General features: G+C 64.3%; 57 protein-coding genes (1 of these 57 running past the window's edge). 30 read left to right on the top strand and 27 right to left on the bottom strand.

The genetic code is table 11. The features are described from left to right. Positions 1-209 precede the first annotated feature (209 nt). The 3 genes from DI606_RS02740 (at position 210) to DI606_RS02730 (ending at position 2,190) form a co-directional block, all read left to right on the top strand. Positions 210-959, top strand: coding sequence for an alpha/beta hydrolase (locus DI606_RS02740; protein ID WP_293979588.1), 750 nt, complete (start codon positions 210-212; stop codon positions 957-959). After that, positions 959-1,858, top strand: a complete 900-nt coding sequence (locus tag DI606_RS02735) for a tetratricopeptide repeat protein (protein ID WP_293979586.1) — start codon at positions 959-961, stop codon at positions 1,856-1,858. The genes DI606_RS02740 and DI606_RS02735 overlap by 1 nt, the downstream gene beginning before the upstream one ends. An 89-nt stretch (positions 1,859-1,947) precedes the next feature. Continuing rightward, positions 1,948-2,190 (top strand): hypothetical protein, encoded by a 243-nt coding sequence (locus DI606_RS02730; RefSeq protein WP_293979584.1) that lies wholly within the window; start codon positions 1,948-1,950, stop codon positions 2,188-2,190. Positions 2,191-2,194: 4 nt separating this feature from the next. On the opposite strand, the gene DI606_RS02725 is transcribed toward DI606_RS02730, so the two are convergent. Further along, positions 2,195-2,902: an SIMPL domain-containing protein gene (locus DI606_RS02725; protein WP_293979582.1), complete on the bottom strand. Its 708-nt coding sequence runs from the start codon at positions 2,900-2,902 to the stop codon at positions 2,195-2,197. Positions 2,903-3,005: 103 nt separating this feature from the next. Here DI606_RS02725 and DI606_RS02720 point away from each other — a divergent pair, with 103 nt between their 5' ends. The 3 genes from DI606_RS02720 to DI606_RS02710 all read left to right on the top strand — a co-directional run bounded on the left by DI606_RS02720 (position 3,006) and on the right by DI606_RS02710 (position 4,634). Then, positions 3,006-3,440 (top strand): VOC family protein, encoded by a 435-nt coding sequence (locus tag DI606_RS02720; protein WP_293979580.1) that lies wholly within the window; start codon positions 3,006-3,008, stop codon positions 3,438-3,440. 5 nt (positions 3,441-3,445) lie between these two features. Beyond that, complete coding sequence (gene gloB / locus DI606_RS02715) at positions 3,446-4,168, top strand: hydroxyacylglutathione hydrolase (protein WP_293979578.1); 723 nt, start codon at positions 3,446-3,448, stop codon at positions 4,166-4,168. Between the two features lie 61 nt (positions 4,169-4,229). Then, a complete protein-coding gene (locus DI606_RS02710; RefSeq protein ID WP_293979576.1) occupies positions 4,230-4,634 on the top strand; it encodes a hypothetical protein in 405 nt (134 codons plus the stop codon). Positions 4,635-4,640: 6 nt separating this feature from the next. Here DI606_RS02710 and DI606_RS02705 read toward each other — a convergent pair whose 3' ends face one another. From DI606_RS02705 to rpmF, 5 genes are all read right to left on the bottom strand, one after another. Then, on the bottom strand, positions 4,641-4,973 hold the full coding sequence (locus tag DI606_RS02705; RefSeq protein WP_293979611.1) for a MerR family transcriptional regulator: 333 nt from the start codon (positions 4,971-4,973) through the stop codon (positions 4,641-4,643). 67 nt (positions 4,974-5,040) lie between these two features. Beyond that, a complete protein-coding gene (locus DI606_RS02700) occupies positions 5,041-5,337 on the bottom strand; it encodes an integration host factor subunit alpha (RefSeq protein ID WP_293979574.1) in 297 nt (98 codons plus the stop codon). A 90-nt stretch (positions 5,338-5,427) separates the two neighbouring features. Further along, the gene (locus tag DI606_RS02695; protein ID WP_293979572.1) at positions 5,428-6,396 is read right to left on the bottom strand and encodes a beta-ketoacyl-ACP synthase III; all 969 of its coding nucleotides are present in this window, start codon (positions 6,394-6,396) and stop codon (positions 5,428-5,430) included. After that, a complete protein-coding gene (gene plsX / locus DI606_RS02690) occupies positions 6,393-7,418 on the bottom strand; it encodes a phosphate acyltransferase PlsX (protein WP_293979609.1) in 1,026 nt (341 codons plus the stop codon). Before plsX ends, DI606_RS02695 begins: the two co-directional genes overlap by 4 nt. A gap of 67 nt (positions 7,419-7,485) precedes the next feature. Further along, positions 7,486-7,665, bottom strand: a complete 180-nt coding sequence (gene rpmF, locus DI606_RS02685; protein ID WP_293979571.1) for a 50S ribosomal protein L32 — start codon at positions 7,663-7,665, stop codon at positions 7,486-7,488. Positions 7,666-7,874: 209 nt separating this feature from the next. On the opposite strand from rpmF, the gene DI606_RS02680 reads away from it, so the two are divergent. Next, complete coding sequence (locus DI606_RS02680; RefSeq protein WP_293979569.1) at positions 7,875-8,303, top strand: MAPEG family protein; 429 nt, start codon at positions 7,875-7,877, stop codon at positions 8,301-8,303. A gap of 4 nt (positions 8,304-8,307) precedes the next feature. On the opposite strand, the gene DI606_RS02675 is transcribed toward DI606_RS02680, so the two are convergent. The 5 genes from DI606_RS02675 to DI606_RS02655 are packed head-to-tail and all read right to left on the bottom strand — an operon-like array spanning position 8,308 to position 11,273. Beyond that, complete coding sequence (locus DI606_RS02675; RefSeq protein WP_293979567.1) at positions 8,308-8,967, bottom strand: MBL fold metallo-hydrolase; 660 nt, start codon at positions 8,965-8,967, stop codon at positions 8,308-8,310. A 39-nt stretch (positions 8,968-9,006) separates the two neighbouring features. After that, on the bottom strand, positions 9,007-9,432 hold the full coding sequence (locus DI606_RS02670; protein ID WP_293979565.1) for an Rrf2 family transcriptional regulator: 426 nt from the start codon (positions 9,430-9,432) through the stop codon (positions 9,007-9,009). Between the two features lie 44 nt (positions 9,433-9,476). Next, the gene (locus tag DI606_RS02665) at positions 9,477-10,469 is read right to left on the bottom strand and encodes a glycerophosphodiester phosphodiesterase (RefSeq protein ID WP_293979563.1); all 993 of its coding nucleotides are present in this window, start codon (positions 10,467-10,469) and stop codon (positions 9,477-9,479) included. A gap of 38 nt (positions 10,470-10,507) precedes the next feature. After that, positions 10,508-10,864 carry an ArsC family reductase gene (locus tag DI606_RS02660; protein ID WP_293979561.1) on the bottom strand — a complete coding sequence of 119 codons (357 nt, stop codon included), beginning with the start codon at positions 10,862-10,864 and terminating at the stop codon, positions 10,508-10,510. Between the two features lie 28 nt (positions 10,865-10,892). Then, on the bottom strand, positions 10,893-11,273 hold the full coding sequence (locus tag DI606_RS02655) for a RidA family protein (protein WP_293979559.1): 381 nt from the start codon (positions 11,271-11,273) through the stop codon (positions 10,893-10,895). A gap of 137 nt (positions 11,274-11,410) precedes the next feature. Between DI606_RS02655 and DI606_RS02650 the strand changes: the two genes are divergently transcribed. After that, a complete protein-coding gene (locus tag DI606_RS02650; RefSeq protein WP_293979557.1) occupies positions 11,411-11,758 on the top strand; it encodes a hypothetical protein in 348 nt (115 codons plus the stop codon). Positions 11,759-11,908: 150 nt separating this feature from the next. Here the strand turns inward: DI606_RS02650 and DI606_RS02645 are convergent, their stop codons facing one another. Both DI606_RS02645 and DI606_RS02640 read right to left on the bottom strand, forming a co-directional pair. Beyond that, positions 11,909-12,100 (bottom strand): hypothetical protein, encoded by a 192-nt coding sequence (locus DI606_RS02645; RefSeq protein WP_293979555.1) that lies wholly within the window; start codon positions 12,098-12,100, stop codon positions 11,909-11,911. A 274-nt stretch (positions 12,101-12,374) separates the two neighbouring features. After that, positions 12,375-13,427: a ribonucleotide-diphosphate reductase subunit beta gene (locus DI606_RS02640; RefSeq protein ID WP_293979554.1), complete on the bottom strand. Its 1,053-nt coding sequence runs from the start codon at positions 13,425-13,427 to the stop codon at positions 12,375-12,377. A gap of 100 nt (positions 13,428-13,527) precedes the next feature. Here DI606_RS02640 and DI606_RS02635 point away from each other — a divergent pair, with 100 nt between their 5' ends. Further along, positions 13,528-13,791, top strand: coding sequence for a DUF2171 domain-containing protein (locus DI606_RS02635; RefSeq protein ID WP_293979552.1), 264 nt, complete (start codon positions 13,528-13,530; stop codon positions 13,789-13,791). A 49-nt stretch (positions 13,792-13,840) separates the two neighbouring features. Here the strand turns inward: DI606_RS02635 and DI606_RS02630 are convergent, their stop codons facing one another. After that, positions 13,841-15,778 carry a ribonucleoside-diphosphate reductase subunit alpha gene (locus tag DI606_RS02630; RefSeq protein ID WP_293979550.1) on the bottom strand — a complete coding sequence of 646 codons (1,938 nt, stop codon included), beginning with the start codon at positions 15,776-15,778 and terminating at the stop codon, positions 13,841-13,843. A gap of 598 nt (positions 15,779-16,376) precedes the next feature. Between DI606_RS02630 and DI606_RS02625 the strand changes: the two genes are divergently transcribed. Next, positions 16,377-17,897, top strand: coding sequence for a fumarate hydratase (locus DI606_RS02625; RefSeq protein WP_293979548.1), 1,521 nt, complete (start codon positions 16,377-16,379; stop codon positions 17,895-17,897). Positions 17,898-18,020: 123 nt separating this feature from the next. Here DI606_RS02625 and DI606_RS02620 read toward each other — a convergent pair whose 3' ends face one another. Continuing rightward, positions 18,021-20,288: a TonB-dependent receptor gene (locus DI606_RS02620; RefSeq protein ID WP_293979607.1), complete on the bottom strand. Its 2,268-nt coding sequence runs from the start codon at positions 20,286-20,288 to the stop codon at positions 18,021-18,023. A gap of 449 nt (positions 20,289-20,737) precedes the next feature. On the opposite strand from DI606_RS02620, the gene DI606_RS02615 reads away from it, so the two are divergent. Together DI606_RS02615 and DI606_RS02610 are read left to right on the top strand one after the other, a co-directional pair. Continuing rightward, positions 20,738-22,099 (top strand): methyl-accepting chemotaxis protein, encoded by a 1,362-nt coding sequence (locus DI606_RS02615; RefSeq protein WP_293979546.1) that lies wholly within the window; start codon positions 20,738-20,740, stop codon positions 22,097-22,099. 72 nt (positions 22,100-22,171) lie between these two features. Beyond that, positions 22,172-23,410, top strand: coding sequence for an MBL fold metallo-hydrolase (locus DI606_RS02610; RefSeq protein ID WP_293979545.1), 1,239 nt, complete (start codon positions 22,172-22,174; stop codon positions 23,408-23,410). Between the two features lie 5 nt (positions 23,411-23,415). Here the strand turns inward: DI606_RS02610 and DI606_RS02605 are convergent, their stop codons facing one another. The 3 genes from DI606_RS02605 to DI606_RS02595 all read right to left on the bottom strand — a co-directional run bounded on the left by DI606_RS02605 (position 23,416) and on the right by DI606_RS02595 (position 24,888). Continuing rightward, entirely contained in the window at positions 23,416-23,922 is a 507-nt protein-coding gene (locus tag DI606_RS02605) for a DUF3617 domain-containing protein (RefSeq protein ID WP_293979605.1), read from the bottom strand. A gap of 74 nt (positions 23,923-23,996) precedes the next feature. Beyond that, positions 23,997-24,293, bottom strand: a complete 297-nt coding sequence (locus DI606_RS02600) for an HNH endonuclease (protein ID WP_293979544.1) — start codon at positions 24,291-24,293, stop codon at positions 23,997-23,999. Positions 24,294-24,339: 46 nt separating this feature from the next. After that, positions 24,340-24,888, bottom strand: coding sequence for a DUF3617 domain-containing protein (locus DI606_RS02595; RefSeq protein ID WP_293979542.1), 549 nt, complete (start codon positions 24,886-24,888; stop codon positions 24,340-24,342). Between the two features lie 53 nt (positions 24,889-24,941). On the opposite strand from DI606_RS02595, the gene uvrB reads away from it, so the two are divergent. Beyond that, positions 24,942-27,125 (top strand): excinuclease ABC subunit UvrB, encoded by a 2,184-nt coding sequence (uvrB, locus tag DI606_RS02590; protein WP_293979540.1) that lies wholly within the window; start codon positions 24,942-24,944, stop codon positions 27,123-27,125. A 19-nt stretch (positions 27,126-27,144) separates the two neighbouring features. Here uvrB and DI606_RS02585 read toward each other — a convergent pair whose 3' ends face one another. The 3 genes from DI606_RS02585 to ruvA all read right to left on the bottom strand — a co-directional run bounded on the left by DI606_RS02585 (position 27,145) and on the right by ruvA (position 30,656). Next, complete coding sequence (locus tag DI606_RS02585) at positions 27,145-28,887, bottom strand: long-chain fatty acid--CoA ligase (RefSeq protein ID WP_293979604.1); 1,743 nt, start codon at positions 28,885-28,887, stop codon at positions 27,145-27,147. A gap of 141 nt (positions 28,888-29,028) precedes the next feature. Continuing rightward, the gene (gene ruvB / locus DI606_RS02580; protein WP_293979539.1) at positions 29,029-30,051 is read right to left on the bottom strand and encodes a Holliday junction branch migration DNA helicase RuvB; all 1,023 of its coding nucleotides are present in this window, start codon (positions 30,049-30,051) and stop codon (positions 29,029-29,031) included. Next, positions 30,048-30,656, bottom strand: a complete 609-nt coding sequence (gene ruvA, locus DI606_RS02575; protein ID WP_293979537.1) for a Holliday junction branch migration protein RuvA — start codon at positions 30,654-30,656, stop codon at positions 30,048-30,050. The genes ruvB and ruvA overlap by 4 nt, the downstream gene beginning before the upstream one ends. A 138-nt stretch (positions 30,657-30,794) precedes the next feature. Here ruvA and DI606_RS02570 point away from each other — a divergent pair, with 138 nt between their 5' ends. Both DI606_RS02570 and DI606_RS02565 read left to right on the top strand, forming a co-directional pair. Beyond that, positions 30,795-31,364, top strand: a complete 570-nt coding sequence (locus DI606_RS02570) for a peptidase S14 (protein WP_293979603.1) — start codon at positions 30,795-30,797, stop codon at positions 31,362-31,364. Between the two features lie 42 nt (positions 31,365-31,406). Next, on the top strand, positions 31,407-32,036 hold the full coding sequence (locus DI606_RS02565) for a DUF1345 domain-containing protein (RefSeq protein ID WP_293979601.1): 630 nt from the start codon (positions 31,407-31,409) through the stop codon (positions 32,034-32,036). Here DI606_RS02565 and thiL read toward each other — a convergent pair. The 5 genes from thiL to mnmA all read right to left on the bottom strand — a co-directional run bounded on the left by thiL (position 32,033) and on the right by mnmA (position 36,646). Next, a complete protein-coding gene (gene thiL, locus DI606_RS02560; RefSeq protein ID WP_293979600.1) occupies positions 32,033-32,947 on the bottom strand; it encodes a thiamine-phosphate kinase in 915 nt (304 codons plus the stop codon). The two genes, DI606_RS02565 and thiL, sit on opposite strands and share 4 nt — an antisense overlap. Positions 32,948-33,050: 103 nt before the next feature. After that, entirely contained in the window at positions 33,051-33,497 is a 447-nt protein-coding gene (gene nusB / locus DI606_RS02555; RefSeq protein WP_293979535.1) for a transcription antitermination factor NusB, read from the bottom strand. Between the two features lie 21 nt (positions 33,498-33,518). Beyond that, the gene (hisD, locus tag DI606_RS02550) at positions 33,519-34,808 is read right to left on the bottom strand and encodes a histidinol dehydrogenase (protein WP_293979533.1); all 1,290 of its coding nucleotides are present in this window, start codon (positions 34,806-34,808) and stop codon (positions 33,519-33,521) included. Continuing rightward, the gene (hisG, locus tag DI606_RS02545) at positions 34,798-35,460 is read right to left on the bottom strand and encodes an ATP phosphoribosyltransferase (protein WP_293979532.1); all 663 of its coding nucleotides are present in this window, start codon (positions 35,458-35,460) and stop codon (positions 34,798-34,800) included. The genes hisD and hisG overlap by 11 nt, the downstream gene beginning before the upstream one ends. A gap of 79 nt (positions 35,461-35,539) precedes the next feature. Then, positions 35,540-36,646 (bottom strand): tRNA 2-thiouridine(34) synthase MnmA, encoded by a 1,107-nt coding sequence (gene mnmA / locus DI606_RS02540; RefSeq protein ID WP_293979531.1) that lies wholly within the window; start codon positions 36,644-36,646, stop codon positions 35,540-35,542. Between the two features lie 161 nt (positions 36,647-36,807). Between mnmA and DI606_RS02535 the strand changes: the two genes are divergently transcribed. The 11 genes from DI606_RS02535 to ribH all read left to right on the top strand — a co-directional run bounded on the left by DI606_RS02535 (position 36,808) and on the right by ribH (position 48,470). After that, positions 36,808-37,107, top strand: coding sequence for a hypothetical protein (locus DI606_RS02535; RefSeq protein WP_293979530.1), 300 nt, complete (start codon positions 36,808-36,810; stop codon positions 37,105-37,107). Positions 37,108-37,212: 105 nt separating this feature from the next. Next, entirely contained in the window at positions 37,213-37,512 is a 300-nt protein-coding gene (locus DI606_RS02530) for a DUF1153 domain-containing protein (RefSeq protein WP_009820412.1), read from the top strand. A 222-nt stretch (positions 37,513-37,734) separates the two neighbouring features. Further along, complete coding sequence (locus tag DI606_RS02525) at positions 37,735-37,992, top strand: GlsB/YeaQ/YmgE family stress response membrane protein (protein WP_293979529.1); 258 nt, start codon at positions 37,735-37,737, stop codon at positions 37,990-37,992. A 479-nt stretch (positions 37,993-38,471) separates the two neighbouring features. Beyond that, positions 38,472-39,644 carry an efflux RND transporter periplasmic adaptor subunit gene (locus DI606_RS02520; RefSeq protein WP_293979528.1) on the top strand — a complete coding sequence of 391 codons (1,173 nt, stop codon included), beginning with the start codon at positions 38,472-38,474 and terminating at the stop codon, positions 39,642-39,644. Between the two features lie 73 nt (positions 39,645-39,717). After that, positions 39,718-42,879 carry an efflux RND transporter permease subunit gene (locus DI606_RS02515; protein ID WP_293979527.1) on the top strand — a complete coding sequence of 1,054 codons (3,162 nt, stop codon included), beginning with the start codon at positions 39,718-39,720 and terminating at the stop codon, positions 42,877-42,879. A gap of 68 nt (positions 42,880-42,947) precedes the next feature. Continuing rightward, the gene (locus DI606_RS02510; RefSeq protein ID WP_293979526.1) at positions 42,948-44,213 is read left to right on the top strand and encodes a DUF445 domain-containing protein; all 1,266 of its coding nucleotides are present in this window, start codon (positions 42,948-42,950) and stop codon (positions 44,211-44,213) included. 347 nt (positions 44,214-44,560) lie between these two features. Further along, complete coding sequence (locus DI606_RS02505; RefSeq protein ID WP_293979525.1) at positions 44,561-45,034, top strand: hypothetical protein; 474 nt, start codon at positions 44,561-44,563, stop codon at positions 45,032-45,034. Beyond that, complete coding sequence (gene ribD / locus DI606_RS02500) at positions 45,031-46,023, top strand: bifunctional diaminohydroxyphosphoribosylaminopyrimidine deaminase/5-amino-6-(5-phosphoribosylamino)uracil reductase RibD (RefSeq protein WP_293979598.1); 993 nt, start codon at positions 45,031-45,033, stop codon at positions 46,021-46,023. Before DI606_RS02505 ends, ribD begins: the two co-directional genes overlap by 4 nt. Before the next feature lie 40 nt (positions 46,024-46,063). Next, positions 46,064-46,675, top strand: a complete 612-nt coding sequence (locus tag DI606_RS02495; protein WP_293979524.1) for a riboflavin synthase — start codon at positions 46,064-46,066, stop codon at positions 46,673-46,675. 72 nt (positions 46,676-46,747) lie between these two features. Further along, positions 46,748-48,037 (top strand): 3,4-dihydroxy-2-butanone-4-phosphate synthase, encoded by a 1,290-nt coding sequence (gene ribB / locus DI606_RS02490; RefSeq protein WP_293979523.1) that lies wholly within the window; start codon positions 46,748-46,750, stop codon positions 48,035-48,037. Between the two features lie 10 nt (positions 48,038-48,047). Then, positions 48,048-48,470: a 6,7-dimethyl-8-ribityllumazine synthase gene (ribH, locus tag DI606_RS02485; protein ID WP_293979522.1), complete on the top strand. Its 423-nt coding sequence runs from the start codon at positions 48,048-48,050 to the stop codon at positions 48,468-48,470. A 45-nt stretch (positions 48,471-48,515) separates the two neighbouring features. Here ribH and DI606_RS02480 read toward each other — a convergent pair whose 3' ends face one another. After that, entirely contained in the window at positions 48,516-49,607 is a 1,092-nt protein-coding gene (locus tag DI606_RS02480; RefSeq protein ID WP_293979521.1) for an alkene reductase, read from the bottom strand. Positions 49,608-49,680: 73 nt separating this feature from the next. Between DI606_RS02480 and DI606_RS02475 the strand changes: the two genes are divergently transcribed. From DI606_RS02475 to DI606_RS02460, 4 genes are all read left to right on the top strand, one after another. Further along, positions 49,681-50,562, top strand: a complete 882-nt coding sequence (locus tag DI606_RS02475; protein ID WP_293979520.1) for a DMT family transporter — start codon at positions 49,681-49,683, stop codon at positions 50,560-50,562. A 10-nt stretch (positions 50,563-50,572) separates the two neighbouring features. Beyond that, positions 50,573-51,229, top strand: a complete 657-nt coding sequence (locus tag DI606_RS02470; RefSeq protein ID WP_293979519.1) for a COQ9 family protein — start codon at positions 50,573-50,575, stop codon at positions 51,227-51,229. Between the two features lie 83 nt (positions 51,230-51,312). Continuing rightward, positions 51,313-51,594 (top strand): FeoA family protein, encoded by a 282-nt coding sequence (locus DI606_RS02465; protein WP_293979518.1) that lies wholly within the window; start codon positions 51,313-51,315, stop codon positions 51,592-51,594. Further along, a protein-coding gene (locus DI606_RS02460) for a ferrous iron transporter B (RefSeq protein WP_293979517.1) crosses the window boundary here: on the top strand, positions 51,591-51,634 show its beginning. 1,813 nt of this gene lie beyond the right edge of the window; 44 of the gene's 1,857 nt are visible here — the first part of the coding sequence; it begins with the start codon at positions 51,591-51,593; its stop codon lies off the right edge, out of view. The genes DI606_RS02465 and DI606_RS02460 overlap by 4 nt, the downstream gene beginning before the upstream one ends.

Genomic DNA, 51,634 nt, shown 5'->3' with positions numbered 1-51,634 from the left:
CCCAGAAGAGGACTCGAACCTCCACGACCTTGCGATCGCCAGCACCTGAAGCTGGTGCGTCTACCAATTCCGCCATCTGGGCACGGGGTAGGAGCGCGCCTCTAACCGGTGGGTTGGGGGCTGTCAACGCGCCGGGGCATTATTTTTTGGTCGTGGGCAAAAGGCGGGGTAAGGGACGGACCCGATCTTGCCAAGGAACAAACCTTCCGATGACCGACGTCCTGCCGCCAGCCTATTTCAGCCGAGCCGATGGGCTGCGTCTCGCCTATCGTCATACGGGCGGAAGCGGTCCGACGCTGATCTTCCTGCCGGGCTATATGTCGGACATGGAGGGGGGCAAGGCTGTGGCGCTGCATGATTGGGCGTGTCGACGAGGACATGCGATGCTGCGGCTCGATTATGCGGGGAACGGTGCAAGCGACGGACGCTTCGTCGACGGGACGCTGGAAAGCTGGCGCGATGATGTGCTGGCGATGATGGACGGGCTGACGCAAGGACCGGTGGTGCTGGTCGGATCGTCAATGGGCGGATGGCTGGCGCTGCTGGTAGCGCTGGTGCGGCCGGAGCGGGTGGCGGGGATCGTCGGCATAGCCGCCGCGCCCGATTTCACGCAATGGGGCTTTACCGACGCGGACAAGGCGCTGCTTGCAACGGAGGGGCGGATCGAGGAACCCACCCCGTATGGCGATCAGCCTTATGTGACGACGCTGGCTTTCTGGCAGTCGGGGCAGGCGCACCGCCTGCTGGACGATGTCATTGCGATCGACTGTCCGGTGCGGCTGCTTCAGGGTCAGGCCGACCCGGACGTGCCTTGGGAGATCGCGTTGCGCACAGCGGTGCAGCTGCGTTCATCCGATGTGCAGACGCTACTGGTTAAGGACGGCGACCATCGCCTCTCTCGCGACTGCGACATCGCGCTGTTGATCCGCACCGTCGACGCTCTGCTGGAAAGCCTTTGATGCCGTTCTTCCTTCCCCTTCTACTCCAAGCCTACGATCCCGAGATCGAAGCGGTGATGAACCGCAGTCGCCAGCGCAAGCAGGAGGAAAGGGCCGCAGCGGCGTCTGCCGCCTCGGCGGAAGCGGCGGCGGCGAAATCGTCCGCTGCCGTGCCGTCGCGCGAGGATGGGAAGATTCCGGTGCCGGAAAAGTTCGCCGTTCCGTTCCAGCAATGCCTGGATGCGGCGGTCGAGTCGCCCGATGCGGGCATCGCCTTTGCGCAGAAATGGCGGATCGAAGGCGGGAGCTTCTACGCACGGCACTGCATGGGCTTTGCCTACGCCCGTGCCGAGCGCTGGACTCCTGCCATCGTATCCTTCGAGCAGGCGGCGGAAGAAGCGGAGCGGAGCAACGAAATGGCGCAGGCCGCCCGGCTCTGGGCCCAGGCGGGCAACGCCGCGCTGGCGAGCGGGGATGCGGCCAAGGCGCGCAACGATTTCGATGCGGCGCTGGCGCGCGGGCTGCCTGACGGGTTCGAGAAGGGAGAAGTGCATCTGGACCGGGCCCGGGCTCTGGTCGCGTTGAACGATACGGCAGGCGCGCGAGAGTCGCTCGATGCCGCGCTCACTCATGCGCCAAAGGACCCGCTCGCCTGGCTGTTGTCCGCCACGCTGGCGCGGCGAGCAGGCGAGATGAGCCTGGCGCAGGCGCATATCGCGCGTGCCGTGCAACTGTCGCCGGACGATGCCAGCGTGGCGCTTGAGGAAGGCAATATCGCTGTGCTGACGGGGCATGAGGATGTCGCCCGTTCCGCCTGGCAGCGCGCGGTCAGGCTATCGCCCGCATCCCCGGCGGGCAAGGCGGCGGCGGACAATCTGACCCGGCTTGCATCCCCCGCTCCTGCCCCGGCTTCCAAATAGCACAGGACGCCTCAGCAAGACTTTGTCACGGAACATCGCCATGCGCCCGCAGGTTGGCCCGGCGGCGGGATGACAAAGGAGACAGCGAAGTGGACAGTAGAATCAAACACGGGCTTGCGATCGGGCTTCTGGTGGTCGGCGCAGCCGCGACCAGCGCGTGTTCGCGCGGTGCGACGCGGGGCGGCCTGATCGGCGGCGCAGGCGGAGCGATCGTGGGCAGCGCGACCGGCCTGGGCACGACGGAGGGCGCAGTGATCGGCGGTACGGCAGGCGCGATCATCGGCGACAAGGACCGTTGCACCCGGCGCGAACGCCGCCGCGGCCGCTGCTGACCTTTTAGCGAAGGTAGAAGTCGACGGTGGTGACGACGCGTACTTTCTTGAAGGGCGTGTCGCTGCCGCCTTCGCCGCCTTCGCCGTCGCGGGGCTCAATCGAGAAATAGCCCTGCGTCGCGCTCTTGATGCCCCCCACATCGGCACCGGAATCCTTGGCGAACTGCTCGGCGGCGGCGCGGGCGTCCCGCGTGGCGGCAGCGACCATTGGGGGCTTTACGTCGTTCAGCTTGGTGAAGCTGTAGCGCATTCCCGACCCTTCCTGAAGCGTAACGCCGCGCCGGACGAGATCGAACTGTTGCGCGACCGCCCGTTGCGCGCGGGCGATGTCATTGGTGCGAAGCAGCATCTTTTGCGTGATGGTGATGGTGCTGACGCCGTTGTTGAGCCATTGGTTGACGCCAGCGCCCACCGGCTTGAGTTCATCCGGCTTGAACCCCAGCCCCTCGAAATAGGCGCGCAGTTCCTTGGTGTTCGCGTCGATTTCGGCGCGCACGGTGGGGAGGTCGAATCCGGTGGCCGAATAGCTGATCGACCAGGTGGCGAGATCCGCCGTCACGTCCTTTTCCGCAAGGCCGCGCACCGTTACGGACCGGTCCGCCGCCTTTGCACGGGTAAGGCCGTCTCCCAGGAAATAGCCACCCGCGATCATTCCGAACGCCAGCACGGCAGCGCTGCCCAGAATGACCCTGTCGCGCATATCCCATCCCATGATATAGCTCCTCTTCCGTGCGGGGCGGTGCCGCACTATCTATAGCAGCATCTGCCACTCAATAGATGAACCGTTGCTTTATAGCGATGAACGGAGCCGATCCTTGCCCAAATATCTTCATACCATGATCCGCGTCACCGATGTCGAGGCGACGGCCCGCTTCTTCTCGCTTCTCGGTCTTCAGGAAGTGAAGCGGTTCGACAGCGAGCAGGGGCGCTTCACGCTGGTCTACCTCGCAGCGCCGGGAGACGAGGATGCACAGGTCGAGTTGACATACAACTGGCCGCCCGCCGACGGCGGCCCGGCGGAGACATATGGCGGGGGCCGCAATTTCGGTCATCTCGCCTATCGGGTCGAGAATATCTACGAGACGTGCCAAAAGCTGATGGACGCGGGCGTCACCATCAATCGCCCGCCCCGCGACGGGCACATGGCGTTCGTACGAACGCCCGACAATATCTCTGTAGAACTGTTGCAGGACGGCCGGCTGGAACCTGCGGAACCCTGGGCTTCGATGCCCAATGTCGGCGAATGGTGACGGCCATGATCGAAGTCGTCCGCATTCCCGCCCTGTCCGACAACTATGTCTGGCTGCTGCACGACGGGGAGAGCGGCGACACGGTGGTCGTCGATCCGGCCGTCGCGGAACCGGTGCTGAAGGAAGCGCGGGTGCGGGGCTGGACGATCGGGCAGATTTGGAACACGCATTGGCACCCCGACCATGTCGGCGGCAACGCAGGCATCAAGGCGGCGACCGGGTGCAAGATCACCGGTCCGGCGGCGGAAGCGGGCAAGATCGGCACGCTGGACGTGATGGTCGCCGAGGGCGACCATGTGCGCATCGGGCAGCATGAGGCGCGCGTCATCGATGTGCCCGCACACACGGCGGGGCATATCGCCTATCATCTGGCCGACGATGGCATGGTCTTCGTCGGCGATACGCTGTTCGCCATGGGCTGCGGTCGTCTGTTCGAAGGGACGGCGGCGCAGATGTTCGACAATATGCAGCGGCTGGCTGCCCTGCCCGACGACACCGCCGTCTATTGCGCTCACGAATATACGCTGTCCAACGGACGCTTCGCACTAACCGTCGAGCCAGACAATGCGGACATCGCCCGGCGCGTGGTCGAGGTGGAGACGCTGCGCGAACGGGGCGAAGCGACGGTGCCGACCACCATCGCGGCGGAACGCGCGACCAATGTGTTCCTGCGCGCGGCAAGCGTGGAGGAACTGGCGGCGCGGCGTGCGGCGAAGGATGCGGCCTGACGGTTGGGGGACGAGAATGGCGTCCTCTCCGCAGGAAGACGCGGGACGATGGAGAGAAAGAATGCGCGCATGGATGATGCTGGCCGCCCCGATAGCGCTTGCCGCCTGTGCCGGCGCCTATGAACCGCGCCCGCTGACCGACAAGCAGACGTCCGAACTGGACAAGGCGCTGGCGGGCAAGGTGCCGGGCGAGAAGGTGGCGTGCATCAGCCGGGCACCGGCCACCAATCTCCAGGTCATCAGCAACAATGTCGTGCTGTATCGGGTCAACCGTAAGCTGGTTTACAAGAATGATCTGATCGGGGGGTGCAGCGGGCTGACAGCAGGCGATACGCTGATCCTGCGCAGTTTCGGGTCGCAAATGTGCCGGGGCGATTTTGCAACCACGGCGAACCTTATGACGGGAATGCAGACGGGCGCGTGCGCACTGGGCGACTTCGTTCCCTATCGCACACCGAAGAAGTGATGCGGCCTAATCGCCGATAGCGCGGGCAAGCTGATCGCGGATACGCTGAAGCCGGGACAGGAGCGTCGCATCTTGCTGGGGCGTGGATGGGGGCATGGACGCGGGCTCATCCTCCAACACCTTTTGCGCACCCTTGACGGTGAAGCCTTCCACATGGAGCAGACGGTTGATCCTGCGGGCCAGTTCCACATCGGCGGGTCGATAGTAGCGACGGTTGCCCGACCGTTGCAGCGGACGGAGCGCAGGAAAACGGGTCTCCCAATAGCGCAGGATATGCTGCGCTACGCCAAGTTCGCCAGCAAGTTCGCCGATCGTCAGAAAAGCACCCTCTTCCTTCATGGGCACGATGGTGCACCCATGAAGGGCGAGGCGTCAACCGATTGCCACGAAACGCCCCGATGGCGCGTCAGGACGCCGCCACTTTGTCGCGCATCGTCTGGCTGGCGCGAAAGGTCAGCACCCGGCGCGGCTCGATCGGTACTTCGACACCGGTCTTGGGATTGCGGCCCATGCGCTGCGTCTTGTCGCGCAGGACAAAAGTGCCGAAACTGGAAATCTTGACGTTCTCACCCCGCTCCAGCGCGCTCGACATATGTTCGAGAATGGATTCGACCAGTGCTGCCGCTTCCGCCCGCGAAAGACCCACGTGCCGATTGACGCTGTCCGCCAGATCCGCCCGCGTCAAAGTGCCGTTACCACTCATGCCCGACCCCCAAAAAACGATTCTCTCGTCGCCCCCTCGGCATGCGGAATGTGCGTGATTTTTGCGAATTTTGCAAGCTTTTGCGTCTGCTTAAACGCGAAGGACGCACGCCCCCCAGGTAAAGCCGCCGCCCATCGCTTCGAGCACCACGAGGTCGCCCGTCTTGATCCGCCCGTCGCGCATCGCAAGGTCGAGCGCCAGCGGCACCGACGCGGCGGACGTGTTGGCGTGCCGGTCCACGGTGACGATCACACGTTCGGGCGGCAGCTTGAGCTTGCGGGCGGTGGCGTCGAGGATGCGGGCGTTGGCCTGATGCGGCACCAGCCAGTCGATATCGGCGACCGAAAGATCGGCAAGCGCCAGCACTTCGCCCAGCACCGACGCCAGATTCACGACCGCGTGGCGGAACACTTCCTGCCCCTTCATCCGCAGCTTGCCGACCGTCTGCGTTGTGGACGGCCCGCCGTCGACATAGAGAAGCTGGTTGTGCCGACCATCGGCGTGAAGCCTGGTCGCCAGGATGCCGCGCGCGCCGTCGGCGCTTTCCTGCGCGCCCAGCACGACCGCACCCGCGCCATCGCCGAAGAGGACGCAGGTTCCGCGATCCTCCCAGTCGAGAATGCGGCTGAAGGTTTCCGAGCCGATCACCAGCGCGCAATGGGCCGCGCCCGAACGGATCATGCTGTCGGCAACGGTGACCGCATAGAGGAAGCCCGAGCAGACGGCGGCGACATCGAACGCCACGCAATCGTCGATGCCCAGCATTGCCTGCACCTTCGTCGCGGCGGCAGGGAAGGTCTGGTCGGGCGTGGCGGTGGCCAGAATGATGAGGTCGATGTCCTGCGCGGCGAGCCCGGCGGCATCCAGCGCATGGCGCGCGGCGTCAGCGGCCAGCGTCGCGGTCGTTTCCCCCTCCCCCGCGATATGGCGGTTGCGGATGCCCGTGCGCTCGACGATCCATTCGTCGCTCGTGTCGACGGTCTGCGCCAGTTCGGCGTTACTGACCATGCGCGCAGGCAAAGCGGAGCCCGTGCCCAGCAGGAGAGAGCGGCGGATCACTTGGCGGGCTGCTCCAATCGGGACGCGGCGGCCGAAAGCGACTGCATGTCGGCGATATCGGCTGCAATGCGGCGGGTGATGTCTTCCTCCAACAGTCGGGCGGCGACGTGAACGGCGTTGGCCACGCCCTTTTCATCCGCGCTGCCATGGCTTTTCACCACGACGCCGTTGAGGCCGAGGAAGACTGCGCCATTATGATTGTTGGGATCGAGATGATGCTTCAGGAGGTGCATCGCGGGCTTGGATATGAGAAAGCCGATTTTCGAGCGCAACGAACTGGTGAACGCCTTGCGCAAGACATCGGTGACGAAACGGGCCGTTCCCTCCGCCGTCTTGAGCGCGACATTGCCGGAAAAGCCGTCGCACACGATCACATCGGTGTCGCCCTTTGAAATCTTGTCGCCTTCGGTGAAGCCGTCGAAGCGAAGCGAAAGATTGTCGGCAGCACGCAGCACGGCGGCGGCGTCGCGGATCTCGTCGGTGCCCTTCAGTTCCTCCGTGCCGATGTTGAGCAAGCGGACGCGGGGACGATCGAGATCGAAGGCGATGCGGGCGTAGGCCGCGCCCATCACCGCGAACTGAACGAGGTTGCGGGCGTCGCATTCGGTGTTCGCGCCCAGATCCAGCATGATGACGTCATTGTCGCCAAGCGTCGGCAACATCGCGGCAAGCGCGGGACGGTCGACGCCGGGCATGGTGCGCAGCGCAAGTTTCGCCATCGCCATCAGTGCACCGGTATTGCCTGCGGAAACCGCAGCCCCCGCCTCACCCGCTTTCACCGCTGCAATCGCCATGCTCATCGAGCTGGACTTCTTGCGGATCGCGACGCTCGGCTTGTCCGACCCGTCGACCACGGTGTCGGCATGGACCACGTCCGAAGCCGCTCGCAAATTGGGGTGGCCGTCCAGCGCCGCCTTGATCTGCGCCTCGTCGCCGAACAGGGTGAAGCGCAATCCGTCGTGGCGGCGGCGGGCCAGTGCAGCCCCCGCCATCATCACGCGCACGCCTTCGTCCCCGCCCATCGCGTCTATGGCGATTCGCGGCTGGATGGACACTTTATGTCACCCCTTTGAGGCGTAGAGGAGAAACTTACGCCCCGACGGCGACGATTTCACGACCGTTATAATGGCCGCAGGCATCGCACATATGATGCGGACGCTTCAGTTCGCCGCAGTTCGGGCATTCGTTGAAAGCCTCGACGCGAAGCGAATCGTGGCTGCGACGCATGCCGCGACGGGAAGGAGAAGTCTTGCGCTTGGGGACAGCCATGTCGGCACCTTATTCCATATTTCGATCTGGTTGTGCGACTGGCCGGTATCCCATGAGATAACGACGCCAACGGCGCCGCAGACCCATGCGGCCCGGGTGATCGCGAAGCCCTGCGCCTATAGCGCGTTTTGGCCGCCGTGCAAGTGCTTCCTTGCCCCGCTGCGCGCCGGGCCTAGAGTGCGGCGGACCGGAAAAGAGGATGCCGACCCATGCCGATGCCCATTACGTTGACCTTCGCCGCCGCCTGTGCGCTCCTGAACCTGTGGCTGGCGAGCCGCTGCGTGCGCTTCCGCATCAAGGACAAGGTGCTGCATGGCGATGCCGGTCATCCCCTGCTGGCAAAGCGCATTCGCGCGCAAGCCAATTTCATCGAATATACGCCGATCGTGCTGATCCTGTGCGGACTCGTCGAACTGGCGGCGGGGCCTTCCCTATGGTTGTGGATCGCGGCGCTGGTCTACGTCGTCGCGCGAATCGCGCACGCGTTCGGCATGGACGCGGACGAGCCGACGATGTGGCGCGCGGGCGGGATACTTTTGACCTGGACCATCACGGCAGCATTGGCTGTGACGGCGCTCACGATGGCCTATGGCGCGACGCGCGACGTGCCAGCGCCACCCGTTATGGCGCAACGCTGATCGCTCAGCCCGCCAGTACCGAATCGGCGACGAAGGGATTGCTGCGCCGTTCGTGGGCAAAATTGCTCATTGGGCCGTGACCCGGCACGAACGCGGTATCGCCCCCGAGCGGCCAGAGCTTGCCGGTGATCGCGTCGATCAATTGTCGATGATCGCCGCGCGGAAAATCCGTGCGGCCGATCGACCCCTGGAACAGAACGTCGCCCACGATGGCAAGCTTGCTGGGCGCGTGATGGAAGACGACATGGCCCGGCGTATGGCCGGGACAGTGATAGACGTCGAGCGTCAGGTCGCCGACAGTCACCCGATCGCCATCGACCAGCCAGCGGTCAGGCGCGAAAGATTGTCCTTCGATTCCATATTTCGCGCCCTCGCTCTGGAGCTTGTCGATCCAGAAACGGTCCTCCTCATGCGGTCCTTCGATGGGGACGCCCAGTTCCTGGGCGAGGATGCCCGCCTGGCCGCAATGGTCGATATGACCGTGGGTGATGAGGATCTTTTCGATCGTCACGCCCTGTTGCTGGGTCGCGTGCTTGAGCACGGGCAGGTCGCCACCGGGATCGACGAATGCGCCGCGCATCGTGCCGGTGCACCAGAACAGCGTGCAATTCTGCTGGAGCGGCGTGACGGGCACGATGGCGGCTTTGAGCGGCGGCTGGGTCATGAGCTTCCATGTGGCGGAGCGTCCGCCCCCACGCAAGGGTCAGTCGTCCGCGCCCACTGCGATTGGTTCCGCAAGGCTGATGCCGTCGAGCACGCGCGCCGTCTCGTCGCGCACGCGCAGCATCACGCGATGGAGGCGGCATTCGGTTTCGGGCAGGCAGTTGGTGCAGCTTTCGTGCGCGAAGCGGCTGGCGCATGGCGTCAGCGCCAGCGATCCGCGCGTCAGGCGGACGATATCACCATAGCTGATGTCGACAGGGGCCAGCGCCAGCCAATAGCCCCCGTCCCTCCCGCGCTGCGTCGCCACCAGCCCCTCGCGCGACAATTCGGAAAGGATCACGGTCAGGAACTTGGCGGGAATATTCTGTCGCGTTGCAATCTCGTTCAGGGGGACCGGTCCCTGGCGGTAGCGATCGGCGAGATGTTGCAGCGCGCGGATGGCGTAACGGGTCTTCTGAGACAACATAGGTCGGTTATTCGCGCCCGCGCAAGGTTTGGCAAGCGCTTAGGTCAGGGCTTGAGCACGGCCCTCGCCTGCCCGGGAAAATCGCTGAAGAAGCCGTCGACACCCGACGCAACGATGGCCCGTACCCAGCCTGTGAAGTCGCCGCGTCCCTGCGGATCGTCGGGGCGGCGATATTGTTCGGGAAGAAAGGGATTTTCCATCCGAAGCGTCCAGACATGGACCTGAAGACCTGCATCATGCGCTCGTCCGACCAGCGCGGTCGGCCCTTCGGGCGCGACCACCTGCACGGCGGAAGGGCCGATGCCATCGGCATAGGTCGCGATATCCTTCAGGCCCTGGAGCGTCAGCATGTCGGCATAGGTCGATCCCGGCAGGTCCGCCGGTCCGCCTTCGGCATCGACCAGCTGGATGAGCCGCAGTCGGGTCGCGGCGCGCAATGCCTTGAGGTTTCCGACCTCGAACGACTGGATGAAGACCGGGTCGGCCTGCGTTTCATAGCCATATTTCGACAGGAGCGTCAGCAACGCATCCTGATGCGGCAAACCGAGCTTCGCGAAATAGGTCGGATGCTTGGTTTCGGGATAGATGCCGATGCGACGGTGCATTTCGGCTTCCTTCGCGCGGACCAGCTTCAATATCTCCTCGAAGGTCGGGATAAGATAAAGGTCGTTGAAGCGGACATTGGCGGGGCGCAGATCGGGCAACCGCTCACGAGCACGCAGCGTGCGCAGTTCGGCAAGCGTGAAGTCCTCTGTGAACCAGCCGGTCACGGCCGCGCCGTCGATGGTCTTCGTCGTCTTGCGCTCGGCGAATTCGGGATGCTCGGCGACATCGGTCGTGCCGCCGATCTCGTTTTCATGCCGTGCGACAAGAATGCCGTCCTTCGTCAGCACGAGATCGGGTTCGATATAGTCCGCGCCTTCGTCGATCGCGCGTTCGTAGGAGGCCAGCGTATGCTCAGGCCGCTCGCCGCTCGCGCCGCGATGGGCGATGAGGATCGGATCGGCGGCGGCAGCGGCAATGGGGGCAAGGCTCATGAGGAAAAGCAGTCCCGCATGAAACACCCCCCGTAGCATCAGGCCTTCACGCCCTGAAGCGCGTTCTCGTAGGTCGTCGCCTTGAAACCGACGATAGTGCCCTTGCCCGTGTCGAGGATGGGGCGCTTGATCATCGATGGGTTCGCAAGCATCAGGAGGATCGCCTTGTCCGCGTCGATATGCGCCTTGTCCCCCGCGTCGAGCGCCTTGAAGGTGGTGCCGGAGCGGTTGAGGATGGTTTCCCAGCCATGCTCCATCACCCATTCCTCCAGGCGTCCCTTGTCCACGCCCGACACCTTGTAGTCGTGGAAATTATAGACGACGCGTTCATTGTCCAGCCAGTTGCGGGCCTTCTTGATCGTGTCGCAATTCTTGATGCCGTACATGGTGATCATGGTGCAGACCCTTGTTGCCCTTCAGGCATTACCCTTTGAAGGCGGTGACTTCGATTTCGATCTTCATTTCGGGCTTCACCAGGCCGACGACCACACAGCTGGCCGCCGGGCGGATGGCACCGAATACGGGGCCGGCGATCTCGCCCATCACGTCCCAATAGGCAGCGTCGGTGATGTAGTAGGTGACGCGCACCACATCGGCAAAGGAGAAGCCAGCCTGTTGCAGCGCCTTGCCGATGACGTCGAGCGCGTTGCGCCCCTGCGCGACGACATCGTCGGGCATCAGCTTGGTTTCAGGATCGGTGCCCGTGGTGCCCGCGACGAAGCACCAGTCGCCCTGGACGACGGCGCGGGAATAGCCGACCTGCGCCTCGAACGGCGAGCCGGAGGAAATAAGCTGGCGGGGCATGCGCGGGATTCCTGTTGCGGTGCGAAAGGATCGGGACGGCCTTTGGCCGCTGGCGATCCCCCTGTCCAGCGCTTTCGCCGGAACAGCGCGCCGCGCGGGCCGTTGGATGCGCTCCACCCCTTATGAGGAGACCAGCGATGGAGCGCCCGACCCCCGATCGCGAGATCGAAGAGAATAGCGAACAGGACGACAGCGGCGCGCAGGCGCAGGATGTCGCGGACGACGCGCGCACGCGTCAGACCGACCTCGCGCAGGACAGCGAACGCGGCGGGCGAACCGATCCCGCCCAACTCGTCCCCAACGACATGGAAGACCTTGTCGAGAAGATGAACGCCATGAACCGGTCCGGCAACATCGACATGGACGCCTATGCCGGGGAGCCGCAGATGGACGACGAGGAGGATATCCTCGGCGAAACGGAAGATAAGGACGACGGCGACGACCTGTACGATACCGTCACCGGCGAAGACGACGATCTGGGTTGAGGCGGCTTTGGGGAGGGCACAGTGCCCTTCCCCCGGGATGCCCAAAAGCGGGCGTCGCGGCGGATTCGGTCAGCGACATCGCGCTGAAGGACAGGACCGTGAGAAATGAGGGCGGTGCTAGCTACCAGTGCACGCGCGAGAGCGACCGGATCAGAGCGCGTTGGCGATGGCGGCGCGCTGATCTTTGGTAAGGCCGTCCGCTCCGCTGGCGTTGACGGTATCGGCGGGCTTGTCTTCCCCCGGCCCCACGAGATTGATCGCCGTCAGGATGACCAGTACCGCCCAGAGCAGCGCGAACCAGCGGCTGGTGAATATGGTGCGGAGGCGGGGTGTGGGGAGCATGGGCTCGGCGCAGTAACGCAATGAGGTTAAAAACTCATGGAAGCTATCCGAGTGATGCGGCACCGGCGCCGAAAGCCATCATATTGAACTCGACCGTTTGCGCGTATCACGCACACGCCAAGCTTCTCTAAAAGCCGATCTTAAGGAAAGCACGAAACGATAGGGTCCGGTAAACCGAGGGTCGGACCTATGTTCTGCCCTGCCGTTCGGGGCGACGTTCCGATCGGCCGAAAGCCGACACCGTTGGCGCGGTGTCGCCTTTCGCTATTTCAAATCACTCCGCTGCGATGCCCGCAGCCTTGAACATGTCCGGGCCGTCCTCGTCGATATTGGCGGCGGCGGTGGCCTTGACGTTCTGACGGCGGTCGAAGGCGTCCCAGACATCGTTCCACTGGCCCCGCGTCGCGGCCTTCGAATATTCGGTTGAACGGGTTTCGAAGAAGTTGGCGTGCTCGACGCCGTTGAGCAGCGGGGTGAGCCAGGGAAGCGGATGCTCGTCGATCATATAGATGGGTTTGAGGCCCAGTTGGCCCAGCCGCCAGTCGGCGATGTAGCGGACATATTTCTTGATGTCCTTGGGCGTCATGCCGGGCACGGGGCCCATTTCGAACACGAGGTCGATGAACGCGTCTTCGATACGGACGGTCTTCTGGCACATGTCCATGATGTCTTCCTTGACGCGCGGCGTCAGGCAGTCGCGTTCCTTCACGAAGGCATGGAACAGGCGGATGATGCCTTCGCAGTGAAGCGTTTCGTCGCGGACGGACCAGCTGACGATCTGCCCCATGCCCTTCATCTTGTTGAAGCGCGGGAAGTTCATCAGCATCGCGAAGGACGCGAAGAGCTGGAGCCCTTCGGTAAAGCCGCCGAACATGGCGAGCGTCTTGGCGATATCCTCGTCCGTGTCGACGCCGAACTGCGACAGATAGTCGTGCTTGTCCTTCATCTCCTTATATTGGAGGAAGGCGGAATATTCGGTTTCGGGCATCCCGATCGTGTCGAGCAGATGGCTGTAGGCGGCGATGTGCACCGTTTCCATGTTGCTGAATGCGGTCAGCATCATCTTGACCTCGGTCGGCTTGAACACGCGGCCATATTTTTCGTGGTAGCAATCCTGCACTTCCACATCCGCCTGGGTGAAGAAGCGGAAGATCTGGGTCAGCAGGTTGCGTTCATGATCGGACAGCTTCTGCGCCCAGTCGCGGCAATCCTCGCCCAAGGGCACTTCCTCGGGCAGCCAGTGCAGCTGCTGCTGGCGCTTCCAATATTCATAGGCCCAGGGATATTCGAAGGGCTTGTAGACCTTGGAGGCTTGAAGAAGGGACATCGGGATACTCCGGGCGAAATCGTTACGAAGGAAGAGCGGTGGAAACCGGGGCGGAAGCGGGGCGTTGAAGCCGAGCCATTTCCGGCACGGGAGAAATATCATGGTCGATCTGACCAGCATCAAGGAACATGCCGAAGTCATCGGCGCCGACGGCGTCCATGTCGGCACCGTCGACCATGTGGAAGGCGACCGCATCAAACTGACCAAGAAGGACAGCGGGGCGCAGGTCGAGGGCGCTACCGGTAGCCATGAAGGGCATCATCACTATATCAGCCAGGGCCTGATCGCGGAGGTCGAGAGCGATGGCACGGTGCGTCTGAGCGCCAATGCCGATGTCGCGGTGACGTTCGAAGAGGAAGAGTGAGGCGACGGGCGCGGCGGATCGCTCCGCCGCGCCGCTCACCGCGCATTCCTCACTGACAGGCGAGGCACTCGTCATAGTCGGTGGTCTCGCCGATTTCGAACCTGGGGGCGTCGATCGTATTGTCCGCTTCCACCCCACCGGCAAAGCCAGCACGCTGCACTGACTTCGACCGCAGATAGTAAAGCGACTTGATGCCCAGTTCCCATGCGCGGAAATGGAGCATCAGAAGATCCCATTTCTCCACGTCCGCCGGGATGAACAGATTGAGCGACTGGGCCTGATCGATATAAGGCGTGCGGTCGGCCGCGAGTTCGAGCAGCCAGCGCTGGTCGATTTCGAAACTGGTCTTGAACACGTCCTTTTCTTCCGGCGTCAGGAAGTCGAGATGCTGGACCGATCCGCCCTTTTCGAGGATCGAGTTCCACACGGCGGTGGAATCCTTGGCCTTCGCCACAAGCAGCTTTTCAAGATAGGGGTTCTTGACCGCGAAGCTGCCCGACAACGTCTTGTGCGTGTAGATATTGGCCGGAATCGGTTCGATGCAGGCGGACGTTCCGCCGCAGATGATGCTGATCGACGCGGTGGGCGCGATTGCCATCTTGCAGCTGAATCGCTCCATCACGCCCATGTCGGCGGCGTCCGGGCACGGACCGCGCTCCTGCGCGAGCAGCATGGACGCTTCGTTCACCTTGGCATTGATGTGCTTGAAGATGCGCAGGTTCCACGATTTGGCCATGGCGCCTTCGAACGGGATGTTGCGCGCCTGGAGGAAGCTGTGAAAGCCCATGACGCCCAGGCCCACCGACCGTTCGCGGCTGGCACTGTATTTGGCGCGCGCCATTTCGGGGGGCGCGCGGTCGATATAGTCCTGAAGCACATTGTCGAGGAAGCGCATGATGTCTTCCGCGAAGGTCGGGTGATCCTTCCACTCGTCCCAGGTTTCGAGATTCATCGACGAAAGGCAGCATACCGCAGTGCGATCCTGACCTAGATGATCGCGGCCCGTGGGCAGCGTGATTTCCGAGCAGAGGTTCGATGTCGACACCTTGAGCCCCAAGTCGCGATGATGCTTGGGCATCATGCGGTTCACGGTGTCGTTGAAGACGATATAAGGCTCCCCGGTGGCGAGGCGCACTTCGACCAGCTTCTGGAACAGTGCACGCGCGTTGACGGTGCCGCGCACCGACTGGTCCTTGGGGCTGCGCAGGTTGAATTCCGCGCCGTCCTGCACCGCCTCCATGAACTCGTCGGTGAGAAGGACGCCGTGGTGGAGGTTGAGCGCCTTGCGGTTGAAATCGCCGCTTGTCTTGCGGATTTCGAGGAACTCCTCGATTTCCGGGTGGGAGATGTCGAGATAGCAGGCGGCAGAACCGCGGCGCAGGCTGCCCTGGCTGATCGCGAGCGTCAGGCTGTCCATCACGCGCACGAAGGGGATAATGCCGCTGGTCTTGCCATTGAGGCCCACCGGCTCGCCGATGCCACGCACATTGCCCCAGTAGGTGCCGATGCCGCCGCCGCGCGACGCGAGCCAGACATTTTCGTTCCAGGTGTTGACGATCCCTTCGAGACTGTCGTCGACGCTGTTGAGATAGCAGCTGATCGGCAGGCCGCGCCCGGTGCCGCCGTTGGACAGCACGGGCGTCGCAGGCATGAACCAAAGTTTCGAGATATAGTCGTACACGCGCTGGGCATGCCCCGCATCGTCGGAGTAGGCGGCAGCGACGCGCGCGAACAGGTCCTGATAGGATTCGCCGGGCAGCAGGTAACGGTCATTGAGCGTATCCTTCCCGAATTCGGTCAGGAGCGCGTCGCGCGTCGCGTCGGTCGTGACGGGAAACCGCCGCGCCTCGATCTTCGAGGAGGAAGAGGGTTCGGGCGCAGGCATGGCGGGAGCAGGCTGCATCGGTGCCTCCGTCTTCGTCGCTTCCAGCAGATCGTCCATTACAGTCGCCACGTCGCCACCTTGTTCACTCTCTCGAAAATCCATACGAGCCCCTGAATGTTCCTGTTCCGTTCGATTCGGTCAAGCGGCTCGCGACGTTATGCCGCACATCCTGCCATGACCGACCGGCACGGGGACGGAAAAGGGCCCAGCAGAGCGGATCGCCGGGACTGAACGCCCCTTTGCCAAGATAGTGCCCCGGCGTCGCAATCACAATCTGTTGGGTAACCCCCGTTAACCCGATACCACGGATAGTGCCATAGCCGTCCGATGGCGCAAGAGGGTAAATGACGGTTCCGGGACTCAGGTCGCCGACACGATAACTCCGCCGGGCGGCGCCGGGGTGGCGACGCGCCGACTTTCCTGCCCCTTCGAAAACGCAAGAGCGATTGCGCGAAGAAAAAATAAATTGAGACTTGCCACGCAAAAGCGTGCGCGTCCGATTCACCCATGCATCGTCGATCGAGACGCCCGCCAATCTCGCGCGGCGCAGGACCCCATATCGCCTCACGCTCCCGCGAAATGAGAACGCAAGCAGCGTCGGCCGACGCCTCACATTGACGGTCCTGCCCAAAACCCTATAGCCGCCCGTGCAAAAGCCCCGCCGTGCAGGGCGGGCGGCAGACATAGGGATATGGGCAAGATGACCGTCATCAAGACCGCCGACCTGATCGAGAGCGTGGCCGACGCGCTCCAGTTCATCAGCTATTATCATCCGATGGATTACATCCGCGCGCTGGGCAAAGCCTATGAGGCGGAAGCCAATCCGGCGGCGAAGGATGCCATCGCCCAAATCCTGACCAACAGCCGCATGTGCGCGGAAGGGCATCGCCCGATTTGCCAGGACACCGGCATCGTCAACGTCTTCGTCAAATGGGGCATGGAATGCCGCCTGGACGACAACAGCCGTTCGATGCAGGAGGTCGTGGACGAAGGCGTGCGCCGCGCCTACCTGAACCCCGAAAATCGCCTGCGTGCCTCGATCCTGCGCGACCCGGCCTTTTCGCGCCAGAACACCAAGGACAACACGCCTTGCGTGCTCAATGTCGAGATGGTGCCGGGCAACAAGGTCATCGTCGATGTCGCGGCCAAGGGCGGCGGCAGCGAGAACAAGACAAAGTTCAAGATGATGAACCCATCCGATTCGATCGTCGACTGGGTGCTAGATATGGTACCGCAAATGGGCGCGGGCTGGTGCCCGCCCGGCATGCTGGGCATCGGCATCGGTGGCACTGCGGAAAAGGCGGTGGCGCTGGCCAAGGAAAGCCTGATGGAGCCCATCGACATGGGCGAGTTGAAGGCGCGGGGGCCGCAGAACAAGATCGAGGAACTGCGCATCGAGATTTTCGACAAGGTCAACGCGCTCGGCATCGGGGCGCAGGGCCTGGGCGGCCTTGCCACCGTGCTCGACGTCAAGATTTACGACTATCCCTGCCATGCGGCGGGCAAGCCGGTTGCTATGATCCCCAATTGCGCTGCGACGCGCCATGCGCATTTCACGCTCGACGGTTCCGGCCCGGCCTATCTGGAAGCGCCCAAGCTGTCCGAATGGCCGCAGGTCGACTGGAAACCCAGCAAGGAAGCGATCCGTGTCGATCTGGACACGCTGACGCCCGAAGTCGTGCAAAGCTGGAAGCATGGCGACCGCCTGCTGCTGAACGGCAAGATGCTGACCGGACGCGACGCCGCGCACAAGCGGATCGCCGACATGCTGGAGCGCGGCGAAAGCCTGCCGGTCGATTTCAAAGGACGCGTCATCTATTATGTCGGTCCGGTCGATCCGGTGCGCGACGAAGTGGTCGGCCCCGCCGGTCCTACAACGGCGACGCGCATGGACAAGTTTATGGACATGATGCTGGAACAGGGCCTTGCGGCCTGCGTCGGCAAGGCGGAGCGCGGCCCGGCGGCAACGGACAGCATCGCCAAACACAAGAGCGCCTATCTGATGGCAGTGGGCGGCGCTGCCTATCTGGTCGCGCGGGCCATCAAGGAAGCCAAGGTCGTAGGCTTTGAGGATCTGGGCATGGAAGCGATATACGAATTCACGGTCGAGGACATGCCCGTCACCGTCGCGGTCGACAGCGAAGGGCAGAATGTCCATCGTCTCGCCCCGCTGGTATGGCAGGAAAAGATCAAGCGCGAAGGGCTGCTCGAACAGGCGTGAACCGATGCCCACCCGTCGCGAGGTACGGGCGTACGGGCGGGCATGTCATTCGAATGTCGACCGGAAAGAAAAGGCGCGCCGTTCCGATGAGCGGCGCGCCTTTTTCCGATTTGCGAAAGTGATTTAGATTTTGCCGCTCAGCGACACGCCGATGATGCGCGGCTCGTTGAACACCGCAGCCATGTAATTTTCGATCACGCCCTTGAGGTTCTTTTCGTTCGTGATGTTGCGGGCGAAAGCAGCGATTTCGTAGCGACCGTCGGGCGCGGTGTAGCCAACCTTGAGGCCGCCTTCGAAGTCGCCCTTCGAATAGAACTCCTTCGTCCGGTAGAGGACGAAATTGGTGTAGCCCTGGATATTCCAGTCGGTCGACGCGAACAGCTTGCCGCCGTTGCCGAGCGGGATGTCATAGCGGGCGGCGATGTTGGCGGTGTATTTGGGTGCGTTGGGCAGCGGGTTGCCGTCGATCTGCGCGAAGACGCCGCGTCCCGGTACGGTGATCGTCGGGTCCTGCACCGTGCAGACGACAACGCCGTTCAGGGCACAGACCTGCGCATAGACATTGTTGTCGTCGATCTCGCTATGCAGCAGGCTGACGCCCGCCGACAGGGTGAAATTCTCGACCGGGCGCGCTTCGAGGTCGGCTTCGAGGCCATAGGCCTTCGCCGCCTTGGCGTTGAACAGCACGCCGTTGCCGTTCACATCGTTGCCGTTGAGCTGGATATCCTTCACCTTCCAGGCAAAACCGGTCAGGTTGAAACGCAGGCGGTTATTCAGCAGATTCGTCTTGATGCCGCCTTCATAGGACATGATCGTTTCCGAATCCGCCGTGGTGAAGTCGCTGTTGAACACCGCCGAACGACCCTGGATCGTCGGCCCGCGGAAGCCGCGCGCGACGCGGGCATAAAGGCTGACTTCGGGGCTGACTTCGTAAAGCGCGCTTACGTCCCAGCTCGGCTCCTTGCCGGTCAGCTTGACGAAGCGACGACCGGTGTAGCTCGAAACGCCCGCGACATTGGCGGTCGCGCGGACGAGGCGCGTTTCCTTCGTGTCCTTGGTGTAGCGACCGCCTGCCGTGATGGTCAGGCCGGGGACGAGTTCGTAGCTCGCCTGCCCGAACAGCGCCCAGCTCTCATTCTTGTTGCGCAACCGTACCCAGTTGTTGGGGTTGCGCGCGGCGGTCGTCAGGAAATAGGCGCGCTGGTAGAAATCGGTCGTGTCGCGGCTGTCGAACAGCATGCCGCCAACCTGCCATTTGAACGCGTCGTTGCCGTTGCTGGCAAGGCGGACTTCCTGGCTCAGCTGGTCGAGATCGCGCACCTGACCCTGGCTTTGGCCGAAGCCATTGGGAACCCCTGCCACCGGATAGTTGGCGGCAGCGCCGCCGTCCGTATCGCCCCGGCTATAGCCAGAGGTGGTTTCATAGGCGGTGATGGACGTCAGCGTGACCGGTCCCATGTCGATCGCGATATGCTCCGCGGCGCCATAGTTCTTGTAAGCCTGCGGATTGTCGTTCGCTTCGTCGTAGGAGACGATGCCGCGCGGTTCGCCCGACACGTCGTTGGACCCTTTCTTGAGTGCGCCGCGATGGAACAGGGTCGAGGTGCCGGAATAATCGCGGGCATGGACGCTGGTCAGCATCGAAAGCGTTTCGCTGGGCTGGAGCAGCAGCTGGAGCCGCGCGTCCTTTTCCTCGAACCCGCCCATCACGTCCTTGCCCGGCTTTGTGCCGTCGGCGCTGGTTCCGGTGTAGTTGTTGTCCACCCAGTCGTCGCGACGCTGATAGAGGCCCGATACGCGGAAGGCGAGCTTATCGGCAACGATCGGCCCGCCAACGCCGCCGTCGAAGGTGACGGTGTTGTAGCTGCCGTAGCTCGCCTGCGCACGGCCCTGCCAGTCCATGGTCGGGCGGATCGTGTCGAACTTGATGATACCCGCCGTCGTGTTGCGACCGAAGAGCGAACCCTGCGGACCGCGCAGAACCTCGACCTGGTTGACGTCGAAGACCGGGTTCGATTTCAGCACCACATGTTCCAGCACGACATCGTCCTGGATGATCGAAACCGGCTGCGACGCGCCCAGGTAGAAGTCGATGTTGCCGAGGCCACGAATGTAGAAGCGCGGGAAGATACGGCCCGTGGTGGTTTCGGCGTAGAGCCCCGGCACGCGAGCCGCCAGTTCGAGGATGTCGCCGCCGCCGGCGGTGAAGTTGCGCAGCTGATCACCCTGAACGACGCCGACCGACACCGGCACCTTCTGGAGATTTTCCGAGCGGCGTTCGGCGGTAACGACGATTTCGCCGAGTTGATCGTCGGCAGGCGCGCTGGCGGCGCTGTCCTGCGCGCGGGCGGCGGTGACGAAAGGCGCAGCGACAAGCGCGGAAGAAAGCATCAGCAGCGCGCGGCCGGTGTGGGAGAAAGTCACGACAGGAACCTCATACAATGACAGGGTCGGTCCGCCGTCACGATGAAGTGGCCCCTCTGACGATCGACGGTCGATGACGGGCGGCTAGGCGCGATTTGTGGCGCAACGGTGACTGTCGTGTCCTGCTCCGCAGCGTTCATGTCGAAATATTGCCGTGCGTTGTATGCAGGCAACACATTCCAGGACTGACATCGACCAATCGTGCGCGATCGTTATACGCGCCGAACACCTGCCTCCGTCGCGCCGCGCAGGTGAACCGCGAGCATTGCCCGCCACGCTTCGTCATTCTTCGGCATACTCATGCCGATGGGCTGAATCGGGATGCTATCATACCGATAACGCTTCCTTTACCACGCTGGGTTAGCCATGGGTGCGTGGGAAAAGAAGCGCAATCGCAAGCCGTTTCAACGGCTGTCATGAAGGTCGCCAAATTGTCTGGCGACCTTGGGCTCCGCACGCTCGATCTTCAGGCAGACATCAGCGAACTGGCCGAGCGTGTGACCCAACAGGCCCGCACGATCGAAGCGATCAGCGGTGCTGCGACGCAACTGTCCCACGATGGCGACAGCGTATCGCTGGCTGGCCAGGATGCGCGGCACAAGGCGGTCGCGGCGCGCGCGATCATCGACGATTCGGGCCGTCAGCTGTCCGCCGCCAACTATAATTTCGTCGACCTTATCGAACAGGTGAACCGCGTCCACAGCAAGCTCGATGGCTTTGGCGAGGCGCTCAAGACCGTGGCGCACGTGACCAACGTCATCAGCGGGATCGCGAGCCAGACCAACCTCCTCGCGCTGAATGCGACGATCGAGGCGGCGCGCGCAGGCGATGCCGGGCGGGGATTTGCCGTGGTTGCGTCGGAAGTGAAAAAGCTGGCCCAGGAAACCGCTGCCGCGACTCATACCATCGAACAATCGATCGACGCGCTCACCGCCGAAGCGGGCGGCATGCTCGAAAGCATCACGCGCGGCGCGCAGACCGCGCGCACCGCACTCAACGACACGAAGAATATCGAGGCGCTGGTCGATCGGCTGGGCGGATTGATGTTCGATCTGTCGAGCAACAGCGAGACGGTGGCCGAACGGATTGCCTCGATGGTCGGATCGGCCGGGGAAATCCGATCCGGCCTTACCGCGCTCGCCAGCACATCGACCGATAACGCCGATGGCCTGCAACGCTTGTCCGGCCGTGTCTTCACCGCGAGCGAAGACACCAACGAATTGCTGCAATATCTGGCGGAAAGTGGCGTCGATATTCCCGATTCGCCCTATATCCGCTTTTGCCTGGAAAGCGCGATGGCGGTGTCCGCCGCAGTCGAAGCCGCCATCGACGCAGGCACCATCGGCCTTCCCGAGATATTGCGCGCCGAATATGAACCGATTGCGGGCAGCAACCCGCCGCTATTTTCCCATCCGGTACAGGCGATCATGCTCCCCGCTGCGCGCAAGTGCCAGGACATGGCACGGGCCTATCCCGGTCTGTTCGGCATGACGTTCACCGATCGCAACGCCTTCGGCGCAATCGCCATGCCCGAACGCGCCCAGCCCCAGCGCCCCGGCGACGTGAAATGGAACCAGGAATATTCGCGGCAGGGCTCGATATTCGAAGGCGAGGATACGCTCGTGGAGTGCACCACGATCAAACCCTTCCGCATCAAGGCCTATCGCCGCCTCACCGCCGACGGCGACGTGATCCTGCTGAAACAGGTCATCGCGTCGATCCACGTGAAGGGGCATCACTGGGGCATCCTGCAAATGGCCTATCGCGATCAGGGCTGATCGGATGGCCTGATCTGGGCCATCCGCCTGGATGAGCCTTGCCCGCGCCGCTGGCTGCGCTATGTCGGGCCGGTGACCGCCGCCGCCGCCCTCTTCCACCGCCTGACACGGATCGCCCGAGGGACGGGTATCGCACTATTGTTCCTGATCGTTGCGTTGTGCCTGGCGATCACGATCGTCCCGCCCTTCCTCGACCGCATCTATTATCGCGGGCCGGCAGGCAGCCATTATGACGGCTCGCGCTTCTTCAATCCCGATGGAGAAATTGGCGCGCCCGCGCCGCCGGGCACCGGCAGGCAGGGCTTTGTGCTACGTTGGTTGCTTGGGCGTGATGACCGCCCGCGCTGGCCCGACGCGATCGCGGTAAAGCCCACCCGCCCCGCTCCGTTCGCAGCGCCGCGCGGGATGGTCGCAACGTGGGTGGGTCATGCGACGGTGCTGGTCCAGGCGGCCGGGCTCAACATCCTGACCGATCCGATCTGGTCCGACTATGCCAGCCCATTTCCGCCCTTCGGCCCCCGGCGAGTAGCGCAGGTCGGCATTCGTTTCGGCGACCTCCCCCGGATCGACCTGATCGTCATCAGCCATAACCATTATGACCATATGGACCTGCCGACCCTTAAACGGTTGTGGGAGCGGGATCGGCCACGGATCGTCACCAGTCTCGGCAACGACACGATCCTGAAGCAGGCCGATATTCCTGCGACGGCACTGGATTGGGGCCAATCTGTCAGCGGGGCGGCCCTGAACGGCCTTGCACCCGATGCGGTGGTGCAGTGCGGCGCCTATGAACATTGCCCCGACTATCGCGTGCATGTGACGCGCAACCATCACTGGGGCAGCCGCTGGGGCACGGATCGCAATCGCGCGCTCTGGTCGAGCTTCGTCATCGAGACACGGGCGGGCAACATCTTCTTTGCAGGCGATACCGGCGCGGGCGACATGGGATGGCCTTATGAGGCGCGCCGTTTCGGTCCGATCCGGCTGGCACTCATACCGATCGGGGCGTTCCGTTTCTGGAGGGGGCAGATGCAGTCGGACGCACATATCGGGCCGCTCCAGGCGGTCGAAGTGTTCAAGCGCCTCGGCGCATCCACCGCGATCCCGATCCACTGGGGCACGTTTCGTCTGTCCTACGAGCAGTGGGACACGCCGCCACGGATGCTGAAGCTCGCTTTGCGATGCGCGGGCATTCCCGCCCGGCGCTTCGCCCCGTTGCGGATCGGACAGGCGCTGAGCGTGCCCGTCTTCAGTCCGGTCCCGGCTGAAACCCGGCGATGCGACGAGCGCGCGATCCGGGCGCTGGACTGACGCGACTATCGAGAAGCGGGGCAATCGCCAACGCGTCGTCCGCTAAGGTCGTGGGTGGTGCGCAGAACGGGCTTGCCGTCCTCCATCTTGGTCATGGTGGTGCCGAGCGTCAGCGTTTCGGCGGTATAATTGCCCTCTACCGCGATCTCGGACGTGCCCTTCCCCGCCTTGCAGCCCAGTGTCGCGATCAGGCGCCCCTTGCGCGCCATCTTGTCCTTGTAGCTGCACCCACTGCCTTCATCCCCCGCAATCGCGTCGGCGGAGGGCAAACCGTCCTTGTCGACGGAGATGCAGATCTTTTCCTCACCGATCTGCTTTAACGCCTTTTGATATTCGGCGGGTGTGACGGTCGGCGTGTTATACCCGGTGGTCTTGCGCGCCAGTTCCCACTCGCCTGCCTTCATCAGGACAGGCTTTTCCTCTTCCTGCGGCGCGGGCGCGGGATCGCCGCCACATGCCGCCAGAGCCAGCACAGCCGTCAGCGGCAGCGCCGCGACCATCGTCCTAATCATCATGCCTCTCCCTTGCCCCTGTCCCGGAACGTGGCAGGGAAGCTCTACCGTGGCACGGAAAAGCGCAAGCGAATTCAGCGGCGTCGATGGGTCGGCGCATGGAAATCCGGTGGTTTGTCCGCAATCCACGCAAGAAAGCGGGCCACCGCGGGATGCGCCCGCAAAGCCGCCGGGTCGCCATGGAAACGCGCCAGTTCGGCATTGCCGAAAGACGCGTGGATCGCACGATGGCAGATGGGGTGCACGGGCTCGACAGCGCGGCCACCCCGGCTTTTGGGCACCGGATGATGCCATTCCACGCGGCGTCCCAAATCGCGTCCGCACAGCCAGCAAGCTCCGGCTTCACTCCGCCTGTTCAGGATCGCCCCCATACACCGGCGATCTTGCCATTCAGCGGCGTTGGACAGCGTTGCGCATTTACGGCCGCTTGTTGCAGGTAGATGCCACCCACTTCCCTTCCGATCGCGCCGTCATCGCCATGTCGCGGGGGCCATCCCGCATCTTCATATCCATGTCGATGGCAAAGCTTTCCGGCGCGTAGGTGCCGCTCATCGCGGCGTTCATCGTGCCTCCGCCATTCTTGCAGGACAGCTGCCCCTTCACCCTGCCGCCCGACACCGAAAAATTGCCGTAGGTGCAATCCTTGTTCTCCTGGCCTGAAAACATGTCGCCGCTGGGATTGGCCGCCTGTTCCGGCGTGACGCAGTAACGCAGCACGTGCTGGCTCATCATGCGCTTCATCTCTGCCTTCACGCCGTCCGGCATCTGCGGCATGTCGATATCCTGGATCGCAAAGCGCCCTTCCCACTGGCCGGGCTTCAACTGCACCTTGTCGACCTGCGCCTTGACCTCGGCCTTGGACATGGCGTCCGTCGCGGCGATGTCGTCCGCCTTGTCGCCGGGTTTCTGGGAGCATGCGGACAGGAGCGTGGCCAGGGCCATGATCGTCCAGACGGTCGTACGCATCGCTTGTTTCTCCCGGTTGCACCCCTTTTGCCGCCACACCATATCAAGGCGCGATGGCAATTCAAATTCGCACCGATCTGTCCGAGCCGGAAACCGGCCAGAACTTCGTCCCGCATCGTCCGGCGCGCCCGGAAAAGAGCGAGGGCGGGAAGCGTTTCCAGCTGATGAGCGAGTATGCGCCGTCCGGCGACCAGCCGACCGCGATCGCGGAACTGGTCGCAGCTGCGCGGCAGGGCGAGCGCGATCAGGTCTTGCTGGGCGTCACCGGATCGGGCAAGACCTTCACGATGGCCAAGACCATCGAGGCGTTGCAGCGCCCGGCTCTGATCCTTGCGCCCAACAAGATTCTCGCCGCCCAGCTCTATGGCGAATTCAAGAGCTTCTTCCCTGAAAACGCGGTCGAATATTTCGTCAGCTATTACGACTATTACCAGCCCGAAGCCTATGTGCCGCGCTCCGACACTTATATCGAAAAAGAATCGAGCGTGAACGAAAGCATCGACCGGATGCGCCATTCGGCGACCCGGGCGCTGCTGGAACGCGACGATGTCATCATCGTAGCGTCGGTGTCATGCCTTTATGGCATCGGGTCGGTGGAAACCTATTCGGCCATGACCTTCTCGATGAAGAAGGGCGGGGTCGAGGACCAGCGGGAGATCATCCGCAAGCTCGTCGCGCTTCAATACAAACGCAACGACGCGGGCTTTGCGCGCGGCAATTTCCGGGTGAAGGGCGACAATCTCGAAGTCTTTCCCAGCCATTACGAAGATACCGCCTGGCGGGTCAGCTTCTTCGGGAACGAGATCGAGGATATCGTCGAGTTCGACCCGTTGACCGGCAAAAAGATCGCCAGCCTCGATTATGTGAAGGTCTTCCCCAACAGTCACCATGTCACCCCCGGCCCGACGCTCAAACAGGCGATGGAAGCGATCCGGTTCGAACTGGCAGAACGGCTCAAGGAACTGGTGGCGGAGGGCAAGCTGCTGGAGGCGCAGCGATTGGAGCAGCGCACCAATTTCGATCTGGAAATGATCGCCGCGACTGGCAGCTGCGCGGGAATCGAGAATTACAGCCGCTTCCTGACCGGTCGCCTGCCCGGCGAGCCGCCGCCGACGCTGTTCGAATATCTGCCCGAAAACGCGCTCCTGTTCGTGGACGAAAGCCATCAGACCGTGCCGCAAATCGGCGCGATGGCGCGCGGCGATCATCGACGCAAGATCACACTTGCCGAATATGGCTTTCGCCTGCCGAGCTGCATCGACAACCGCCCGCTCCGCTTCAACGAATGGGACGCGATGCGGCCACAGACGGTCAGCGTGTCGGCAACGCCCGGTCCGTGGGAAATGGAACAGACCGGCGGCGTCTTTTCCGAACAGGTCATCCGTCCCACCGGGCTCATCGACCCGCCGGTCGAGATCAAGCCGGTCGAGGATCAGGTCGACGACCTCATCAACGAATGCCGCAAGGTCGCGGCGCAGGGTTATCGAACGCTCGTCACCACGCTTACCAAGCGGATGGCCGAAGACCTGACCGAATTCATGCACGAAGCGGGGATCAAGGTCCGATACATGCATTCCGACGTGGAGACGCTGGAGCGGATCGAGTTGATCCGCGATCTGCGGCTGGGTGTCTATGACGTGCTGATCGGCATCAATCTGCTGCGTGAGGGGCTCGACATTCCCGAATGCGGGCTGGTCGCGATCCTCGACGCGGACAAGGAGGGCTTCCTGCGCTCCGAAACATCGCTCATCCAGACGATCGGGCGCGCCGCGCGCAATGTCGAGGGACGGGTCATCCTCTATGCGGACCGGATCACCGGATCGATGGAGCGCGCGCTTAACGAAACGTCGCGTCGGCGCGAAAGGCAACAGGCCTATAATCTGGAACACGGCATCACGCCGACCACGATCAAACGCGACATCGGCGACATCATCGCTCATGTCGCGTCGAGGGATCAGGTCACGGTCGACACCGGGCTGGACGACCGCGCGCACATGGTCGGCCACAATCTGCGTGCGTATATCGAGGATCTGGAGAAGAAGATGCGCGCCGCCGCCGCCGATCTCGAATTCGAGAAGGCCGGGCGCATCCGCGACGAAATTCGCAAGCTGGAGGCGGAAGAGCTGGGACTGCCCGCCGATCAGCAGGTTGCCGCACCGCGCGGACGGGCGACCGAGGGCAAGCCGGGTACGCGCAAGCTGCGTTACGGAAAGGTGCAGAAGAAATTCGGGCGCTGACGCACATAGCCCGAAATCCTCAACCCTTGTAGAGTGCGTCCAGTCGGTCCTCATAGACCCTGCGGATGACGTGCCGACGGATCTTCATCGAGGGCGTCATCTGCTCATTTTCGATGGTAAACGGCTCGTCCGCCAGGATAAAGCGCCGCACGCGTTCGATGACGGACAGGTCCGCGTTCACCCTGTCCACCGCCGCGCGCAACGCCGTCATGTAGGCGGGATTTTCAGCAACACTTCCCGGCGCGATCCCATGAACCTGCGCCCACTCCCGCGTCCATTCGGCGTCGGGTACGATCAGGCCCACCAGATAGGGCCGCCGGTCACCATGGACCATTGCCTGGCCGATCTCGCTCTGGAGCGTCAGCATCCCTTCGACCTTTTGCGGTGACACATTGTCGCCCTTGTCGTTGACGATCAGGTCCTTCTTGCGGTCGGTGATGCGGATGCGGCCCTTCGCGTCGAATTCTCCGATGTCGCCGGTGTGGAGCCAGCCGTCCTTGAGCGCCTTTTCCGTTTCCGCCGGATTACGCCAATAACCGTGCATGACGAGTTCACCGCGCACCAGAATTTCGCCGTCTTCCGCGATGCGAACTTCCACCCCGTCGAGCGGCGGACCGACCGTTTCCATCGCTATGCCAGCCTTGGGCCGGTTGCAACTGATGACCGGCCCTGCCTCGGTCTGGCCATAGCCCTGCAACAGCGTCAGCCCCATCGCATCGAAAAACAGGCCGACATCGGGGTTGAGCGGCGCGCCGCCCGACACCAGCGCCTTCATGCGACCGCCAAAGCGGGCGCGGATTTTCGGCACCAGCAAGCGGGACAGCAGCAATTTCATCGGCGCGTCGAGGATGCTGCCCTTGCCGGCCTGCTCCTTGGCTGCGATGCGCATCGCCTGGCCCAGAAGATAGGCGGGAAATTTCCCCTGTTTCTCGATCGCCTTCATGATGCGGGCGCGCAATACCTCAAAAAGGCGGGGGACGACGACCATGATGGTAGGGCGCGTCTCCTCAATATTGGAGGCGAGCTTTTCCAGCCCCTCGGCATAATAGATCTGTCCGCCGATCAGCATCGGCAGAAACTGCCCGCCACTATGTTCATAGGCGTGGGAGAGCGGGAGGAAGGAAAGGAACACTTCATCGGCAATGCCGAAATCCTCGTTCACCACGGCCGCGGCCCCCTCGCAGTTGAGGAGGATCGCGCCATGATGCTGCATCACGCCGCGCGGCGCACCGCCGGTGCCGCTGGTGTAGATGATGCAGGCAAGGTCGCTGCGCTGGGCGATCTGTGCCGCCGCGCACGCGGACACGTCTGCCGGGTGGGCGGCGATGAGGTCGCTCCAGAGGTGACAGGCCGACGTGCCCTGCGCGCCGCGCAGCGGCTCCATCCCGATGACGAAGCTCGCCTGGGAGCGGACGACGGCAGGCATCAGCGCCTGTGCCAGCTTGGCGGTCGAGACGATGACCGCGCGTGCGCCGCTGTCGGTCAGGATATGCTGATGATCGCGCGTGGTGTTGGTCGTATAGGTCGGGACCGTCACGCAGCCCGCCGCCATGATGCCGAGGTCGGCGATGCAGAATTCGGGACGATTCTCGCTCACCAACATCACCGGGTCGCCGGGACGCAGCCCCTGCGCCTTCAGCGCGGCCGCCAGTGAAGCCACCTGCCGCGCGACCTCCGACCAGGCGAGCGGTTGCCACTGCCCCGCTTCCTTGCGCCACAAAAAGGGAGCGTCGCCTTTTTCGGCGGCGCGCGCGAAGAACATGGTGACGAGGTTGGGAAATTTCTCGATCGCCTTCAAGGCTCGACTCCTGCGGTGTTTCCGGCGCGTCTGCTGCGCGGCCTGCGATGCACGACGCTATAACCGCGCCTTGCCGTAACGGCCATGCCTTTCGGGCGCGTGACGTCAGTCGAACAGGCCGTCCTGAATATTGGCGGGAGGATTGAGGCCCAGATGTTTCCAGCCCGGGCCGTTGAGACAGCGCCCGCGCGCGGTCCGCGCAATAAGGCCCAACTGAATCAGATAGGGTTCGATCACTTCCTCGATGGTGTCGCGTGCCTCCGACAGGCCGGCGGCAAGCGTTTCCACACCCACCGGGCCGCCCCTGTAGATATCCGCGATCATCATGAGATAGCGCCGGTCCATGAGATCGAGGCCGAGCTGGTCGACTTCCAGGCGCTGAAGGGCGGCATCGGCGACTTTGCGATCCACGGTAGGCGCACCTGCCACGCTTGCGAAGTCGCGCACGCGGCGCAGCAGGCGACCCGCAATGCGCGGCGTTCCGCGGGATCGGCGGGCAATCTCGACCGCGCCGTCGGAGGTGATGGGCAGGTCGAGCAGGCGGGCGGCGCGGCGGACGACCAGCTCCAGTTCCTCGACCGTGTAGAATTGCAGGCGGACGGGAATGCCGAAACGGTCGCGCAGCGGCGTCGTGAGCAATCCCTGACGCGTGGTCGCGCCCACGAGCGTGAAGCGCGGCAGATCGATGCGGACGGACCGGGCCGACGGTCCTTCGCCGATCATGAGGTCGAGCGCGCGATCCTCCATCGCGGGGTAGAGCACCTCCTCGACCGCCGGGTTCAGGCGATGGATTTCGTCCACGAAGAGCACGTCGCCTTCGTCGAGGTTGGTGAGCAGTGCGGCGAGGTCGCCCGACTTGGCGATCACCGGTCCCGATGTGGCGCGGAATCCCACGCCCATTTCCTTGGCGACGATCTGCGCCAGCGTGGTCTTGCCCAATCCCGGAGGCCCGAAGAACAGCACATGATCGAGGGCATCGCCGCGTGATCGCGCCGCCTGGATAAAGATACGCAGGTTTTCGCGCGCGGCCTGCTGCCCGACAAATTCGTCGAGCGATTTGGGCCGCAGCGCGGCATCCACATCCTCGGGACGGCGACCGGGCGTCACGAGGCGGTCGTCTTCGTTCACTTCGCCGCCTTCCGCAGGGCGAGGCGGACGAGCGCGTCAAGGCTGGCGCCGTCGCCCAACTCATCCTCGGCGGCAGCGACCGCGCTGCTGGCTTCGGCGGGTTTGAAGCCGAGATTCTGAAGCGCGGAAAGCGCGTCGGCGCTCATGCTGCCGACCGGCATCGCTACCGCGCCCCCGGCACCCACCGGCCCCCCGGCGGGGGCAACGCCGATCTTGTCCTTCAGTTCGTTGACGATGCGCTGCGCCAGTTTCGGACCGACACCGTTCGCGCGCGCGATCATCGCCTTGTCCCCCATCGCCACCGCCCGATGCAGTTCCAGCGGTTCGAGCGCCGAGAGGATCGCCAGCGCCACACGCGATCCTACGCCCTGAACATGGGTAAGAAGACGGAACCAGTCACGTTCCTCGGCGCGGGCAAAGCCCACCAGCCGGATCGAATCCTCCGCCACCAGCATTTCGGTGTGGATGGTCACCGCTTCGCCTACGGTGCCGAGCGCCGCCAGAGTGCGGGAAGACGCCCCCACATGATAGCCCACACCGCCCACGTCGATGATGGCATGGTCGATACCCGTGCTGTCGAGCAGCCCTTTCAGTTTCGCGATCATCGCAGCCACCCCCTGGTCATGGTCTGTTCTTTACAGCCTGTTGCACCACACGCCAGCAGAAAGCGCGGCACATTTCGGCGGCCCATGCGTAGTGCAGCGCAATCTGTTTCAAAATCCAAGGATTTGCCCATGCCGACGATGAGTGCGCCGCTCCTGACCCCGAGGGATTTCCAGTTTCCCGCCATCAGCCTGTCGGGGAATGTCGATCAGTCGATGTATCTGCATTTCCGCAGCGCCCTCGCCGGTGCGCCGCAGGAAGGGGTTGTGGTGGTGGAGATATCGACCCTGGGCGGCGACCCCGAAATCGCGCGCATGATGGGCGAGGACATTCGGTTTCATTCGGACCTGTGCCCGCAGCGCAGGCTGGTCTTCCTAGGCAAGACTGCCGTCTATTCGGCAGGCGCGACCTTTATGAGCTTCTTCGCGACGGAAAATCGCTATCTGACACGGGGAACGCGGGTGATGATCCACGAACGGATCATTACCAAAACAATCAACCTTTCCGGCCCGCTCAGCACCTGCATCGCGACATTGAAGGCGAGCCTGCACGAAATTCAGTGTTCCATCGAAATCCAGAATGAGGGATTTGAAAATCTTGTCATGGGGTCGGACATCACTGTCGACGAAGTGATGCAGAAGGCGCCGGAAAACTGGTATCTGGAAGCCAATGAGGCGCAGGCGCGGGGGTTGGTTGCGGCAGTGTTGTAAAAGCCTTGCCAAGCGGTCCGATTGCGCCTTTCATCCATCGCGATGCGCACATCCTCCCTTCTGCCCTGGCGCTACGGACTATTCCTGGTGCTGCTGGCTCTCACCATGCCTTTTGCGCTGCTTCTGCCATGGCATGAGGCGGTGATGGCGGGGTTCGATATCGCTGCACTCGCCTTCATCGGTTCGGTCGCCCCGCTGATCGACGCCAAGCCTGACGAAATGCGGCGCAAGGCGGCGGCAAACGATGCGAACCGGCAGTTGATGCTGCTGATGACGGGGATCGTATCGCTCGTTATCCTGGTAGCGGTGGGCGCGGCGGTGAGCCAGCATGGCGGGCCGGACGCAGCCTCCATCGCGCTGCTGCTGGCGACATTGCTCATCGCATGGATTTTCTCCAATCTCGTCTATGCGATGCATTATGCCCATGTCTTCTATCTGCCCGATGCGAGGGGACATGATGGCGGCGGCATCGATTTTCCCGAGACGAAGGAACCGGGCTACTGGGACTTTCTGTATTTCGCCTTCACGCTGGGGATGACGTTCCAGACCTCGGATGTGGCGATGACCAGCACCGCGGTGCGGCGAGCAGCGCTGTTCCACTGCTTCGCTGCGTTCCTGTTCAACCTCGGCATCCTCGCCTTCACGATCAACGTTCTGGGCGGCGCGGGCTAGCCGTGGCTCCATCCCAGCCGGTCGGGCAGGGGCATATTCACGCCGTCGATGCGCAGCGAAAGGGCGGTGCCGTCCACCACCTCGCCCACCGCGATGGCTCGAACCGGCGGAGCGATGCCACGCGACAGGGCGAAGAGCAGTTCATAATCGTCGCCCGCCTGTGCCGCCGCCATCTGGATCGCGACGCTTGCCCCCCTCGTCTGTTCCATGGCGGACGACAGGGGGATATGGTCGATGACGATCCCGACCCCGCTCGCCTGCGCCATGCGCGACGCGTCGATCAGCAGGCCATCCGATACGTCCATCATCGCATCGACGAGCGGTGCCAGCAACGCGCCCTCGGCCAGACGCGGGCGAGGCCGGCGATAGGCTTCGACCAGCGGACCGGACGCGCCCGGATCGTCGCGCAAGAGGTCGAGGCCGACACCAGCGTCGCCGACCGGCCCCGTCACATAGAGCCGATCCCCCGCCCGCGCACCCGATCGCGTCGGGACGATGTCCGGCGCCTCGCCGATGGCGGTCAGGCTGTAGCTGCGCGCCGAACCCAACGGCATCTTCACCGTATCGCCGCCGACCAGCGGCATGGCATATCGGTCGAGCGCGGCGTGCAGGCCGTCCAGAAAAGCGGCATCCCATGCCCCTTCGCCCGACAGGCTGTAATTGAGGAGGCATGCCACAGGCCGCGCGCCCTTGGCCGCCAGATCGGAAAGGTTCACCGCCGCCAGTTTCCAGCCGATATCCTGCGGCGGATCGTCCGGCAGATAATGGACCCCCTCCACGATCGTGTCGCTCGTTAAGACGAGTCGCGCATCGGCAACCGTCAGCAAAGCGACATCGTCCAGCAACCCCCGCGCCGCGTCGTGAGTCGCCCGGCTGCGCAGACGTGCGAGAAAATCCTGTTCATCCGCCATCATAGGCAGCTTTTAGGGCATGGCAGCGGCCAAGGCCATGCGCGATGACGGCGGCTCGGTTGCGGATGCGCACGATCATGCCGCCACGCCCGCCGGGCCGATGTCAGGCGCGCACGTCCTTTGCAACGCCATCGAGCAGACCGTTGACGAATCCCGCCTCGCGCTTGTCGTAGAAGGCGTGAGCCACATCGACATATTCGCTGATGACGGTGCCGGTTCCCACATCCTTGCGGGCCAGCAATTCGTAGGTCCCCGCGCGCAGGATCTGCCGCATCGGCTTGTCGAGCCGTTCCAGGCTCCATCCACTCGAAAGACGCGCAGCGATCAGCGCGTCGATCTCCGCCCGGCGCTTGTCCACGCCGGTCACGACATCGTCGAAGAAAGGCTCTTCGGCCTGCGCGTAGGTGACATCCTCGATCGTCGCGCCAAGGCGATGCTGATGGAATTCGTGCAGCAGAATGTGGACGGGCGTTCCCTCCATCTCGAGCTGGTAGAGCGCCTGCACCGCGGCAAGGCGCGCGGCGGAGCGGGATTTGGAGCGATCGTTCATGCGCGGTCCCCTACTCCGGTCTCAGCACAGGCGCAACGCCACCGACGCGGCATGGGCAGGCAACCCTTCCGCCCCGGCCAGAGCGACTGCCGCAGGGCCGATCGCGCGAATCGCGTCGGCGTCGAGGCTGAGGAAGCTCGTGCGCTTCATGAAATCGAGCACGGACAAACCGGAGGAAAAGCGCGCGCGGCGACCGGTCGGCAGCACATGGTTGGGGCCTGCGACATAATCGCCCACGGCTTCGGGCGTCATGCGCCCCAGGAAAACCGACCCGGCATGGCGCACTTGCGCGAACAGGGCGTCGGGATCGTCCACCGCCAGTTCCAGATGCTCGGGCGCGAGCCGGTCTACCAGCGGCATCGCCTCCGCGAAATCGCGCACGATTATAATCGCGCCGTTGGCGTCCCAACTCGTGCGTGCGACCGCGCTGGTGGAAAGGGCCGGAATATGCCGTTCGACCGCCTGCTCCACCGCATCGGCGAAGGCCGCGTCGTCGGTCAGCAGGATCGACTGGCTGGTGGGATCATGCTCCGACTGGCTGAGCAGATCGGCGGCGATCCAGTCGGGATCGTTCCGACCGTCGGCGACGACCACGATCTCCGAAGGTCCGGCCACCATGTCGATGCCGACGACGCCGTAAAGCTGCCGCTTGGCTTCCGCGACCCAGGCATTGCCGGGGCCGGTGATGACATCGACCGGCCTGATGCGCCCGGTGCCGTAGGCAAGCGCGGCCACCGCCTGCGCCCCGCCGATGCGCCAGATTTCCTCGATCCCCGCGATCTGCGCGGCGGCAAGGACGAGCGGGTTGATCTCCCCCTTGGGCGTTGGGGTCACCATCGCGATGCGCCGAACTCCGGCCACTTTGGCCGGTATCACATTCATCAACAGCGAGCTGGGATAGGCTGCGCGCCCGCCCGGTACGTAGAGGCCGGCGGCATCGACGGGGGTCCAGCGCGCGCCCAGGCGCACGCCGGCACCGTCTACCCCGTCGCTGTCCTGCGGCTTCTGCTTCTCATGATAGGCCGTGATGCGCGCGGCGGCGAGTTCGAGCGCATCGCGCAATTCGGTCGAAACGGTATCGAGCGCAGCGCGGGTTTCCGCTGCAGTGACCGCCCATCCGCTGCTGTCGAGATCATGACCGTCGAACCGCTGCGTATAGTCGGCAAGCGCATCGTCCCCTTCCGCCCGCACGCGCCTGAGGATCGCGGTCACGTCGCGGGAGACGTCCTCGTCCGCCTCGCGCCGCGCATCGACCAGCATGGTGAAAGCCGCCGAGAAGGCCGCGTCCCTCGTATCCAGCCTAAGCGGCATTTTTTACCCCCACGGCGGCACGAAAACCCTCGACCAGCGGTGCAAGGTCGGCGGACCGCATCTTGTATGCGGCGCGGTTGACGATCAGCCGGGCGGAAATCTGCATGATGACATCCGTTTCCACGAGGCCATTGGCCTTGAGCGTGGCGCCCGAGGACACGAGATCCACGATCCGTCGCGACAGCCCGAGCGAGGGGGCCAGTTCCATCGCGCCGTTCAGTTTCACGCACTCCGCCTGAAGCCCGCGCGCTTCGTAATAGCGGCGCGTCAGGTGCGGATATTTGGTCGCGACGCGCACATGGCTGAGCGCGGCCTGATCCTCCTCAGCCAGTCCTTCGGGTTCGGCGACCGACAGGCGGCAATGGCCGATGTCGAGGTCAACCGGCGCATAGAGCTCGGAATAGCCGAACTCCTCGACCACGTCCGATCCCACGATGCCGATCTGCGCCGCACCATGCGCGACGAAGGTCGCCACGTCGAACGCACGCACACGGATGATCGACACGTCCGGCCGGTTGGTTGCAAAGCGCAGCGCCCGGCTTTTCTTGTCGTGGAATTCCGCCTCCGGTTCGATACCGGCCTTGGCGAGCAGGGGCAGCGCCTCTTCGAGGATGCGCCCCTTGGGAATGGCGAAAGTGAGCGGGCGATTCATAACCCCGCGCACTTAAGCGCAGGGGCCGCAAAGGGCAAGCTGCGCGCCCGTTCGTATCAACGGCCTCAAGTGCGCGAGTTCAGGCTGCGTCCGCCATCGCGCCTTGCGTGCTGGCGATCCAGCCGCCGCCCAGCACGCGGTCGCCCGCATACAGGACCGCCGCCTGACCGGGCGCGACACCGTATTCGGGCGCGTCGAAGAGCAGGCGATCCGATTCCAGCCGCGCAGGCACGGGCTTGGCCATCGACCGGACCTTCGCGGTCAGCGGCCCGGCGAAATCGCCGCCCAGCCAGTTGATGTCGGTCAGGCGCGCGCCCGATACGGCCAGAGCCGCCTTCGGCCCGACGATCACGCGGCGGCCCTCCGCATCGAGCCGCACGACGTAGAGCGGGTCGGGCTGTCCGCCGATCTCCAGCCCCTTGCGCTGACCCACGGTATAATGAATGAGTCCCCGGTGCCTGCCCAGCACCCGCCCGTCGACATGGACGATATCGCCGCCCTCCTCCGCATCGGGGCGCAGCTTTCGGACGATCTTCGCATAGTCGCCGTCAGGAACGAAGCAGATGTCCTGGCTATCGGGCTTCAACGCAACCGAAAGGCCGAGTTCGGCCGCGATCTCGCGTACCTGCGGCTTGGGCAGTCCACCTAAGGGGAAGCGTAGATAATCGAGTTGCGCCTGCGTCGTGGCGAAGAGGAAGTAGCTCTGGTCGCGGGCAGGATCGGCGGCCCGGTGCAGTTCCGCACCGACCGCGCCCTCCACCCGGCGGACATAATGGCCGGTCGCAAGGCAGTCGGCGCCGAGATCGCGCGCGATCTGAAACAGATCCGTGAACTTGACGCCCATGTTGCACTTCACGCACGGAATGGGCGTGCGGCCCGCCATATATTCATCTGCGAAATCGGCGATCACCGAATCGCGGAATCGACTTTCGTAATCGAAGACATAGTGGGCGATGCCGATGCGGTCGGCCACGGCGCGCGCGTCGCGGATGTCCTGCCCGGCGCAGCAACTGCCGGTTCGGCCCACCGCCGCGCCATGATCGTAGAGTTGGAGCGTAACGCCGATGACTTCCGCGCCCGTTCGGGCGGCGAGGGCCGCGACGACGCTGGAATCCACGCCGCCGGACATGGCGACGACTATACGCCGCTTCGAAAGCGGCTCGGCAAGCTGGAACTGGGGCTGCATGGGCGCGCATATAGTGCAGTGCGGGCCCGTGCGCAAAGTTAACGAAATATGACCGCGCAGGACCGACAAATGGTGCGATCGGGCGACAAAATCGGTCGAACCGCACAATCTGGGAGGGGCGGGTTTACCGGGCCTTATCCATTTGTCCCTACAAAGGGGGAATGGATCTTAGTTTTCTTCGGGGTGGCGGGCTCAGGCCCGGATCGACCCGCCCCGCCGACCGGGCCCAAGAGCCGGTCTGGCCTTTCCTGCGCGCCGCCACGGCAGCGGCGCAGGCAGCCAGCCCGACGGCGAGGGCGGTGGCGGGCATGCTGCGGGGGCAGGATGGAACCGACGACTGGATTCAGGAACTGGCCGATGTTTTCGCGCCACGTTCCAGCGGCACGATCGAAGCCGTGCGTCTGGCGGGAAGTTTCAACCCGCCGGTCGCGAGCCGACTTATCGGGGGCAGGGAAAGATGAAAGCAGCGTTTACCGTGGGACTTTAGCCGATCTTCAGGGCTGATCCAGATAACAGGTTTCCGCTGCTGAATTCGGCAAGGCCATCGCCGCATAGTTGAGGGTAGAATGATAGAGAACCAGAAAATCAGGCCCGCCCAGGTCGTCGGGCCGCTTGGAGAACCCCTGACGCTGGACAGCCTGCCGCCACGGGACACGACCCGCTGGGTGGTGCGCCGCAAGGCGGAAGTGGTGGCTGCGGTCAATGGCGGTCTGCTCAGCGTCGACGAGGCGTGCGCCCGCTACAACTTGACGCTGGAGGAATTCGCCGGGTGGCAGCGCGCAGTCGATCGGTCCGGGATGCACGGGCTGCGCGTGACGCGGATCCAATATTACAAGTCGCTGTACGAACGGCAGCAGAAATACTGACCGTTCCCATCGCGGGCATCGTGCAGAACAGAAAAGGGGTCGTCGGAAAGTCCGACGGCTCCTTTTGTCATTTCGGGCCATGTCCGTGGCATGAGCGGCGCACAACGGCGGGTTGCAATGATGGTTTCCTTACCGGAATCATTTCCTGCGAAGGGAACGACTGGCTCGCTCTTCCGTTGAACCGGCACCCAACCCGCTGGGGGCGTGGTCAAGGAGAGTAACATGGGCATCATTCTGTGGCTTGTAGTCGGTGGCATCATTGGTTGGCTTGCGAGCATGATCATGCGCACTGACGCGCAGCAGGGCATTCTGCTGAACATCGTCGTTGGTATCGTCGGCGCGTTTGTCGGCGGCCTGATTTTCAGCGGCGGTTCGATCAACAATGCCGGCCTGACGCTGTACAGCTTCCTCGTGTCGCTGGTCGGCGCGGTAATCCTGCTGGCGATCGTGAATCTGGTTCGTCGCGGTTCGGTGCGTTAAGCGCCTTTATCCGGAACCAACATCAAAAGGGCCGTGCCACAAGATGGCGCGGCCCTTTTTATTGTCGACGTAGCACCGCAAGGTCACGATACGTCGCCCGGATCGCGATAGCGCCGAGTGAAACCCATACCCTCCCCTGTCGCATAAATTCACACCACGCGGCCTGCATATCCCGACCGCGCCCAGGTCAGCCGACAGGCGACAATCCACGCGCAAGTCGATGATACTGCCTTCGACACCGAACCTGCAGCACAGCATCATCATAATCGCGTGATTCCCGCGACCCGATACGCTATCGTGACAAACCTGTCGTCGGTCGATCCTTGTGCGCCGCCAGTCGATTGTCGCTACGACCTTTTCCTGGACTATGTGCTCTGCCTCACGGGGATCATCCGTGGTAATTGGGGCTTGAGCGCGGTGCTATATTTATATAATACAGTCGGCGCAAAGGGGCGATGCGCCGGAAAGATGGAATCGGCATGAACTATGAAACGCAGCTGCTGGGGGACGCAGTGATCGCCATTGACGAGGATGCGGCACGCGCGCGGCGCAAGCGGATGATGATGGTCGGCGGGGGCTTGGCGGTCGTTTTGATCGCCGCTGCCGCCTGGATATCGATGCGCGGGGGCAAGGCGAGCGATGCGCAGGCACCGAGCGCGCCCGTGCCGGTCGTGACGGTCATCAGCCCCGGTCAATCGATGGTCGCGCGGTCGATCAGCGCCACAGGATCGCTGGCGGCGCGCATCGACATGCCGGTAGGCGTGGTGGGCGAAGGCGGCATGGTGACGCGCGTGCTGGTGCAGCCGGGCGACTGGGTGCGCGCGGGGCAGGTGCTCGCCAGCGTCGAGCGATCGGTCCAGACCCAGCAGGGGCGCTCGCTCGCCGCGCAGGTAGAGGTCGCGCGCGCCGATGCCAAGCTGGCGCAGGCGCAGCTGGACCGGGCCAAGGCGCTGGTAGGCCGAGGCTTCATCAGCGCCGCCGACATCGACCAGCGCACCGCCAATCGCGATGCCGCGCAGGCGCGCGTGGACGTAGCCATCGCCCAGTTGAAGGAACAGCAGGCGCGCACCGGACGGCTCGATATCCGGGCACCCGATGCCGGACTGGTGCTGACCCGTAGCGTCGAGCCGGGACAGATCGTCGGCGCAGGGGCTGCCGTGCTCTTCCGCCTTGCCAAAGGCGGCGAGATCGAAATGCGCGCGCAGATGTCGGAGGCCGATCTGCTGAACGTGCGCCCCGGCAACAGCGCGGTGGTGACGCCGATCGGTGGAACGCGCGGCTTTGCGGGCCGAGTGTGGCAGGTTTCGCCCGTGGTCGATCCGCAGACGCGTCAGGGCATCGCCCGCATCGCCCTTTCCTATGATCCGGCACTGCGTCCGGGCGGCTTTGCCTCCGCGCTCGTCACCAGCGGATCCGGAAGCGCGCCTCTGCTGCCCGAATCGGCGATACAGAGCGACTCCAAGGGCAGCTTCGTCTACGTCATCAATGCAAAGAACCAGGTCGAGCGGCGCGACGTCACCATCGGCCAGGTGTCCGACGAGGGTGCGGCGGTGACGAGCGGCATTACGGGTGCGGAAAAGATCGTGACCTCCGCCGGGGCGTTCCTGACGCCCGGGCAGAAGGTGAAGCCGGAAATGGCCGCCCGCCCGTAAAGACGAGGGCGCGGCCTTGCTGCGGCAAGAAAGGATACGGTTTGCCGTCGGCGACCGGTGAAGGAAGCGCGTCATGAATTTTCGCAATATTTCCGCATGGGCGATCCGTAATCCGGTAACCCCTCTGGTGCTGTTCGCCGCGCTGGTGATGGCGGGCATCGTCAGCTTCCTGCGGATGGACGTAAACCAGAATCCGGACATCAGCTTTCCGTTGGTGAGTGTGACCGTGGTCCAGCCGGGCGCTGCGCCCACCGAACTCGAAACGCAGGTGACGCAGCGGATCGAGGCGGCAGTGCGCGGGATCAGCGGGGTAGACGACATCACGTCTTTCGCATCGGAAGGCCAGTCGCTCACCAACGTGCAGTTCAAGATCGGAACGCCGGTCGACCGCGCAGTCAACGACGTCAAGAATGCGGTCGACCAGATTCGCAGCGACCTGCCCCAGGGCATTCTGGAACCGCAGGTGCAGCGCATCGACATCGATGGCGGTCCGATCGCCTATTTCAGCGCGGAAGCCACCGACATGACGCTGGAGCAATTGTCCTGGTATGTCGACAATACGGTGGCGAAGCGGCTGCTGTCCATTCCCGGCATGGCGGCGGTCAAGCGCAGCGGCGGCGTCAGCCGTGAAATCCGCGTCATCCTGGACCCTGCCAAGCTTCAGGCCTACGGCATCACCGCCGCGCAGGTGAACAACCAGTTGCAGCAGGTCAATATCAACGCGGCAGGCGGCCGGACGGAGATCGCCGGGGCGGAACAGTCGATCCGCGTGCTCGGCAACGCGCGCAACGCGCGCACGCTGGGCGAAACGCAGATCGCGATTTCCGGGGGCCGTACCGTCAAGCTGTCCGACCTTGCGACCGTCCGCGATATGTATGCCGAACAGCGCACTCTTTCGCTGATGAACGGTCGGCAGGTAACGAGCTTCAGCATAGCCAAGGCCAAGGGATCGTCCGACGTCACCGTCTACGACGAAGCGATGAAGGTGCTGGACAAGCTCAAGAAGGAAAATCCCAAGGTCCAGTACAAGCAGCTTTACGACAGCGTGGAATATACGCGCGACCAGTATCACAGCGCCATGTCCGCGATGATCGAGGGTGCGGTGCTGGCGGTCGTGATCGTGTTTCTCTTCCTGCGCGACTGGCGTGCCACGATGATTTCCGCCCTCGCCATTCCGTTGTCGGCGATTCCGTCCTTCTGGTTCATGGACATGATGGGCTTCACGCTGAACAGCATTTCGCTGCTGGCGCTCAGCCTCGTCGCGGGCGTTCTGGTCGACGACGCCATCGTGGAGATCGAGAATATCGTGCGCCACATGCGCATGGGTAAATCGGCCTATCAGGCGTCGATCGACGCGGCGGACGAGATCGGCCTTGCCGTGCTGGCGACGACGATGGCGATCGTGGCGGTGTTCCTGCCTGTGGCGCTGATGCCGGGCCTTGCCGGTCAGTTCTTCATCTCCTTCGGCATGACCGTCGTCGTGTCGGTACTGATGAGTCTGGCCGTCGCGCGACTCATCACGCCCATGGTCGCGGCCTATTTCCTCAAAGCCCATGGCGAGACGACGCACGGCGAAGGCTGGCTGATGGATCGGTACATGAGCGTGCTCCGATGGTCGCTGGAGGATCGAAGGGCCAAGGCGCGCCGGGCGCGGGGCGGTTTCCGCAACCGGATCGCGGGGATCTTTACCGACCACCGCATGTGGACGCTCGGCGCGGGCGTGCTGGCGTTTGTCGCGACCATCGTCGCCTTTGCAACGTTGCCCATGACCTTCCAGCCGACCATCAACACCGACTTCAGCCAGGTGAAGATCGAGACCGTGCCGGGCAGCACACTGGCCCAGACCACCGCGATCACCCGCAAGGTCGCCGATCTGCTGGCCGCCGACACCGACACGGTGGATGCCGCCTTCGCCGACATCAATCCCACCAACGCCGACATCTACCTGACGCTCAAGAAAGACCGGCCGCTCTCCTCCGTCGAGTGGGAGCGCAAGATCGCGCCCCAGTTTCAGACGATCGCCGACGCACGCGTCAACTTCCAGTCGCAGTCGGGCGGCGGCTTCGGTCGCGACGTCATCATGATGTTCGGATCGGACGATCCGGTGCTGCTCGAAAAGACCGCCAACCAACTGGTCAAGGAGATGGCGGGCCTCAAGGAACTGCGCGATCCGCGCGTACAGGGCGACATGCAGCGGCCCGAAATCATCATCAAGCCGCGTATGGACCTTGCCGCCAGCATGGGCGTGACGACCGCCGCGCTCAGCCAGTCGATCCGCATCGCCACCATCGGCGACATCGACCAGAACACCGCGAAATTCTCGCTCTCCGACCGCCAGATTCCGATTCGCGTTTCCCTGTCGGAAGAAAGCCGCAAGGATATCGCCACGATCCAGAACCTGCCGGTCCCCACGATCGACGGCGGCTCCGTGCCGTTGCGCGTCGTCGCCGACATCAGCTTTGGCGCAGGCCCGACCCAGATTCGCCGTTACAACCAGATCCGGCGGATCGTGGTAGGCGCCGACCTAGCACCGGGGCTCGTCACCAGTCAGGCGATGGCCAAGATCAACGCGCTGCCGACGATGAAGGCGATCACCGACGGTCGCATTCAGGGCGTGCAGCAGATCAACGCGGGCGAAGCCAAGTTCCAGCTGGAAATGCTCCAGAGCTTCGTCATCGCCGTCTGTTCCGGCGTGCTGCTGGTGCTGGCGGTGCTGACGTTGTTGTACAAGCGGGTGATGCCGCCGTTCGTGAACCTCGGCTCGCTGCTGCTCGCGCCGTTGGGCGGCGCGCTCGCGCTGCATATCGCGGGCCAGCCGCTATCGATGCCGGTGTTCATCGGCCTCCTCATGCTGCTCGGCATCGTCGCCAAGAATTCAATCCTCGTCATCGACTTCGCGCTGGAGGAAATGGAAAAGGGTGTGCCCAAGCGCGAGGCGATCATCGACGCCGGGCACAAGCGCGCCCAGCCGATCGTCATGACGACTGTGGCGATGATCGCGGGCATGGTGCCGACCGCATTGTCCCTGTCGGGCGACGGGGCATGGCGCGCGCCGATGGGCATCACCGTTATCGGCGGCCTGCTGCTGTCGACCGTCCTTACCCTGGTGATCGTGCCGGCGGTGTTCAGCCTGGCGATCGGCCTGGAAAGCTGGCTGGGGCCGAAGCTGGGTCGCGGTCTGCTGACCTACAAGCCCGAAGATAAGGAAGGCGGGCTGGTTCAACCGGCCGAGTGACCCCGAAAGCGAGTGTTCGAAAGATCGTGCTTGCCTGAACGAAACGGGCGCGTAACCGTTCAGCGGTGATGACGCCGTTTCGCCTGTCTCGCTCCACGACGCTCGCCGCCCCGCATCCGGCGCGGCGGATGCGGATGGTGGCGACAGGCATGTTGCTCGCGATGGCGGCGCTGTTCGCTACCGCGCGGGCGACGGCGCATCTCCACCCCGCCGTCGGTTTCGTGCAGTCCTTTGCCGAAGCGGCGATGGTAGGCGGGCTGGCCGACTGGTTCGCCGTGACGGCGCTGTTCCGCCACCCGCTCGGCCTCCCAATCCCGCACACCGCGATCATCCCCCGCAACAAGGACCGGATCGGCGACACGCTGGCGGTTTTCCTGCGCGATAATTTCCTGACCCCCGCCGTCGTCGCACGGCGGATGCGGCACATGGATGTGGCGGCGGCGGCGGGCCGGTTCCTTGCCAGCCCCTCGGGCGGCGACGGGCGGCTGCGCGAAGGGGCTTCACGGCTGGTCGCCGACATATTGGAGGCGCTGGACCAGGAGCGGCTGGGCGGCATGGTGAAAGGCGCGATCGGCCAGAGACTGCGCGCGATCAACTTGGGACCGCTGATCGGGCAGGCGATGGAGGCGGCGATGCGCGACGGGCGTCACGCGCCGGTGATGGACAGCCTGATCCAGTGGGCGGACCGCGCGCTGGAAGCCAATGAGCATCTGATCCGCCAGATCGTGCACGACCGCGCAGGCAAGGTGATGCGCTGGACGGGCCTCGACGAAAATCTCGCCAGCGCGATCCTGACCGGGCTGCGCAAAATGCTGGCGGACATGGTGCAAGACCCCGGACACAGCCTGCGCATCAAGGCCGAGGAGGGGATGGCGAAGCTGGCGTTCGACCTGCAATTCGACATCGCCATGCAGGCCAAGATTGCGAAGATCCGTGACGAGATCCTCGACAACCCGGCGATGCAACGCTGGATCGAAGGGATGTGGGAACAGGCGCGGGCCGGGCTGCTGCGTGCGGTGCGCGATCCGGGCAAGGCGATGGCGGGCCGTTTCGGCGAAGCGCTGCGGGCGCTGGGCGGCACTTTGCAACAGGAGGCACGGCTGCGGCTGGTCATCAACCGGTTCGTCAGGCGTGCGGCGGTGGGCGCGACCGCAAGCTACGGCGACGCGATCGTGCGGCTGGTGAGCGATACGGTGCGCGGCTGGGATGCGGGCACCATTACGGCGCGACTGGAAGGCGCGGTGGGGCGCGATCTGCAATATATCCGCATCAACGGGACGCTGGTCGGCGGGCTGGTCGGCCTTGTCATCCACACCGTCGACACGCTGGTCTGAGGCGGTTTTCCGGCTGGGTCGGATGGCGTTTGTCCGGCTTTGCGAGACAGCGAAGTAGACAGCTGAAACGCATTTTCGCGACGAAGCATATGTCATGTTGTACTATCTCATTAGAGACGGGCCGGACATCCGGGAGGAGAAACGGCACCGAGCGCTGGGCAAACGGCTTCCGCCCCGCGATCCGCGACAGCGTGCGATTGCATCGTATGAGGTGCCGACGGTCCACCGCACGCCGATCCCGAGCCACTCGCCTTCACGGGGTATTGCCTCCGCCAGGCGAAGGTTTTCCACATGCGCGCGCCACGAGCCCTTTTGCATCGGCGGGCGGCTTGGCCTATAGGAGGGGCATGGCGATCTTTCCCCGTCCTGTGTCCCCGAAAAGCGCGCTCGGCGACTTCTGGGGCTATTTCAAGCAACAGCGGCAGCATAAATGGCCGCTGCTCGGCCTTTCCGTCGCAATCACATGGGTGATCGTGTGGACGTTCGTGATCGATGCGAACACGAACACCATGCCCACGCGCAACAAGATCATCTATGTCGAAAGCTGGGACGCCAACCGGTCCGATGCCGCGATCATCCTCCAGCAGAAGATCGACTTCGCCAAGCGAGAGGCGGCGCTGGTGAAGCAGCAGAAGAAGATGCAGGGTTATGCCGACGCGTTCGGCATCGAATGGCGCGACGAGGAAAAGCGCAATACCGCCCGACGCAAGGAAGCGGTGAAGGCCATCGACGCCATGCTGGACGAACGCCTCGCCAAGGCGGAAGGCACCGGCAAGGGCGCGAAACCCGGCGGGTCGCAGGCCGGAGTGGCGCAGCCCTGAGCGGGAGCGTTTCGCCAGCCGACGACCGGCGCTTCATGGCCGCAGCCATCGCCCTGTCGCGGCGCGGGCTGGGGCTTGCAACCCCCAATCCCAACGTCGGCTGCGTGATCGTGCGGGGCGGCCATGTCGTCGGACGCGGATGGACGCAGAAGGGCGGTCGTCCCCATGCCGAGGCCCAGGCGCTGGAACAGGCGATGGACCGCGCCCATGGCGCATGCTGTTATGTGACGCTCGAACCCTGTTTCCATCTGTCTCCCCGCGGACCGCGCTGCGCCGACTTGATCGCGCGGGCGGGCGTGAAACGCGTCGTCATCGCGCTGCGCGATCCCGACCCCCGCACGAACGGACAGGGCGCGCAATGGCTGCGCGACCAGGGCGTCGCGGTCGAGATGGGGCTGATGGCGGCGCAGGCGGTACGGGCGATGAGCGGTTTCGTGCTGCGACAGACGCTGGGGCGGCCGCATGTGACGCTGAAGCTCGGGCTGTCGCTCGACGGGCGGATCGCGCTGGCCGACGGAAGCAGCCGCTGGATCACCGGGCCGGACGCGCGCGCCCATGCCCATGGCGAGCGGGCGCGGCATGACGCCATCCTGGTGGGCGGCGGGACGCTGCGTGCCGATGCGCCGCGCCTCGACGTGCGTTTGCCGGGGCTGGAGGACCGGTCGCCCCGCCGGGTGCTGCTGAGCCGGGGCGACGCGCCTGCGGGTTGGGAAAGGATCGGCGCGCCCGAAGAGATCGCGGCGCTCGACCGCGTCGATCACCTGCTGGTGGAGGGCGGCGCGGCCACGGCGGCATCGTTCCTGCGCGCCGACCTCGTCGACCGGTTGCTCCTCTATCGCGCGCCCATCGTCCTGGGCGAAGGGCTGGCGGGGATCGGCGACATCGGCCTTGCCGACCTTGCGCAGGCGCATGGGCGCTGGCGGCTCACCGATACGCGGATGCTGGGCGTCGACCGGCTGGAGGTTTACGAGGCGACGCGCAACGCCTAGATCACGCACCTCGCCCCATCGCGCAGAGGACCGTTTGTTCATGTTCACCGGCATCATCACCGACATCGGCACGATCCGTGCCCATGAGCAGCGTGGCGACCTGCATCTCGTCATCGGGTGCGGCTATGCCATGGACGGCGTCGCCATCGGCGCGTCGATCGCTTGTTCGGGTGCGTGCCTGACCGTGGTGGAAAAGGGCGCGGACTGGTTCGCGGTGGACCTGTCGGCCGAAACGGTGGCGTGTACCGCGCCGGGCCTGTGGGACGAAGGCGGGCGGCTGAACCTCGAACGCGCGCTCAAGGTCGGGGATGAACTGGGCGGACATATCGTGACGGGGCATGTCGACGGGATCGGCACCGTGACCAGCGTGTCCCCAGACGGCGATTCGCACAAGGTCGTCTTTGCAGTCGACCTGTCGCTCGCCCCGTTGATCGCGCCCAAGGGCAGCATCACCGTCGACGGCGTATCGCTGACGGTCAACGCGGTGCGCGACGTCGATGGCGGCGCGCAATTTTCCGTCAACCTCATCCCGCACACCTGGGACGTAACGACGCTCGGGCGACTGACGGAAGGCGCGAAAGTCAATCTGGAGATCGACGTTCTGGCGCGTTACCTCGACCGGATGCAGGGGGCGCGGGCTCGCGCGATGTGATTGCATCTTGCATTTATCACATCTTGATGTGATATCTGACTTGTCCCGTTTTGGAGGGAAGGAGTCGTTTTCATGTCGTCCGCGCTGCTCGATACCGTCCGCAACCTCGTCACCGATGGCGGCATGTCCCGGTCGGGCCTGGCCCGCGCCGCCGGGCTTCATGCCAATTCGCTGCGCAAGCTGGGCGAGGCGGACTGGAACCCCACCGCCGACACGCTCGGCAAGCTGGAAGCCTATCTGCTCAAGCGCGAGGGCGGCACCGCGCTCGCCAGCCCCGAAGAGATCATCAACGAAGCGCGCAACGGCCGCATGTTCATCCTGGTCGACGACGAGGATCGGGAAAATGAAGGCGACCTCGTCATCCCGGCGCAGATGGCGACTCCCGATGCGATCAACTTCATGGCCAAGCATGGCCGCGGGCTGATCTGCCTGGCGATGACGAAGGAACGCGTCGACCAGCTCGGCCTCGACCTCATGAGCCGCAACAACGGCACCCGGCACGAAACCGCCTTTACCGTATCGGTCGAGGCGCGCGAAGGCGTGACCACCGGCATTTCCGCCGCCGACCGCGCGCGCACCATCTCGGTCGCGATCGACGGGTCGAAGGGCCGCGCCGACATCGTGACGCCCGGCCACGTCTTCCCGCTCGTCGCCAAGGACGGCGGCGTGCTGGTGCGCACCGGACATACCGAAGCGGCAGTCGACGTGGCGCGGCTGGCGGGCCTCAACCCCTCCGGCGTCATCTGCGAGGTGATGAAGGACGACGGGACAATGGCCCGGCTCGACGACCTCATCCCCTTCGCCCAGCGGCACAAGATGAAGATCGGGACGATCCGCGACCTCATCGCCTATCGCCGCCGGCACGATCACATGGTCGAACGCCGCGCCGAATCGGCCTTCACCAGCAGATGGGGCGGCGACTGGAAGGCAATCACCTTCTACAACAGGGCGACCCGCACCGAACAGATGGTGTTGCAGAAGGGGCATGTCTCGTCGGAGCAGCCGACGCTGGTGCGGATGCATCAGCTTTCGCTGCTGGACGATGTTTACGGCGCCAACGGGCACCGCAGCGGCCTTCTCGCCAAATCGATGGAGATCATCGGACAGGAAGGGTCGGGCCTCGTCGTCCTGTTGTCCGGATCGGAGGAAGACAATTTCCTGTCCAAGTCCATCACGCGATGGGGAAACAGGGGCGCGGCGCAGGGGGACATGGACGAACTGCGCGATTATGGCGTGGGCGCGCAACTGCTCGCCGACCTCGGCGTGCACGACATGATCCTGCTGACCAACTCCCAACACAGCCTGATCGCGCTGGACGGCTACGACCTCGCCGTGGTCGGGCAGCGTCCTATCGAATTGTAAGGATCATCCCATGGCAAAATTCCTGATCGTCGAAGCGCGCTTCTACGACCATCTGAACGACCTGCTGATCGAAGGCGCCAAAGCCACACTGGACGAGGGCGGGCACAAATATGACGTGGCGACGGTGCCCGGCGCGCTGGAGATCCCGGGCGCGGTCGCGCTGGCGGCGGAAACCGGGCGCTATGACGGCTTCGTCGCCATCGGCGTGGTGATCCGCGGCGAAACCTATCATTTCGAGGTGGTGTCTAACGAAAGCGCGCGCGGCCTGATGGCGCTCAGCATGGACGGCATCGCCATCGGCAACGGCATCCTGACGGTCGAGGACGAAGCGCAGGCACTGGTGCGCGCGCGCCCGGACCAGAAGGACAAGGGTGGCGAAGCGGCGAAGGCCGCCATCGCCATGCTCGGCCTGCGGGAAAAGTTCGGGATGTAAGAACAGGGGGCGGCACGCCGATATGCGCGCCGCCCTCCTCCCCGGTCAGGCGTCCGCGGGCGCGCGGTCGAGCGTGGGATAGTCGGTATAGCCTTCGGCGCCCTGCGTGTAGAAGGTCTTTGAATCCCACGCATTGAGCGGCGCGCCGAGGCGGATCCGTTCCACAAGATCGGGATTGGCGAGGAAAGGCCGACCGAAAGCGATGGCGTCGGCCACGCCGCCGTCGAGCGCGGCCTGCGCCTTTGCCCCGTCGAAATCGCTGTTGAGGATCAGCGGCCCGCGATAATGCTGGCGGATGGTCGGCGACAGCGGCGGCACGTCGCTTGCGCCATAGGTGCCGTCGGGCTGCTGTTCGCGCAATTCGAGGAAGGCGATGCCGAGCGCATCGAGCGCCTGCGCCGCGACCGGAAAGACGCTGAGCGGGTTGCTGTCGTCGGTGCCTTGCGTATCGCCATTGGGCGACAGGCGCACACCGGTGCGGTCCGCGCCGATAGTGTCGACCAGCGTCGCGGTGACTTCTTGCAACAGGCGGACGCGGTTTTCGGGGCTGCCGCCATAGGCGTCTTCACGGGCATTGACGCCGTCGCGGAGAAATTCGTCGATCAGATAGCCGTTGGCCGCGTGGAGTTGCACCCCGTCGAACCCCGCTGCCATCGCATGGCGCGCGGCGGTCGCATAGGTGTCGAGCAGTTGGGGAATTTCCGAAATGTCGAGCGGGCGCGGCGTTTCATAGTCCTTGTTGCCTTCGTAGGTGTGGGCATGGCCCGGCGCGGCCACGGGGCTGGAGGACACCGGCTGTTCGCCCGTCACGCTGCTGTGGACGAGCCGCCCCATATGCCAGAGCTGAGCGACGATCCGCCCACCCGCATCGTGGACGGCATCGGTAACGCGCCGCCACCCGTCCACCTGATCCCGGTTCCAGAGGCCGGTCGCATAGGGCCAGCCCAGTCCCTGCCGCGAAATGCCGATCGCCTCGCTGATGATGAGGCCCGCGCCCGCGCGCTGGCTGTAATAGTCCGCCATGATCGGCGTCGGCACATGATCGCGGGTGCCGCGCCCCCGGGTCAGCGGAGCCATCAGGATGCGGTTGGGCGCGTCGATCGCACCCAGCTTCACAGGGTCGAACAAGGTGGTCAAAAGGAGTCTCCATCGTCATGATAGTTGCATTTTGCAACGGGACTTGATGCGCAAAGCCAGCTAGGGAGCCGCGATGGCCACTTCAACCCCTGCCGCATCAAACCCGATGCCCCGACTGGCGTTCCCCGCGCTGGTGCTGGCCAACATCATCCTTCCCCTTGGGCCAGTGCTGGTGCGCATGTCGGATGTGGGGCCGGTGGCGGCTGCGTTCTGGCGGCTGGCAATCGCCCTGCCGGTTCTGGTCCTCCTCGCCCTGCCGGGGCTGCGCCGCGTTCCGCCCACGCGGCGGGAATGGTCCGCGCTGATGTGGGCGGGCATCGTCTTTGCGGTCGACCTTGGCGCGTGGCACATGGGCATTCTTTATACCAAGGTCGCCAACGCCACGCTGTTCGGCAACATGAGCGGCCTGTTCCTGCCCGCATGGGCGCTGCTGGTCCTGCGGCAAAGGCCCACAGGGCCGCAGGCGGCGGCGCTGGCGCTCGCCACGGCGGGCGCGCTGGTGCTGATGGGGGGAAGCTACGAACTGTCGGCGCGCAACCTGCGTGGCGACATTCTCTGCCTGTTCGCGGGGCTTTCCTACATGGTCTACCTGCTGGTCGTGCAGAAGGCGCGCGGGCGGCTGGACAGTTGGACCGTGCTGGCGGGATCGAGTGTCGCGAGCACGCCGGTGCTGCTGCTGTGCGCATGGGCGCTGGGCGAGGCGATCCTGCCGCGCGACTGGACCCCGTTGCTGATGCTCGCGCTGTCGAGCCAGTTGGTGGGACAAGGATTGCTCACCTATGCGGTCGGGTGGTTTTCCCCGATGATCCTGGGGCTGAGCCTGCTGCTGCAACCGGCGGTGTCGGTGGTGCTGGGATGGTGGATGTTCGGCGAATGGCTGAGCCCTGCCGAACTGTTCGGCGCCAGCGCCGTGGCGGCGGCGCTGGTGCTTGTGCGGTTGCCCGTGCGCGCCTAGATTGACGGGCATGAACGACGACCTGACCCTGGACGAAATCCGCGCGCTGCTGGCTCCCGTGCTGGCGCGCCACGCCGCCTTCGACGGATGGCGCCCCCCCGCCGTTGCGATGGCGGCGCGCGAAAAGGGCGTGGACGAGGATGTGGCGCAGCTGGCCTTCGCAGACGGCCCAGTCGCCATGATCGACGCATGGTTCGCCAGCATCGACGCGGCCATGGTCGACGCTCTGCCGCCGGAAACGCTGGCGACGCTCTCCATCCGGCGCAAGATCGTCGCGCTGGTCGAAGCGCGTCTCGCCATCGTTGCGCCCGACAAGGAAGCGCTGCGTCGCGCGCTTGCCATTCTGGCGCTGCCGACCAACGCACCGCGCGCGGGCAAGCTCGCCTGGCGCGCGGCGGACGCGATGTGGCGCGCAGCGGGCGACACCGCCACCGACCTCAACCATTACAGCAAGCGTGCGACGCTGACGGCGCTCTACGCCGCCACGCTCATCGCCTTCCTCGATGACGACAGCGAGGATCGCGCCGAAACCCGCGCCTTCTTGGCCCGCCGGGTCGAGGATGTGATGCGGTTCGAAAAATGGAAGAGCAGGATCAAGGGCGCGGGCGGCGGCGAACGGCTCAGCCTGTCGCGATTCATCGGTCGGCTGCGCTATCCGGTCGTGTGAACCGTCGCTGGCGTGAATATATGCTGGTCAATCCTTAAGGATATTGATAGTCGCTCGCAGAAGAATAGAGCGAGTGGAAGCCCTTGCGCCTGACTGACCTGCCCCTGCGGCACCCAGCCTATGTCGATCGGATCGACTGGTCGGCCCTGACCGATGCCGAAGGCCAGCGCCTGCGCGAATTCGGCCTGTGCGAGGGCGCAAGCGTCGAGGCACTGCACCATGGCGGGCTGCTGCGCCGGGGGCCGATCGCGTGCCGCATCGGCCGCATGACCATCGCCATGCGCCGCGTCCATGCCGCCGCCGTCACGGTGCGCACCGGCGCGGAGGATCCATCGACAGCCGGCACACGGAACGAAGCGGCGTGAACGCCACGCCGCTGGTCGCGCTGGTCGGCAATCCCAATGC

Origin of the sequence: Sphingobium sp., from assembly GCF_003248505.1 — a bacterium.
GTDB lineage: Bacteria > Pseudomonadota > Alphaproteobacteria > Sphingomonadales > Sphingomonadaceae > Sphingobium.
Note: the sequence above shows the minus strand (reverse complement) of the source record. Positions and strands in the feature narration are given on the sequence as shown.

Bases quoted from the DNA above. Each gene is read 5' to 3' on its own strand.
- DI606_RS02740 (WP_293979588.1), top strand. From the start codon at position 210: ATGACCGACGTCCTGCCGCCAGCCTATTTCAGCCGAGCCGATGGGCTG.
- DI606_RS02735 (WP_293979586.1), top strand. From the start codon at position 959: ATGCCGTTCTTCCTTCCCCTTCTACTCCAAGCCTACGATCCCGAGATC.
- DI606_RS02725 (WP_293979582.1), bottom strand. From the start codon at position 2,902: ATGGGATGGGATATGCGCGACAGGGTCATTCTGGGCAGCGCTGCCGTG.
- gloB (WP_293979578.1), top strand. From the start codon at position 3,446: ATGATCGAAGTCGTCCGCATTCCCGCCCTGTCCGACAACTATGTCTGG.
- DI606_RS02710 (WP_293979576.1), top strand. From the start codon at position 4,230: ATGCGCGCATGGATGATGCTGGCCGCCCCGATAGCGCTTGCCGCCTGT.
- DI606_RS02705 (WP_293979611.1), bottom strand. From the start codon at position 4,973: ATGAAGGAAGAGGGTGCTTTTCTGACGATCGGCGAACTTGCTGGCGAA.
- DI606_RS02700 (WP_293979574.1), bottom strand. From the start codon at position 5,337: ATGAGTGGTAACGGCACTTTGACGCGGGCGGATCTGGCGGACAGCGTC.
- plsX (WP_293979609.1), bottom strand. From the start codon at position 7,418: ATGGGCGGGGACGAAGGCGTGCGCGTGATGATGGCGGGGGCTGCACTG.
- rpmF (WP_293979571.1), bottom strand. From the start codon at position 7,665: ATGGCTGTCCCCAAGCGCAAGACTTCTCCTTCCCGTCGCGGCATGCGT.
- DI606_RS02680 (WP_293979569.1), top strand. From the start codon at position 7,875: ATGCCGATGCCCATTACGTTGACCTTCGCCGCCGCCTGTGCGCTCCTG.
- DI606_RS02675 (WP_293979567.1), bottom strand. From the start codon at position 8,967: ATGACCCAGCCGCCGCTCAAAGCCGCCATCGTGCCCGTCACGCCGCTC.
- DI606_RS02670 (WP_293979565.1), bottom strand. From the start codon at position 9,432: ATGTTGTCTCAGAAGACCCGTTACGCCATCCGCGCGCTGCAACATCTC.
- DI606_RS02665 (WP_293979563.1), bottom strand. From the start codon at position 10,469: ATGAGCCTTGCCCCCATTGCCGCTGCCGCCGCCGATCCGATCCTCATC.
- DI606_RS02660 (WP_293979561.1), bottom strand. From the start codon at position 10,864: ATGATCACCATGTACGGCATCAAGAATTGCGACACGATCAAGAAGGCC.
- DI606_RS02655 (WP_293979559.1), bottom strand. From the start codon at position 11,273: ATGCCCCGCCAGCTTATTTCCTCCGGCTCGCCGTTCGAGGCGCAGGTC.
- DI606_RS02650 (WP_293979557.1), top strand. From the start codon at position 11,411: ATGGAGCGCCCGACCCCCGATCGCGAGATCGAAGAGAATAGCGAACAG.
- DI606_RS02645 (WP_293979555.1), bottom strand. From the start codon at position 12,100: ATGCTCCCCACACCCCGCCTCCGCACCATATTCACCAGCCGCTGGTTC.
- DI606_RS02640 (WP_293979554.1), bottom strand. From the start codon at position 13,427: ATGTCCCTTCTTCAAGCCTCCAAGGTCTACAAGCCCTTCGAATATCCC.
- DI606_RS02635 (WP_293979552.1), top strand. From the start codon at position 13,528: ATGGTCGATCTGACCAGCATCAAGGAACATGCCGAAGTCATCGGCGCC.
- DI606_RS02630 (WP_293979550.1), bottom strand. From the start codon at position 15,778: ATGGATTTTCGAGAGAGTGAACAAGGTGGCGACGTGGCGACTGTAATG.
- DI606_RS02625 (WP_293979548.1), top strand. From the start codon at position 16,377: ATGACCGTCATCAAGACCGCCGACCTGATCGAGAGCGTGGCCGACGCG.
- DI606_RS02620 (WP_293979607.1), bottom strand. From the start codon at position 20,288: ATGCTTTCTTCCGCGCTTGTCGCTGCGCCTTTCGTCACCGCCGCCCGC.
- DI606_RS02615 (WP_293979546.1), top strand. From the start codon at position 20,738: ATGAAGGTCGCCAAATTGTCTGGCGACCTTGGGCTCCGCACGCTCGAT.
- DI606_RS02605 (WP_293979605.1), bottom strand. From the start codon at position 23,922: ATGATTAGGACGATGGTCGCGGCGCTGCCGCTGACGGCTGTGCTGGCT.
- DI606_RS02600 (WP_293979544.1), bottom strand. From the start codon at position 24,293: ATGGGGGCGATCCTGAACAGGCGGAGTGAAGCCGGAGCTTGCTGGCTG.
- DI606_RS02595 (WP_293979542.1), bottom strand. From the start codon at position 24,888: ATGCGTACGACCGTCTGGACGATCATGGCCCTGGCCACGCTCCTGTCC.
- uvrB (WP_293979540.1), top strand. From the start codon at position 24,942: ATGGCAATTCAAATTCGCACCGATCTGTCCGAGCCGGAAACCGGCCAG.
- DI606_RS02585 (WP_293979604.1), bottom strand. From the start codon at position 28,887: ATGTTCTTCGCGCGCGCCGCCGAAAAAGGCGACGCTCCCTTTTTGTGG.
- ruvA (WP_293979537.1), bottom strand. From the start codon at position 30,656: ATGATCGCGAAACTGAAAGGGCTGCTCGACAGCACGGGTATCGACCAT.
- DI606_RS02570 (WP_293979603.1), top strand. From the start codon at position 30,795: ATGAGTGCGCCGCTCCTGACCCCGAGGGATTTCCAGTTTCCCGCCATC.
- DI606_RS02565 (WP_293979601.1), top strand. From the start codon at position 31,407: ATGCGCACATCCTCCCTTCTGCCCTGGCGCTACGGACTATTCCTGGTG.
- thiL (WP_293979600.1), bottom strand. From the start codon at position 32,947: ATGGCGGATGAACAGGATTTTCTCGCACGTCTGCGCAGCCGGGCGACT.
- nusB (WP_293979535.1), bottom strand. From the start codon at position 33,497: ATGAACGATCGCTCCAAATCCCGCTCCGCCGCGCGCCTTGCCGCGGTG.
- hisD (WP_293979533.1), bottom strand. From the start codon at position 34,808: ATGCCGCTTAGGCTGGATACGAGGGACGCGGCCTTCTCGGCGGCTTTC.
- hisG (WP_293979532.1), bottom strand. From the start codon at position 35,460: ATGAATCGCCCGCTCACTTTCGCCATTCCCAAGGGGCGCATCCTCGAA.
- mnmA (WP_293979531.1), bottom strand. From the start codon at position 36,646: ATGCAGCCCCAGTTCCAGCTTGCCGAGCCGCTTTCGAAGCGGCGTATA.
- DI606_RS02535 (WP_293979530.1), top strand. From the start codon at position 36,808: ATGGATCTTAGTTTTCTTCGGGGTGGCGGGCTCAGGCCCGGATCGACC.
- DI606_RS02530 (WP_009820412.1), top strand. From the start codon at position 37,213: ATGATAGAGAACCAGAAAATCAGGCCCGCCCAGGTCGTCGGGCCGCTT.
- DI606_RS02525 (WP_293979529.1), top strand. From the start codon at position 37,735: ATGGGCATCATTCTGTGGCTTGTAGTCGGTGGCATCATTGGTTGGCTT.
- DI606_RS02520 (WP_293979528.1), top strand. From the start codon at position 38,472: ATGAACTATGAAACGCAGCTGCTGGGGGACGCAGTGATCGCCATTGAC.
- DI606_RS02515 (WP_293979527.1), top strand. From the start codon at position 39,718: ATGAATTTTCGCAATATTTCCGCATGGGCGATCCGTAATCCGGTAACC.
- DI606_RS02510 (WP_293979526.1), top strand. From the start codon at position 42,948: ATGACGCCGTTTCGCCTGTCTCGCTCCACGACGCTCGCCGCCCCGCAT.
- DI606_RS02505 (WP_293979525.1), top strand. From the start codon at position 44,561: ATGGCGATCTTTCCCCGTCCTGTGTCCCCGAAAAGCGCGCTCGGCGAC.
- DI606_RS02495 (WP_293979524.1), top strand. From the start codon at position 46,064: ATGTTCACCGGCATCATCACCGACATCGGCACGATCCGTGCCCATGAG.
- ribB (WP_293979523.1), top strand. From the start codon at position 46,748: ATGTCGTCCGCGCTGCTCGATACCGTCCGCAACCTCGTCACCGATGGC.
- ribH (WP_293979522.1), top strand. From the start codon at position 48,048: ATGGCAAAATTCCTGATCGTCGAAGCGCGCTTCTACGACCATCTGAAC.
- DI606_RS02475 (WP_293979520.1), top strand. From the start codon at position 49,681: ATGGCCACTTCAACCCCTGCCGCATCAAACCCGATGCCCCGACTGGCG.
- DI606_RS02470 (WP_293979519.1), top strand. From the start codon at position 50,573: ATGAACGACGACCTGACCCTGGACGAAATCCGCGCGCTGCTGGCTCCC.